This window comes from Streptomyces sp. NPDC050549 (assembly GCF_040655035.1).
Lineage (GTDB): Bacteria > Actinomycetota > Actinomycetes > Streptomycetales > Streptomycetaceae > Streptomyces.
On the sequence record NZ_JBFAJD010000049.1, the window covers coordinates 1 to 57,517 of the forward strand.

General features: G+C 71.0%; 48 protein-coding genes and 5 pseudogenes (1 of these 53 cut by a window edge). 24 read left to right on the top strand and 29 right to left on the bottom strand.

From position 1 onward, the window contains the following. Together AB0I51_RS42010 and AB0I51_RS42015 are read right to left on the bottom strand one after the other, a co-directional pair. The coding region (locus AB0I51_RS42010) for a maltotransferase domain-containing protein (RefSeq protein ID WP_362983712.1) at positions 1–763 on the bottom strand (763 nt) is incomplete at its 3' end. Between the two features lie 218 nt (positions 764–981). Beyond that, a complete protein-coding gene (locus AB0I51_RS42015) occupies positions 982–2,193 on the bottom strand; it encodes a S8 family peptidase (RefSeq protein WP_362983714.1) in 1,212 nt (403 codons plus the stop codon). A 212-nt stretch (positions 2,194–2,405) separates the two neighbouring features. On the opposite strand from AB0I51_RS42015, the gene AB0I51_RS42020 reads away from it, so the two are divergent. Further along, positions 2,406–5,024, top strand: a complete 2,619-nt coding sequence (locus tag AB0I51_RS42020; protein ID WP_362983716.1) for a glycosyltransferase family 1 protein — start codon at positions 2,406–2,408, stop codon at positions 5,022–5,024. 90 nt (positions 5,025–5,114) lie between these two features. Here the strand turns inward: AB0I51_RS42020 and AB0I51_RS42025 are convergent, their stop codons facing one another. From AB0I51_RS42025 to AB0I51_RS42035, 3 genes are all read right to left on the bottom strand, one after another. Beyond that, positions 5,115–5,624: a DUF1990 domain-containing protein gene (locus AB0I51_RS42025; RefSeq protein WP_362983718.1), complete on the bottom strand. Its 510-nt coding sequence runs from the start codon at positions 5,622–5,624 to the stop codon at positions 5,115–5,117. Between the two features lie 82 nt (positions 5,625–5,706). Then, positions 5,707–7,365, bottom strand: a complete 1,659-nt coding sequence (locus tag AB0I51_RS42030; RefSeq protein ID WP_362983720.1) for a M4 family metallopeptidase — start codon at positions 7,363–7,365, stop codon at positions 5,707–5,709. A gap of 256 nt (positions 7,366–7,621) precedes the next feature. Beyond that, positions 7,622–9,649, bottom strand: coding sequence for a M4 family metallopeptidase (locus AB0I51_RS42035; protein WP_362983722.1), 2,028 nt, complete (start codon positions 9,647–9,649; stop codon positions 7,622–7,624). Positions 9,650–9,989: 340 nt separating this feature from the next. On the opposite strand from AB0I51_RS42035, the gene AB0I51_RS42040 reads away from it, so the two are divergent. After that, on the top strand, positions 9,990–10,466 hold the full coding sequence (locus AB0I51_RS42040; protein WP_362983724.1) for a hypothetical protein: 477 nt from the start codon (positions 9,990–9,992) through the stop codon (positions 10,464–10,466). Between the two features lie 21 nt (positions 10,467–10,487). Beyond that, a complete protein-coding gene (locus tag AB0I51_RS42045) occupies positions 10,488–10,823 on the top strand; it encodes a P-II family nitrogen regulator (RefSeq protein ID WP_362983726.1) in 336 nt (111 codons plus the stop codon). A gap of 141 nt (positions 10,824–10,964) precedes the next feature. Here AB0I51_RS42045 and AB0I51_RS42050 read toward each other — a convergent pair whose 3' ends face one another. From AB0I51_RS42050 to AB0I51_RS42070, 5 genes are all read right to left on the bottom strand, one after another. Then, entirely contained in the window at positions 10,965–12,734 is a 1,770-nt protein-coding gene (locus tag AB0I51_RS42050; RefSeq protein ID WP_362983728.1) for an ABC transporter ATP-binding protein, read from the bottom strand. Next, complete coding sequence (locus AB0I51_RS42055; protein WP_362983730.1) at positions 12,731–14,443, bottom strand: ABC transporter ATP-binding protein; 1,713 nt, start codon at positions 14,441–14,443, stop codon at positions 12,731–12,733. Before AB0I51_RS42055 ends, AB0I51_RS42050 begins: the two co-directional genes overlap by 4 nt. Before the next feature lie 168 nt (positions 14,444–14,611). Next, on the bottom strand, positions 14,612–15,697 hold the full coding sequence (locus AB0I51_RS42060) for a DUF4037 domain-containing protein (RefSeq protein WP_362983807.1): 1,086 nt from the start codon (positions 15,695–15,697) through the stop codon (positions 14,612–14,614). 84 nt (positions 15,698–15,781) lie between these two features. Next, positions 15,782–17,641 (bottom strand): ABC transporter ATP-binding protein, encoded by a 1,860-nt coding sequence (locus AB0I51_RS42065; protein ID WP_362983732.1) that lies wholly within the window; start codon positions 17,639–17,641, stop codon positions 15,782–15,784. Beyond that, positions 17,638–19,476, bottom strand: coding sequence for an ABC transporter ATP-binding protein (locus AB0I51_RS42070; RefSeq protein ID WP_362983734.1), 1,839 nt, complete (start codon positions 19,474–19,476; stop codon positions 17,638–17,640). Before AB0I51_RS42070 ends, AB0I51_RS42065 begins: the two co-directional genes overlap by 4 nt. Positions 19,477–19,659: 183 nt before the next feature. On the opposite strand from AB0I51_RS42070, the gene AB0I51_RS42075 reads away from it, so the two are divergent. From AB0I51_RS42075 to AB0I51_RS42090, 4 genes are read left to right on the top strand one after another with little or no spacing between them, the layout of a single operon-like run. After that, complete coding sequence (locus AB0I51_RS42075) at positions 19,660–20,571, top strand: ABC transporter ATP-binding protein (protein ID WP_362983736.1); 912 nt, start codon at positions 19,660–19,662, stop codon at positions 20,569–20,571. Further along, positions 20,568–21,302 (top strand): ABC transporter permease, encoded by a 735-nt coding sequence (locus tag AB0I51_RS42080; protein ID WP_362983737.1) that lies wholly within the window; start codon positions 20,568–20,570, stop codon positions 21,300–21,302. Before AB0I51_RS42075 ends, AB0I51_RS42080 begins: the two co-directional genes overlap by 4 nt. A 26-nt stretch (positions 21,303–21,328) precedes the next feature. Then, a complete protein-coding gene (locus AB0I51_RS42085) occupies positions 21,329–22,597 on the top strand; it encodes a sensor histidine kinase (RefSeq protein ID WP_362983739.1) in 1,269 nt (422 codons plus the stop codon). Beyond that, a complete protein-coding gene (locus AB0I51_RS42090) occupies positions 22,590–23,234 on the top strand; it encodes a response regulator transcription factor (protein WP_362983741.1) in 645 nt (214 codons plus the stop codon). The genes AB0I51_RS42085 and AB0I51_RS42090 overlap by 8 nt, the downstream gene beginning before the upstream one ends. Here AB0I51_RS42090 and AB0I51_RS42095 read toward each other — a convergent pair. Next, positions 23,231–24,643 carry a sulfatase-like hydrolase/transferase gene (locus AB0I51_RS42095; RefSeq protein ID WP_362983743.1) on the bottom strand — a complete coding sequence of 471 codons (1,413 nt, stop codon included), beginning with the start codon at positions 24,641–24,643 and terminating at the stop codon, positions 23,231–23,233. The genes AB0I51_RS42090 and AB0I51_RS42095 overlap by 4 nt on opposite strands. A 158-nt stretch (positions 24,644–24,801) precedes the next feature. Continuing rightward, positions 24,802–27,099 (bottom strand): glycogen debranching protein GlgX, encoded by a 2,298-nt coding sequence (gene glgX / locus AB0I51_RS42100; RefSeq protein WP_362983745.1) that lies wholly within the window; start codon positions 27,097–27,099, stop codon positions 24,802–24,804. A 152-nt stretch (positions 27,100–27,251) separates the two neighbouring features. Between glgX and AB0I51_RS42105 the strand changes: the two genes are divergently transcribed. The 7 genes from AB0I51_RS42105 to AB0I51_RS42135 all read left to right on the top strand — a co-directional run bounded on the left by AB0I51_RS42105 (position 27,252) and on the right by AB0I51_RS42135 (position 34,446). After that, positions 27,252–28,484, top strand: coding sequence for an Ig-like domain-containing protein (locus AB0I51_RS42105; RefSeq protein WP_362983747.1), 1,233 nt, complete (start codon positions 27,252–27,254; stop codon positions 28,482–28,484). Between the two features lie 167 nt (positions 28,485–28,651). Beyond that, a complete protein-coding gene (locus AB0I51_RS42110) occupies positions 28,652–29,902 on the top strand; it encodes an Ig-like domain-containing protein (RefSeq protein WP_362983749.1) in 1,251 nt (416 codons plus the stop codon). 82 nt (positions 29,903–29,984) lie between these two features. Then, the gene (locus tag AB0I51_RS42115; protein ID WP_362983751.1) at positions 29,985–30,752 is read left to right on the top strand and encodes an enoyl-CoA hydratase-related protein; all 768 of its coding nucleotides are present in this window, start codon (positions 29,985–29,987) and stop codon (positions 30,750–30,752) included. Positions 30,753–31,037: 285 nt separating this feature from the next. After that, positions 31,038–31,541, top strand: coding sequence for an ATP-binding protein (locus AB0I51_RS42120; protein ID WP_019074483.1), 504 nt, complete (start codon positions 31,038–31,040; stop codon positions 31,539–31,541). Positions 31,542–31,770: 229 nt separating this feature from the next. Beyond that, positions 31,771–32,562, top strand: coding sequence for a polysaccharide deacetylase family protein (locus AB0I51_RS42125; RefSeq protein ID WP_362983753.1), 792 nt, complete (start codon positions 31,771–31,773; stop codon positions 32,560–32,562). Beyond that, entirely contained in the window at positions 32,562–33,749 is a 1,188-nt protein-coding gene (locus tag AB0I51_RS42130) for a beta-propeller fold lactonase family protein (RefSeq protein WP_362983755.1), read from the top strand. Before AB0I51_RS42125 ends, AB0I51_RS42130 begins: the two co-directional genes overlap by 1 nt. Positions 33,750–33,837: 88 nt before the next feature. Continuing rightward, positions 33,838–34,446: an ADP-ribosyltransferase gene (locus AB0I51_RS42135; protein ID WP_362983809.1), complete on the top strand. Its 609-nt coding sequence runs from the start codon at positions 33,838–33,840 to the stop codon at positions 34,444–34,446. 3 nt (positions 34,447–34,449) lie between these two features. On the opposite strand, the gene AB0I51_RS42140 is transcribed toward AB0I51_RS42135, so the two are convergent. After that, positions 34,450–35,085, bottom strand: coding sequence for a GNAT family N-acetyltransferase (locus AB0I51_RS42140; RefSeq protein WP_362983757.1), 636 nt, complete (start codon positions 35,083–35,085; stop codon positions 34,450–34,452). Between the two features lie 57 nt (positions 35,086–35,142). On the opposite strand from AB0I51_RS42140, the gene AB0I51_RS42145 reads away from it, so the two are divergent. From AB0I51_RS42145 to AB0I51_RS42165, 5 genes are all read left to right on the top strand, one after another. Next, positions 35,143–36,060 (top strand): MerR family transcriptional regulator, encoded by a 918-nt coding sequence (locus AB0I51_RS42145; protein ID WP_362983759.1) that lies wholly within the window; start codon positions 35,143–35,145, stop codon positions 36,058–36,060. Between the two features lie 48 nt (positions 36,061–36,108). Further along, positions 36,109–36,321 carry an EF-hand domain-containing protein gene (locus AB0I51_RS42150; RefSeq protein ID WP_362983761.1) on the top strand — a complete coding sequence of 71 codons (213 nt, stop codon included), beginning with the start codon at positions 36,109–36,111 and terminating at the stop codon, positions 36,319–36,321. A gap of 133 nt (positions 36,322–36,454) precedes the next feature. After that, positions 36,455–37,033 (top strand): GNAT family protein, encoded by a 579-nt coding sequence (locus tag AB0I51_RS42155; protein WP_362983763.1) that lies wholly within the window; start codon positions 36,455–36,457, stop codon positions 37,031–37,033. A 73-nt stretch (positions 37,034–37,106) separates the two neighbouring features. Beyond that, positions 37,107–37,766: an NAD(P)-binding domain-containing protein gene (locus tag AB0I51_RS42160; protein WP_362983765.1), complete on the top strand. Its 660-nt coding sequence runs from the start codon at positions 37,107–37,109 to the stop codon at positions 37,764–37,766. A gap of 62 nt (positions 37,767–37,828) precedes the next feature. Next, on the top strand, positions 37,829–38,278 hold the full coding sequence (locus AB0I51_RS42165; protein ID WP_362983767.1) for a hypothetical protein: 450 nt from the start codon (positions 37,829–37,831) through the stop codon (positions 38,276–38,278). Positions 38,279–38,281: 3 nt separating this feature from the next. On the opposite strand, the gene AB0I51_RS42170 is transcribed toward AB0I51_RS42165, so the two are convergent. The 5 genes and pseudogenes from AB0I51_RS42170 to AB0I51_RS42190 all read right to left on the bottom strand — a co-directional run. Beyond that, positions 38,282–38,839, bottom strand: a complete 558-nt coding sequence (locus AB0I51_RS42170; protein WP_362983769.1) for a glycoside hydrolase family 25 protein — start codon at positions 38,837–38,839, stop codon at positions 38,282–38,284. A gap of 36 nt (positions 38,840–38,875) precedes the next feature. After that, entirely contained in the window at positions 38,876–39,916 is a 1,041-nt protein-coding gene (locus AB0I51_RS42175; RefSeq protein ID WP_362983771.1) for a phosphatidylinositol-specific phospholipase C domain-containing protein, read from the bottom strand. A gap of 67 nt (positions 39,917–39,983) precedes the next feature. Beyond that, positions 39,984–40,226 (bottom strand): hypothetical protein, encoded by a 243-nt coding sequence (locus AB0I51_RS42180; protein ID WP_362983819.1) that lies wholly within the window; start codon positions 40,224–40,226, stop codon positions 39,984–39,986. Between the two features lie 104 nt (positions 40,227–40,330). Then, positions 40,331–40,474 (bottom strand): annotated as a pseudogene (locus tag AB0I51_RS42185) (restriction endonuclease); the annotation flags it as partial. Positions 40,475–40,479: 5 nt separating this feature from the next. Beyond that, positions 40,480–41,177: pseudogene (locus tag AB0I51_RS42190) on the bottom strand (aminoglycoside phosphotransferase family protein); the annotation flags it as partial. 157 nt (positions 41,178–41,334) lie between these two features. Here AB0I51_RS42190 and AB0I51_RS42195 point away from each other — a divergent pair. Next, the gene (locus AB0I51_RS42195) at positions 41,335–41,691 is read left to right on the top strand and encodes a PRC-barrel domain-containing protein (protein WP_362983773.1); all 357 of its coding nucleotides are present in this window, start codon (positions 41,335–41,337) and stop codon (positions 41,689–41,691) included. Between the two features lie 53 nt (positions 41,692–41,744). After that, a complete protein-coding gene (locus tag AB0I51_RS42200; protein WP_362983775.1) occupies positions 41,745–42,032 on the top strand; it encodes a hypothetical protein in 288 nt (95 codons plus the stop codon). A 9-nt stretch (positions 42,033–42,041) separates the two neighbouring features. On the opposite strand, the pseudogene AB0I51_RS42205 reads toward AB0I51_RS42200, so the two are convergent. From AB0I51_RS42205 to AB0I51_RS42220, 4 genes and pseudogenes are all read right to left on the bottom strand, one after another. Next, positions 42,042–43,172, bottom strand: a pseudogene (locus AB0I51_RS42205) (N(5)-(carboxyethyl)ornithine synthase); the annotation flags it as partial. Between the two features lie 143 nt (positions 43,173–43,315). Continuing rightward, entirely contained in the window at positions 43,316–45,367 is a 2,052-nt protein-coding gene (locus tag AB0I51_RS42210; protein ID WP_362983777.1) for a DUF4157 domain-containing protein, read from the bottom strand. Positions 45,368–45,706: 339 nt separating this feature from the next. Continuing rightward, positions 45,707–46,642: a LysR family transcriptional regulator gene (locus AB0I51_RS42215; RefSeq protein WP_362983779.1), complete on the bottom strand. Its 936-nt coding sequence runs from the start codon at positions 46,640–46,642 to the stop codon at positions 45,707–45,709. A gap of 29 nt (positions 46,643–46,671) precedes the next feature. Then, positions 46,672–48,021: a PLP-dependent aminotransferase family protein gene (locus AB0I51_RS42220; RefSeq protein WP_362983781.1), complete on the bottom strand. Its 1,350-nt coding sequence runs from the start codon at positions 48,019–48,021 to the stop codon at positions 46,672–46,674. Between the two features lie 145 nt (positions 48,022–48,166). Between AB0I51_RS42220 and AB0I51_RS42225 the strand changes: the two genes are divergently transcribed. Further along, the gene (locus AB0I51_RS42225) at positions 48,167–48,814 is read left to right on the top strand and encodes a LysE family translocator (RefSeq protein WP_362983783.1); all 648 of its coding nucleotides are present in this window, start codon (positions 48,167–48,169) and stop codon (positions 48,812–48,814) included. Between the two features lie 24 nt (positions 48,815–48,838). On the opposite strand, the gene AB0I51_RS42230 is transcribed toward AB0I51_RS42225, so the two are convergent. The 6 genes and pseudogenes from AB0I51_RS42230 to AB0I51_RS42255 all read right to left on the bottom strand — a co-directional run bounded on the left by AB0I51_RS42230 (position 48,839) and on the right by AB0I51_RS42255 (position 55,203). Then, on the bottom strand, positions 48,839–50,017 hold the full coding sequence (locus tag AB0I51_RS42230; protein WP_362983785.1) for a cytochrome P450: 1,179 nt from the start codon (positions 50,015–50,017) through the stop codon (positions 48,839–48,841). Between the two features lie 72 nt (positions 50,018–50,089). Next, complete coding sequence (locus tag AB0I51_RS42235) at positions 50,090–50,755, bottom strand: MBL fold metallo-hydrolase (RefSeq protein WP_362983787.1); 666 nt, start codon at positions 50,753–50,755, stop codon at positions 50,090–50,092. 302 nt (positions 50,756–51,057) lie between these two features. Further along, positions 51,058–51,768: a hypothetical protein gene (locus AB0I51_RS42240; RefSeq protein WP_362983789.1), complete on the bottom strand. Its 711-nt coding sequence runs from the start codon at positions 51,766–51,768 to the stop codon at positions 51,058–51,060. Then, positions 51,746–51,886, bottom strand: a pseudogene (locus AB0I51_RS42245) (helix-turn-helix domain-containing protein); the annotation flags it as partial. The gene AB0I51_RS42240 and the pseudogene AB0I51_RS42245, both read right to left, overlap by 23 nt. A gap of 129 nt (positions 51,887–52,015) precedes the next feature. Beyond that, on the bottom strand, positions 52,016–54,472 hold the full coding sequence (locus AB0I51_RS42250; protein WP_362983791.1) for an FtsX-like permease family protein: 2,457 nt from the start codon (positions 54,470–54,472) through the stop codon (positions 52,016–52,018). Continuing rightward, positions 54,466–55,203 carry an ABC transporter ATP-binding protein gene (locus AB0I51_RS42255; RefSeq protein WP_362983811.1) on the bottom strand — a complete coding sequence of 246 codons (738 nt, stop codon included), beginning with the start codon at positions 55,201–55,203 and terminating at the stop codon, positions 54,466–54,468. Before AB0I51_RS42255 ends, AB0I51_RS42250 begins: the two co-directional genes overlap by 7 nt. 198 nt (positions 55,204–55,401) lie before the next feature. Here AB0I51_RS42255 and AB0I51_RS42260 point away from each other — a divergent pair, with 198 nt between their 5' ends. Together AB0I51_RS42260 and AB0I51_RS42265 are read left to right on the top strand one after the other, a co-directional pair. After that, positions 55,402–56,664: a sensor domain-containing protein gene (locus AB0I51_RS42260; RefSeq protein WP_362983813.1), complete on the top strand. Its 1,263-nt coding sequence runs from the start codon at positions 55,402–55,404 to the stop codon at positions 56,662–56,664. Further along, positions 56,637–57,296: a response regulator transcription factor gene (locus tag AB0I51_RS42265; RefSeq protein ID WP_362983793.1), complete on the top strand. Its 660-nt coding sequence runs from the start codon at positions 56,637–56,639 to the stop codon at positions 57,294–57,296. The genes AB0I51_RS42260 and AB0I51_RS42265 overlap by 28 nt, the downstream gene beginning before the upstream one ends. 47 nt (positions 57,297–57,343) lie before the next feature. Here the strand turns inward: AB0I51_RS42265 and AB0I51_RS42270 are convergent. Next, positions 57,344–57,517 (bottom strand): annotated as a pseudogene (locus AB0I51_RS42270) (isocitrate/isopropylmalate family dehydrogenase); its annotated part runs 338 nt beyond the window's last position; the annotation flags it as partial.

A 57,517-nucleotide genomic window follows, 5' to 3' on the forward strand; every position in this document is an offset into this window, starting at 1 on the left:
CGTGCGGCTCGGCCGCCGTGCCCTCGGAGCGGGGGAAGAACTCGTACCAGGCGCCGTACAGCGCCCGCTCCCGCTCGACCAGCAGCGCGCGCGGTCCGGAGGCCGTGATCAACTCCCGCAGCGGATACCGGGCGAGGACCTTGTCCACCTCCGGCGTCAGCGCGGCGGCGAGCCGGGACGCGGCGGGGCGGGTCTCGTCGCGGAGGGCGGTGACCGCGGTGCGTAGGACGGGCCGGAGGCCCTTGCCCTTCGGTACCCCGGCGATGGCGCGTTCGTACAGGCGCGCGCCCTCCTCCAGGACCAGGTCCGTGTCCATCCCGGCCGGGATCTTGATCCCCGCGTGGTGGCGCCAGGTGGAGACCGGGTCGCTCCAGGCCTCCACGACGTAGGACCAGTGACCCGGCGCGTCCGGCGTGACGGAGGCGCCCCAGCGGTCGGTGCCGGGGGCGAGCTCCCGCATCGGGGTCCAGGGGCCGGGGCTGCCCTCCGGGTCGTAGAGGACGACGTTGGCGGCGACCGCGTCGTGGCCCTCGCGGAAGACGGTGGCCGAGACCTCGAACGTCTCACCGGTGACCGCTTTGGCGGCCCGGTGGCCGTGCTGGACGACCGGCCGGACATCGAGGACGGGGATGCGTCCGATGCCGGGGGACGTGCCGACCGCGGAGGGTGGCTCCGGGGCCGGTGGTGCCGTGCCGGCGGGGCGCACGGCGGGCGTGGCCGTGCCGGGTGTCGGGGGTGCTGACGAATGGTGCGTGGCGGGCATGACCGCTCCTGTCCGCGTCAACGTGGGTGTGGGCGGATGGATGTGGGGAGGTGGGTCCTGCGAAGGAGATCCCGTGCTGTGTCTGGGGGTGTGTCGGGGGAGCCTTCCCACCCTATTCGGGTTAGCAATCCGGCAGGTTGCTAACTACTTACACGTAGGTCTCCACAAAAGATCCGGCCCCGTCCTGGGCGAACGGGGCCGGAGCCGTCACTCCCGCACTAAGACCGCGGTACTTGCAGAAGTTTGTCCGGCGAACCGAGCCCCTCACCGGACACCTTGCCGGAAACCGCTCCCGCGACGAGCGCCTTGGACACCTGTGCGGGTGTGGCGCGCGGGTGAGCGCCGAGACAGACCGCCGCCGCGCCGGCCGCGTGCGGCGACGCCATCGACGTACCGGAGAAGGTCGCCTTCGCCGTGTCGCTCGTGTACGTCGCGGAGGTGATCGAGACGCCCGGGGCGAACAGGTCGACGGCCGGGCCGAAGTTCGAGAAGACCGCCCGGGCGTCGCTGCGGTCGGTGGCGCCGACCGTGATCGCTTCCCTCACGTCGGCGGGGGAGTGCAGGCCGGCCGACAGCCCGTCGTTGCCCGCCGCCACCGTGTAGGTGACTCCGGAGGCGATCGAGTTGCGTACGGCGGCGTCCAGCTGGGCGTTGTGGTAGCCGCCGAGGCTGAGATTGGCCACCGCCGGTTTGTGCGCGTGCCGGGTGACCCAGTCGATCCCCGCGATGACCTGCGAGGTCGTACCGGCTCCCGCGTTGTCCAGGACCCGGACGGCGACCACCCTGGCCTTCTTGGCGACGCCGTACGTGGTGCCGGCGATGGTGCCCGCGACATGGGTGCCGTGGCCGTTGCCGTCCTGGGCGGTGGTGTCGTTGTCGACGAAGTCCCAGCCGTAGCTCGCCCGGCCGCCGAAGTCCTTGTGGGTGATGCGGATGCCGGTGTCGATCACGTACACCGTCACCCCGCTGCCCCCGGAGTCCGGCGAGGTGTAGCTCTTGTCCAGCGGCAGGCTCGGCTGGTCGAGGCGGTCCAGGCCCCAGGACGGCGGGTTGCGCTCGGCGCGGCTGACCCGGTCCAGGGTCACCCGGGTGTCCTGGGCGACCGAGGCGACCCGCGGGTCCGCCGCGAGGAGTCTCGCCTGTCTCTCGTTCGCCTCGACGGCGTAGCCGTTGAGGGCCGTGCCGTAGGTGTGGCTTATTTTCGCCCCGTACTTCTCGGCGAGGCCTTTTCCGGCTGCCGACGGAGCCTCTGTTCCCCCCTTGAGTGTCACCAGGTAACTGCCGCTGACGGAGCCGGGTGCGCCGGCGCCGAGTATGGTCCCCTCCGGTGCGGCGTGCGCGGGCAGGGTGATGGCCGAAAACACCACGGCTGTGGCGACCGCGGTCAGTCCCCCCGCCCGGCGCAGACGCCGCGTACACGTCCGTGCCATGGTCGAGTTCCCCTCCTTCAACTCTCCACTGGGCAGCCTCTCGTGCGGTGCGAAGCATCACAAGGGCGCACGAGGGTGCCTTTTCGGCCCAGGTCGGCATCATCCAGTCCGTCCGGCATTCGAGGACGACGTCCACACCGTCACCGGTACCTTCTTGAGAGACGACGACGCACATTGCCGTGTGTCATCCAGCGAACGCGCAAGGTGGAGCTGTGAAGGCGATCCGTCGATTCACCGTCCGTCCCGTTCTCCCCGAACCCCTCCGGCCGCTCAGTGATCTCGCGCGCAACCTGCGCTGGTCCTGGCACGCGGAAACCCGCGATCTCTTCCAGTCCGTCGATCCCGAGCGCTGGACCGCCTCGGAAGGCGATCCGGTACGACTGCTCGGCAGCGTCTCGGCCGAGCGGCTCGCGGAGCTGGCCGAGGACAGCCGTTTCCTGCGCCGGCTCACCGAGGTCGCCGGCGATCTCGCCGACTATGTGGGCGGCGACCGCTGGTACCAGACCCAGTCCGGTGAACTGCCCGCCGCCGTCGCCTACTTCTCACCCGAGTTCGGGGTCACGGCCGCCCTGCCCCAGTACTCCGGCGGCCTCGGCATCCTCGCCGGCGACCATCTCAAGTCGGCCAGCGACCTCGGCGTACCGCTGATCGGCGTCGGACTCCTCTACCGGCACGGCTACTTCCGCCAGTCCCTGTCCCGGGACGGCTGGCAGCAGGAGACCTATCCCGTCCTCGACCCCAACGAACTCCCGGTGGCACTGCTGCGGGAGACCGACAGCTCCCCCGCCCAGGTCTCCATCGCCCTGCCCGGCGGACGCTCGCTGCGCGCCCGGATCTGGCTGGCGCAGGTCGGCCGGGTGCCGCTGCTGATGCTCGACTCCGACGTCGAGGAGAACGACCTCGGCGCCCGCGGGGTGACCGATGTGCTCTACGGCGGCGGCAGCGAACACCGGCTGCTGCAGGAGATGTTGCTCGGTATAGGGGGTGTGCGGGCGGTACGGACGTACTGTCGCCTCACCGGTCACCCCGAGCCCGAGGTGTTCCATACCAACGAGGGCCACGCGGGCTTCCTCGGCCTGGAGCGGATCGCCGAACTCTGCGACGCGGGGCTGGACTTCGACGCGGGCCTGGAAGCGGTGCGGGCCGGCACGGTCTTCACCACGCACACCCCCGTCCCGGCCGGAATCGACCGTTTCGACCGGGAGTTGGTCGCCACCCACTTCGGGCCGGACGCCGAACTCCCGCGCATAGACGTCGGAGACATCCTCCGGCTGGGCATGGAGACCTACCCGGGCGGCGAACCCAACCTGTTCAACATGGCCGTGATGGGCCTGCGCCTGGGCCAACGCGCCAACGGCGTCTCGCTGTTGCACGGGCAGGTCAGCCGCGAGATGTTCTCCGGCCTGTGGCCGGGCTTCGACCCGGAGGAGGTGCCGATCACCTCCGTGACCAACGGGGTGCACGCACCGACCTGGGTCGCCCCCGAGGTGTTCCGGCTCGGCGCCCGGCAGATCGGCGCCCAGCGCACCGAGGACGCGATGTCGGTCGGCGGCTCGGACCGCTGGGACGCGGTCGCGGAGATCCCGGACCAGGACATCTGGGAGCTCCGGCGTGATCTGCGCGAGCAGCTGGTCGTGGAGGTACGGGAGCGGCTGCGTGCCTCCTGGCGTCAACGCGGCGCCGGATCGGCCGAGTTGGGCTGGATCGACGGCGTGCTCGACCCCGACGTCCTCACCATCGGATTCGCGCGACGCGTCCCGTCGTACAAGCGCCTGACGCTGATGCTGCGGGACCGCGACCGGCTGATGGATCTCCTTCTGCACCCGGACCACCCGATCCAGATCGTGGTGGCGGGCAAGGCGCACCCGGCGGACGACGGCGGGAAGCGGCTGGTGCAGGAACTGGTGAAGTTCGCGGACGACCCGCGCGTCCGCCATCGCATCGTCTTCCTCCCCGACTACGGCATGGCGATGGCGCAGAAGCTGTACCCCGGCTGCGACATCTGGCTCAACAACCCGCTCCGCCCGCTGGAGGCGTGCGGTACGAGCGGTATGAAGGCCGCGCTCAACGGCTGTCTCAACCTCTCGGTCCTGGACGGCTGGTGGGACGAGTGGTTCCAGCCCGACTTCGGCTGGGCCATTCCCACGGCGGACGGCACCGGCACGGACCCCGACCACCGCGACGACGTGGAGGCCGCCGCGCTCTACGACCTCCTGGAGCGGCGTGTGACCCCGCGTTTCTACGAACGCGGCCAGGACGGTCTGCCCGACCGCTGGATCGAAATGGTGCGGCAGACACTCACGTTGCTCGGCCCGAAGGTGCTGGCCGGCCGGATGGTCCGCGAGTACGTGGAGCGGCTGTACGCCCCGGCCGCGCACGCCCACCGCACGATGACCCCCGACGCGGCCCGTGAACTCGCCGCCTGGAAGGGGCGGGTGCGGGCGGCTTGGCACGGGGTGACGGTCGACCACGTGGAGACGTCTGCGGCTACGGCCACTGCCGAACTCGGTACGACGCTGAATCTGCGGGTGCGGGTGGGGCTGGGCGGGCTCGCCCCGGACGACGTCGAAGTGCAGGCGGTGTCGGGGCGGGTGGATCCGGAGGACCGGATCGGGGACGCGACGGCGGTTCCGCTGAAGCCGGCGGAGGGTCCGGACGCGGAGGGCCGCTGGCTGTACGAGGGACCGCTTGCCCTTGATCGCACCGGGCCCTACGGCTACACGGTCCGGATTCTGCCCGCGCATCGACTGCTGGCTTCCAGCGCGGAGTTGGGGCTGGTGGCGGTGCCGTCCGAGGACGGGGTCGAAGGGGCCGGAGTGCTGATGAGGTAGTGCGTCCGCGGGTCCGTCGTGGCTGGTCGCGCCCACGCGGCGGAGCCGCAAATGTCACAGCCCCGCGCCCCTGAAAGGGGCGCGGGCCGCTCACGCCTCCGAATACGGCGCGCACATCTGCCGCAGCGTGCTGCCTATCCGCCGCGCGTACGCGTGCTGCAGGCCCCGTGCCGCCGGGCCGCCCAGCCGTGCGTACCACTTCGCGCCGCGGCTGAACGCCGACACCGTCAGCCAGACCGTGCCGTCACCGGTGCGGTCCACCACGAAGGCCTCCTCGCCGCATTCGGGATGGCCGGGGAGCGTGCCGTAGGCCCAGCCGGCCCTGCGGTGTTCCTCGACCGTCCAGACGATGCGGCAGGGGGCCTTGATCAGGCCCGCGAGGGTGACCGTGACGTCCACGCCGGGGGCCGCCTTCTCGGCGCTCGCCTCGATGCCGACGCCCAGTTCGCGGTGCAGTTCCCAGGTGAGGACCGCCTCGGACGCCCGGCGGAAGACCTTCTCGCCCTCGCCGATCCGCGTGCGCACATACAGGGGATGGAAGCCCGGAGGGCAGAAGCCTCGCTCGCGGGTCGCGCCGACGTGGTCGTACGTGAAGGACATGGGACCCAAGAGTAGGGCGGCACCCGGATATGCCTTCGCTCCGGGTACCGCCCTGGGGTCCAGCCTGTCAACTCAGCGGCTGTCAGGTGACGTTGACGGCCGTCCAGGTCGCCGCCACCGCGGCGTACTCGGCGGAGCTGGTGCCGTAGAGTGCGGCAGCCGCGCTCAGGGTGCCGGCGCGGGCCGACTTGTAGTTGGTGGTCGACGTGAAGTACGTCGTCAGCGCCTTGTACCAGATCTGCAGCGCCTTCGCGCGGCCGATGCCGGCGAGCGTGGCGCCGTTGTACGTCGGGGAGTTGTAGGACACCCCGTTGATCGTCTTCGCGCCGCTGCCCTCGGACAGCAGGTAGAAGAAGTGGTTGGCGACGCCCGACGAGTAGTGCACGTCGAGGTTGCCGACCGAGGAGGACCAGTAGTTGGCGGAGCCGCCGTCCTTGCTGGGCTGGTCCATGTAGCGCAGCGGCGTGCCGTCGCCGTTGATGTCGATCTTCTCGCCGATGAGGTAGTCGCCGACGTCGGAGGAGTTGGCCGCGTAGAACTCGACGCCGGTGCCCATGATGTCCGAGGTCGCCTCGTTCAGGCCACCGGACTCACCGCTGTAGTTGAGGCCCGCGGTGTTGGCGGTGACGCCGTGGCTCATCTCGTGGCCGGCCACGTCCAGCGAGGTCAGCGGGTGGGTGTTGCTGGACCCGTCGCCGTAGGTCATGCAGAAGCAGTCGTCGTCCCAGAAGGCGTTGACGTACGAGCTGCCGTAGTGGACGCGGGAGTAGGCGCCGACACCGTCGTTCTTGATACCGCTGCGGCCGAAGGTGGCCTTGTAGAAGTCCCACGTTTCCTGCGCGCCGTAGGCGGCGTCGGCCGCGGCGGTCACGTCGGTGGTGGAGCTGGAAGCGGCGCCGGTGCCCCACGAGTTGGTGGTGTTGGTGAACAGGGTGCCGGTGCCGGAGCTGGTGGTGTGCTTCAGGTTGTACGTCTTGTGGCCGCCGCGCGAGGCGTCGGTCAGCGAGTACGTCGTGCCCGACAGCGTGGTGGTGAGGCTGACCGTGCCCGAGTACAGGGTCTTGCCGGTGCCGGTGGCGTTCTCGACGGCCTGGTACTCGAAGAGCTTCTTGCCGGTGGCCGCGTCGGTGATGACGTGCAGCTTGTTCGGGGTGCCGTCGTCCTGGAGGCCGCCGACGACCGTCTCGTAGGCGAGGACAGGGGTGGCGCCGCCGGCCCAGATGACCTTGCGGGCACCGTCGGCGGCGGTCTTGTCCGAACCGGCGGCCTTGGCGGCGGTCAGCGCCTGCTTCTCGGCCTTGGCGACGGTGATCTTCGGCGTGACGGTGGCGACCTTGATGGTCGCCGAGTGCGCCTTGGTGACACCCTCGGTCCTGCCGGCCGGTGAGGTGTGGACGACCAGGTCGCCGCCGAGGACCGGGAGGCCGGCGTAGGTGCGCTCGTAGCGGGTGTGCACCGTGCCGTCGACGTCCTTGACGACGTCCTTGACGACCAGCTTCTCCTTGGTGCCGAGGCCTATCTGTGTGGCCGTCTCGGCCGCGTCGGCCTGCTTCTCCTTGACCAGCGCGGTGCGCGCGGCGTTGGAGAGGAGCTGCGGGGCGGCGGCGAGGGGGGCCGCCTTGCCCGTGGCGGGCTGGGCGGAGGCACCGGTGGTGACACCGGTGGCGAGCAGGGCGCCTGCGGCCACCGCGGTGGCGATGGCCAGTGTGGTGCGCTTGTGACGCGCGTAGAGGGGGGTCACGCAAGCTCCTTGGTGGGGGAGTCCGGCAGCGTGGGGTTACTGACCGGAGTGGTTGTGAAGTTGCTGTGCTGAAGCGGCGTGAGGGAAGACTGGCATCAGGGGCGCGTACATGTCAGGACCCCGAAGTGATGTTGGCTCAAAAGCGACTGTCCGGTGAACGTTTCCGCAATGTAAACGCCCACAGCAGAGCGCCGCCCCGGAGTTGAAACCCCGAGACGGCGCCTTGTTTGTGCGGCCTGAAGTGGACGGCTGGTTTTTACGGGAACGTAAGCTTCCAGCTGTTGATGTAGCCGGTGTCCTGTGCCGCCACGTCCTGGACCTTCAACTTCCAGACGCCGTTGGCGACTTCGGAGGACGCGTCGACCGTGTAGGTCGCCTGCACGTTGTCCGCCGAGTCGGACGAGCTGGAGTTCTTCAGCCGGTACGTCGACCCGTCCGGGGCCACCAGGTCGATCACCAGGTCACCGCGCCAGGTGTGCACGATGTCGACCGTGACCGCGAGGTTCGACGGGGCGTTGCCGGTCCGCCCGGACACGGTGACCGACGAGGTGACGGCCGCCCCGTTGTCCGGAATCGACACGTCGGCCGTGTTCTCGAACGACGTACCGCCACCGCCGCCGCCACCGGAGCGCGCACCGACCGCGACGGCCGCCCACGCGTCCTGCACCGCCTTGTACTCGGCGCCCGTCGTGCCGTACAGCTCACCGGCCGCCGCGAGCGTCCCGGTGCGGGCCGCCGCGTAGTTGGTGGTGGACGTGAACTTCGTGGTGAGCGCGCGGTACCAGATCTGCAGCGCCTTGTCCCGGCCGATGCCGGTGACCGGAAGCCCGTCCGAGGTCGGCGAGTTGTAGCTGACGCCGTTGATGACCTTGGCGCCGCTGCCCTCGCTCAGCAGGTAGAAGAAGTGGTTGGCGACGCCCGACGAATAGTGCACGTCGAGGTTGCCGACACCCGAGTACCAACTGTCCGCGCTGCCGCCGTCCTTGCTCGGCTTGTCCATGTAGCGCAGCGGCGTGCCGTCGCCGTTGATGTCGATCTTCTCGCCGATGAGGTAGTCGCCGACGTCGGTGGAGTTGTTGGCGTAGAACTCGACGCCGGTGCCGAAGATGTCGGAGGTCGCCTCGTTCAACCCGCCCGACTCACCGGAGTAGTTGAGCCCGGCCGTGTTCGACGTGACGCCGTGGCTCATCTCGTGGCCCGCCACGTCCAGCGCCGTCAGCGGGTCCGCGTTGCCGGAGCCGTCGCCGTAGGTCATGCAGAAGCAGGTGTCGTCCCAGAACGCGTTCACATACGAGTTCCCGTAGTGGACACGGGAGTAGGCGCCGACACCGTTGTTCTTGATGCCGCTGCGGCCGAACGTGTTCTTGTAGAAGTCCCAGGTCTCCGCCGCACCGTAGTGCGCGTCGGCGCCGGCCGTCGCCGCGTTCGACGTGGTGCCGTTGCCCCAGGTGTTGCTGGTCTGGGAGAACAGCGTGCCGGTGCCCGAGGTGCCGTGGTTGAGGTTGTACGTCTTGTGGCCGCCGCGGTCGCCGTCGGTCAGCGTGTAGTTGGAGCCCGACTGGGTCGTGGTCAGCGGGACCGTGCCGCTGTACTGGGTGTTGCCCGTACCGGTGGCGTTCTCGATGCCCTGGTACTCGTACAGCTTCTTGCCGGTGGCCGCGTCGGTGATGACGTGCAGCTGGTTGGGGGTGCCGTCGTCCTGGAGGCCGCCGACGACCGTCTCGTAGGCGAGGACGGGCTTGCCGCTCGCCGCCCAGATCACCTTGCGGGCCGAGTCGGCGGCCGACTTGGTGGAGCCGAGGGCCTTGGCCCGGGAGACGGCCTGCTTCTCGGCCGCCGAGGCCGTGACGTCCGGGGTGAGGTCGGCGACCTTGATGGTGGCGTTGGTCGCCTTGATGACACGCTCGGTCGCGCCCGACTTGGCGGTGTCGACGACCAGGTCGCCACCGAGGACGGGGAGGCCTGCGTAGGTGCGCTCGTAGCGGGTGTGGGCCGTGCCGTCCGCGTCCTTGACGACGTCACGGGCGACGAGCGTCTCCTTGGCACCGAGGCCGATGTCCTTGGCGGTGGTGGTCCGCGCCGACTCGGCGTCGCGGAGCAGCTCGGCGCGCTGCGAGGGGGAGAGGGAGAGGGCCATGTGCGCCGGGTTCCCCTTGCTCGCAAGGGGTTTGGCCGGTGCGGCGGAGGAGGTCGCGCCCGCCTGGACGGCCGCGGCGAGCAGAGCGGTGACGCCGGCGACGGCGACTATGTGGGAGGTGCGTCTGCGCGAGGAATTGCTTCTCAACACTGACTCCTTCAGGACGGTCGCGGATCGCGCGACCAGGGGAGATCACAGGGATCACAGGAGTGAAGCTGTGGGGTTGCTGTGAAGCGCCAGTGGGAAGAGTGGCACCAGCTCGCGCTTTCTGTCAGGAGCGCGTCAGGAACTTGGCCGGAATTCGTTCGTTGTCCGGGTGTTCATGTCCGCTATGCGGAGCGTCATTTGACGCTTCCTTGACCGTGAACAGAAATTGTCCGGGCCGACCTGCCCCCGGAACCAACCCGCAAAAGATCCGGCACGATCCTGCCGTGCAACCGGCGGTCCTGCCGGACCGCCGCTCCCACGAGGGGAGTTGACGGTTGCAGTGATTCCCTATCCCAACTGGCTGGACGCGGGCGACAACGCCTGGCAGCTCGTCGCGGCGACACTCGTCGGACTGATGAGCATCCCCGGCATCGCGGGCCTCGCCGGCAGCATGCTCGTCGGCATCTTCGCCGACCCGGCGGTGGCCGTGTACCTCAACAAGGACGGCTCCACGGCGTTCTCCACCAGCGGCTGGCTCCACGGCGACCTCGACCAGCTGTGGAAGCAGGCGGGTTCGGCCGGGACGGTCATCCTCTACGACGCCGTGATGACCTTCCTCATCCTCAAGGCGATCGGCCTGTTCGTGAGACTCCGGGCGCCCGACGAGGTGTTGGAGAGCGGCGACCTCGCGGTCCACGACGAGGAGGCGTACCCGGCGGAGTCGGCGGTGGCCTCGGCGCCGGAACCGGTGGCGGTGGCTTCCGTGCCGGCTCCGACCTCGGCCGCGGAGAAGGCCAAGGAATCGGACTCGACTTGAAATGACCGGAGTTGAGGACCGGTGAAACTCGTCACCGCGGTCCTCCCGCCCCACCGTGTCCCCGACGTCATGAAGGCTCTCCAGTCGTTCGGGGTGCGTGGAGTGACCGTGACCGAGGTGCGGGCCCATGAGCCGCGGACGGTACGGGTCGAGGTCTACCGGGGCAGCGAGTACCGGGTGAACCTCGCCCCGCGGCTCCGGCTCGACATCCTCACCCTGGACTTCGATGCGACCGATCTCGTCCGGGTCATCCGTGCCGCGGGCGCCCGCGGCACGGGCGGCGGCACGGTGTGGGTGACTCCGGTGGAGGAAGTGGTGCGGATCAGGACGCGGGAGCGGGGGCCGGACGCGGTGTGAGCCGTCAACTGCCGGACGGGGTCCGGTCTTTCAGCCCGTCCGGCGTTTGAGGGCGAGGCCGTTCGGGCCGCCAGGAGGTCTGGGGGCGGGGCCCCCGGGGACGGGACGGGAAGGGGCGGAGGGGGCGAGAACCGCCTGGCGTCAGCCACCCGACGCCCGCCCGTCCCCGTGCCACGAGTGCCACAGCGCCGCATACGCGCCCCCCGCCGCCACCAGCTCCTCGTGCGGGCCGAGTTCGGTCAGCAGGCCGTCCTCCATGACCGCCACCCGGTCCGCGTCGTGGGCGGTGTGCAGCCGGTGGGCGATGGCGATGACGGTACGGCCCTCCAGTACGGCGGCCAGCGCGCGCTCGGTGTGCCGGGCGGTGGCCGGATCCAGCAGGGCCGTCGCCTCGTCCAGGATCAGGGTGTGCGGGTCGGCCAGCACCACGCGGGCCAGGGCGAGTTGCTGGGCCTGGGAGCCGTCCGTGGCCCGACCGTCCGAGCCCAGTGGGGTGTTGAGGCCGTCGGGCAGTTCGCGTACCCATTCCTCGGCGCCGACCGCCGCCAGCGCGGCCCACAACTCCTCGTCCGTGGCGGCCGGTTCGGCGATCAGGAGGTTCTCGCGGACCGTGCCCAGGAAGACGTGGTGTTCCTGGGTGACCAGCACCACCTGGCGGCGGAGCGTCTCCGGTGCCAGCCCGGAGACCGGCACCCCGCCCACGGTCACCGTACCCTCGGTCGGCGCGTCGACGCCCGCCAGCAGCCGGCTCAGCGTGGTCTTGCCGGCGCCCGACGGGCCGACGACCGCCAGCCGTTCGCCCGGCCGCACCGACAGGTCCACGCCGTGCAGCACCTCGCCGCCGCGCTCGTAGGCGTACCGCACCCCGGTCACATCGATCCGGTCGTCAGCCGGAGCCGGCGCGTCGCCGTCCCCCTCCGCCCGCGGCGCCCGGGCCAGCCCCTCCACCCGGGCGAACGAGGCGCCGCTGCTCTGCAGTTGCTCGACCCGCATCAGGATCTGGTCCAAGGGCTCGGCGAACTGCCGCAGATACAGCGCGGCCGCCACCACGGCACCCAGGCCCACCTCCCCACGCCCGTGCAGCCACCCGCCCACGAGCAGCACCCCCGCCACCGGGACGGTGTACGTCATCTCGACCGCGGGGAAGAACACGGTCCGCAGGTACAGCGTGTACAGCCTGCTCCGCATGGCCGTGCCCAGCGTGTCGCGGCTCGCGGCGACCCGTCGCTCCTGGAGCCGGAACGCCTCCACCGTGCGCGCCCCGGACGCGGTGGCCGTGAGGATCTCGGCGACCTCCGAATTGGCCGCGCCCTCCGCGAGATAGCCGTCCCGGGCCCGGCGCAGATACCAGCGCAGCGCCAACCAGACCGGCGTCAGACCCAGCACCCCGAACAGGCCGAGCAGCGGGTCGAGCGCGAACACCGCGCCCATCACGAACAGCGCCTGCACGGAGCAGACCAGCAGTTCGGGCGCGACGTCCCGCAGGGTCGTGCCCACGGTCGCCACGTCGGAGGTGCCGCGCGCCGTCAGATCGCCCGTCCCCGCCCGCTCCACCACCGACGCGGGCAGCGCCAGCGCCCGGTCCACGAAGTTCTCCCGGACCCGGGCCAGCGTGCGCTCCCCGAACCGGTACCCCACGTACCGCGCCCAGCGTGCCAGCAGCAGCTGGGCCAGCGAGCACACCACGATGACCAGGGCCAGCCGGTCCACCGCGCCGACCCCGGCCCCGGCCCGCACCTCGTCCACGATCCGCCCGAGCAGCCAGGGCCCGGCCAGTCCGGCCGCGGCGGCCAGGGCGTTCACCACCAGCACGACGGCGAACGCCCGCCGGTCCACCCGGACAAGCCGGAGCGCGGCCCGCCGCACCTCGGCCCGTTCGGCGACCGGGAGTTGACCTTTGTCCGCCGTCACCGTACGACCTCCTCCGCGTCCGCGTCCCGGGCCACCAGCGCGCGGTAGCCGGGCTCCTGTGCCAGCAGCCGGCGGTGGTCGCCGTCGGCCGCGACCTTGCCGTCGACCAGGTAGAGCACGGTGTCCGCCTGGTCCAGGACCAGCGGGGACGTCGTGGTCACCACCGTCGTACGGCCCGAGCGCGCCTCCCGCAGCCGCCGGGCGACCGCAGCCTCCGTGTGGGCGTCCAGGGCCGAGGTCGGCTCCACCGCGAGCAGCACCTCGGGCTCGGCGAGCAACGCCCTCACCAGCCGCACCCGTTGGCGCTGCCCGCCGGAGAGGCTGCGGCCCTGTGCGGCCACGAGCGAGTCCAGCCCCTCCGGCAACCCCTGCACGATGTCGTCGGCGGCGCCCGCGAACACGGCCTTCGCGACCGTCTCCGCCGACCGCTCCCGGCGCCCGGCCAGTACCTCCCGCAGCGGTCCGGCGAACAGGTCGGCCTCGTTGTCGGCGACCAGGATCCGGGACCTGACCTGGTCCAGCGGAATCGCGTCGAGCGCGACCCCGCCCCAGGTGACCCGGGACGGCGCGTACCGGCCGAGCCGGTCGACCACGGCGAGCGTGTCCCCGGGCCGCGCTCCGACCAGCGCGGTCAGCCGCCCCGGCCGCACCCGCACACCGGAGTCGGGGTCGTGCAGGGCGGCCGGTTCGGCGGGCGCGGCCGACGTGCCCGTGTCCGCCTCGGGCAGGAGCGCCAGCAGCCGTACGACCCGGCGCGCGGCCACCACGCCCCGGCTCAGTTCGTAGACCATCTGCACGAAGAAGGCCACCGGGCCCACCAGGACCGCGACATAGCCGTACACGGCGACCAACTCGCCCACACTGAGCTGCCCTTGGGCCGCCAGCCGGGCCGCGAGCCAGGTCACCACGGCGAGGAACAGGGTCGGCAGCCCGACCCCGATCGCCTGCACCCAGCTGGCCACCGCGCCCACCCGGTAGCCCTGCCTCCGCAGCCGCTGCGAGTCACGCCGGAACGCGTCCGCGAACAGCCCTTTGCCACCGAGCCCGTTGAGGACACGCAGCCCGCCGGAAAGGTCGGCGATGCGCGCGGTCAGCACACTCTGCCGCTCCCGGTACTCCGTCTCCACACCCTGCAGCCGCCTGGTCAGCGGCCCGGCGAGCAGCGCGATCACCGGCACACCCAGCAGTACCACGGCGGCCAGCGGAGCCGAGATCGACAGCAGCACCCCGGCCACCACGCCGTAGACGACCAGGGCGCCGAAGCCGGGTCCGACGACCGTCAGGGACTGGGCGATCGTCCACACGTCGCCGACGCCGATCGTGATGACCTCGCCCGCCCGCGCCCGGCGCGACAGCACGGCGCCCAGCCGGACCGCCTGGCCCACGATCAGCTTCACCGTGCGGAAGTTGGCGTCCATGCGCACGCGGGTCATGGTGCGGTGCCGCATGATGCTCAGCCACGAGTTGACCGCCCCGACCACGAACAGCGCCCCGGTCCACCAGGCGAGCGTGCCCAGATGTCCCGGCACCAGCCCGTCGTCGACGGCCCGCGCCATCAGATACGGCGCCGCCGCCATCAGCACCATCCAGACGCTCGACAGCAGCGCCCCGGACACCGCCCGCCACCGCTGCCGCATTACCAGCCACCACAGGAAATGCCAGCCGCCCCGACAGTCGGGTGTCCCCGGATCCTCGTACGCGTCGATCATGTGCCTCCTTGCCCGGGCCGCTGAGCGCGGGCAGCCGTGAGCGATCCTGGTGTGGTTGGAGACCTCGAAGATTACCGAGCGTGAGCGCGGTTGCCCATCGAATAATTCACGCCGGACGGCCTGTGCGGCACGGCCCAGTGACGGAATTCTGTCGGCCTGCGCCCCTGCCTACTTGTCGAGTTGTGGCGTGGCCGGCGCAGGTCCGGTGATGTATTGCCTGCGCCGACCGGCGAAATTGCGGTCGGTCATATCGGTGCTGTCGATGTACTGGTCGATCGCGCCGACAGGAGGCAGCGCCCTGACCTCGGGGTCGTTGATCGTGGCCATCAGGGCGTCGGTGAAGCGGTAGCCGTCGATCACCAAGAACGGCCGGGTGTGGAAGTAGCGGGCCTTCGCTTCCAGCGGTTCGGTCAGGGCCAGGTCGTTGTGCATGCCTGCGGCGAACTCGTAGGCCGGGGCGAGATTCCGTTCGCGTTCCTTCCAGCTCTGCGCCGCGAGCGCCGCGGAGAGGAATGGTTTGAGCACCGCGGCGCACGAGAGCTCTCCGAACGCGGTGCCCAGCCATTTGCTGTAGGGCGGATAGACCCGATTCATCAGCAGACACAGTTTCATCAGGTCGCGCACCTGTCGGGCGGCCACCACTGCGGAACCCAGGTCGTCACCGACTTCTCCACAGCGCCCGACGAACGGTTCCTCCTGGGACAGGCGCATCCACTGGCAGGCCAGGATGTAGCGCCAGACGTCGTCCGGATACCAGGTCAGTTCCTTGCGGCAGGAATCCAGCAGGCCGAGCCCGTCGTGGAACACGGTGCCTCCGGTCAGCTCACGCAGCACCTGCGTCGGGGTCGTCAGCCAGCCGGACAGCGACAGGCCGGCGGCCGGGTCCTCGCCGAGGTGCTCGGTGAAGAAGCCCTGGAGGTCGCTGACGTGAACCCAGTGCCGGGCCGGTGCGCTGTCGGGAAAGGGGAAACGGACGGGGTAGCCGTGGAACGTCCGCGGCAACTCGCGGCCCAGCAGGGCGTCCAGTCCGTCCGCGTGGGCGCGGAAGTCACCACTGCTGAGGAACACCTGCATCCTGGGGCCCCAGGCGTGGTCGGTTGAGCGTGCGGTGTCGAAACCCTGTACTTCAGAGCCCCAGCCGATCAGCGCCGCCGCATACGGCACCCTGTCCAACGCGGTGTTCAGGATGGGGGCGACGACCTCCGTGTGAAACAGCCGCGCCAGTTCGAGACCGGGCAGGAAGGCACGAGTCATGGCCGCCACCCTGACAGAGTCGTGCGACCGGCGGCCAAGCAATATCGGGCCGGTCTGCGCTGCGAACGTCACTTCCCGGAGCCCTCACGCCAGACTGTCCCGCCACGCCCGGTGCAGGTCCGAGAACCTCCCTGTCCCCGCGATGAGTTCGGCCGGGCTGCCGTCCTCGACGATCCGGCCGTGCTCCATGACCAGCACCCGGTCGGCGATCTCGACGGTGGACAGCCGGTGCGCGATCACCACCGCCGTGCGGCCCCGCAGGACCGTCGACATGGCCCGCTGCACTGCCTGTTCGCCCGGGACGTCCAGTGAACTGGTCGCCTCGTCCAGGATCAGCACCGCCGGATCGGCGAGCAACGCCCGTGCGAACGCCACGAGTTGGCGCTGACCGGCCGAGATACGGCCACCCCGCTTGCGTACGTCCGTGTCGTAGCCGTCGGGCAGCGCGCTGATGAAGTCGTGCGCGCCGATCGCTTTCGCCGCCCGCTCGATCTCCTCCCCGGACGCGTCCGGACGGCCGATCGCGATGTTCTCGGCGACCGTCCCGGAGAACAGGAACGCCTCCTGCGTCACCATCACCACCCCGCGCCGCAGTTCGGGCCCGGACAGCTCGCGCAGGTCGACGCCGTCGAGCAGCACCCGCCCGTCCGAGGGGTCGTAGAAGCGGGCCAGCAGCTTGGCCAGGGTGGACTTGCCGGCGCCGGTGGAGCCGACCACGGCGACCGTCTGTCCGGCGGGGAGGGCGAGGTCGAAGACGGGCAGCACCTCACCGCCGGTGCGATAGGCGAAGCGGACCCCGTCGAACACGACCTCGCGGCCGGGCTGCTCCGACTCAAGCGCGGGCAGTTGCACGGGTGTTGAGGGCTCCGGGACGGACGGTGTCTGGGCCAGCAGGCCCGCGATCTTCTCCAGGGACGCGGCGGCCGACTGGTAGGAGTTGAGGAACATGCCGAGCCGGTCGATCGGGTCGTACAGCCGTCGCAGGTACAGCACCGCGGCGGCCAGGACGCCCAGTTCCAGTGAGCCGTCCGCGACCCGGCTCGCGCCCCAGAGCACGATCACCGCGACCGCCGTGTTGGCGACCAGGCGGGAGCCGGTGACATAGCGGGCCATCTCCAACAGGGCGTCGCCGTTGGATCGTTCGTGCCGTTGGTTCAGGACCCGGAAGTCGGCGTCGTTCACGGCCTCGCGGCGGAACGCGCGCACCGGGCGGATGCCGTTCATCGTCTCCACGAACTTCACGATCACACGCGCGATCGCCGTGGACCGCACCGCGTACACCCGTACCGCGCGCCGCTGGTAGATCCGCACCAGCAGATACAGCGGCACGAAGGAGGCCACCGCGACCGCGCCGAGCCCCAGGTCCAGCCAGAGCAGCATCGCCGAGATGTAGACGAAGGACAGGATGACCGTGATCAGCTCCTGGAGGCCCTCGCTGAGCAGTTCGCGCAGGGCCTCGACGTCCGTGGTGGAGCGGGAGATGAGCCGGCCGGAGGTGTAGCGCTCGTGGAAGTCGATGCTCAGTGCCTGCGCGTGCCGGAAGATCCGGCCGCGCAGATCGAGCAGCACGTCCTGGTTGACGCGGGCGGAGGCGCCGATGAACGCGTACTGCAGGCCGCCGGAGAGCAGCGCGCACAGCAGATAGCCGACGGCCACGGTGATCAGCGGCCCGCGGTCGTCGTGGCGGAACGCGGGCACCGCCCGGTCGATGGCGTACGCCACCAGCAGCGGGCCCACCTGGACGGCCGCCTGCTGGAGCAGCAGGAGAAGGGTCGTGACGGCGACCCGCGCCTTCATCGGGGCGAGCAGGGAGCGCAGCAGCGCGCTGGTCGCGCCCGGGGGAGTGGGCAGGACGTCGTGGTCGAAGGGGTCGCCCGCGGCGGGCGGGTGCGGGGGTTCTTCGTGGTCGTCGGTGGCGGGCGCAGACGTGGTGGGGGCGGTCATCGCTCGTCCTCCTGCTCCGGGACGGCCGACTGGACGCCCGACATGAGATGCGCGTACTCCGCGTTCGTGCGCAGGAGCTCCTGGTGGGTGCCCACCGCAGTGACACGGCCGTCCGACAGCAGGGCCACCCGGTCGGCGAGCAGGACCGTGGACGGGCGGTGGGCCACGATCAACGCCGTCGTGTCCGCGAGGACTTGACGCAGGGCAGCTTCCACGGCGGCCTCGGTGTGGACGTCCAGTGCGGAGAGCGGGTCGTCCAGGACGAGGAAGCGGGGCTTGCCCACCACCGCCCTTGCCAGCGCGAGGCGTTGGCGCTGGCCGCCGGAGAGGCTCAGGCCCTGTTCGCCGACGCGGGTATCGGTGCCCTGGGGGAGCGCGTGTGCGAAGTCTGCCTGGGCCACGGCCAGTGCGCGGTCCAACTCCGGTTGTCCGGCGTCCTCTTCGGCCCCCATCAGTACGTTTTCGCCGACGCTGGTGGAGAACAGGGTCGGTTCCTCGAAGGCCACGGCTACGAGTGCGCGCAGCGTTTGGCGGGGCAGCGCGGTGATGTCCTTGCCGTCGAGTGTGATGCGGCCCGATGTCACCTCGTGGAGGCGGGGGACGAGTGCGGTGAGGGTCGTTTTGCCTGTGCCAGTGGCGCCGACGAGGGCCATGGATTCGCCGGGTCTGATGTGCAGGTCCACGCGGTCGAGGATTGGTGGGGAATCGGGCGGGGCGTCTGGGTAGCGGAAGGAGACCGAGGAGAAGCGGATGCCGTCGTTCTTGGGTGCGGGTCCGTTGTCGCTGGTCGCGCAGTACCCCGCGCCCCTGTGGGGCGCTTCCTCGACCGGCGCTGCATCCATCTCCTGGGTTTCATCCATCACCTCGAAGAATCGCTCCGTCGCCGTTGCCGCCTCCTGGCTCATTGCCAGGAGGAAGCCGATCGACTCCACCGGCCAGCGCAGGGCCAGTGCCGTGGAGAGGAACGCCACCAGCGTGCCCGCCGAGAGGTTTCCGTCCGCCACCTGCACCGTGCCCAGGACCAGCGTCGCGCCCAGTGCCAGCTCGGGGAGGGCGACGATGACGCCCCAGATCGTGGCGAGGAGGCGGGCCTTGCGGAGTTCGGTGCCGCGCAGGGTGCGGGAGAGTTCGCGGAAGGCCCGTGCCTGGCTGCGGTGGCGGCCGAAGCCCTTGATGATCCGGATGCCGAGCACGCTCTCCTCGACGACCGTCGTCAGATCGCCGACCTGGTCCTGCGCGAGGCGCGCCACGCGCGCGTACCGGGTCTCGAACACCGCGCAGCTGACGATCACGGGCACGGCCGGCCCCAGGATCACCAGCCCCAGCGCCCAGTCCTGGAGCAGCATGATGATCACGCCCACCAGGATCGTCACGGCGTTGACCAGCAGGAACGTCAGGGGGAAGGCGAGGAACATGCGCAGCAGCATGAGGTCGGTGGTGCCCCGGGAGAGGAGCTGGCCCGAGGGCCAGCGGTCGTGGAAGGCCACCGGGAGCCGTTGCAGATGCCGGTACAGGTCCGCGCGCATCTCCGCCTCGACCCGTGACAACGGCCGCGCGACCAGCCAGCGCCGCAGCCCGAACAGGCCCGCCTCCGCGATGCCGAGCAGCAGCAGGTACAGCGCCCCCAGCCACACGCCCGCCGTGTCCCGGTCGGCGACCGGTCCGTCCACCATCCACTTCAGGACGAGCGGGAACACCAGCCCCGTACAGGACGCGACGACGGCCACCCCGGCCGCAGCGAACAGCCGCACCCGCACGGGGCGGACGTACGGCCACAGCCGCGCGAGCGTACGGGCGGCGGATCGGTCCCTGGCGGTTGCATGTGTCGTCGACATCACGGGCGAGCCTACGGACCACCACTGACAGTGCCCACCGAGTTTTGACCCGACTTGAGTCCGCCGCCGGTCCTACGACCTGCGGGTCCCAGGGGTCGTACCGCCGCATCAACCGATCGGTTGATGTGCCTTCGAGCGCGATGGCCGATGTGCCCGACCCGGCGTTCCCGGGACCCTCGGAGCATGTCAGCCACACCTGTCATCGAAGTCACCGCACTGCGCAAGTCCTACGGCGGCCGGGCCGTCGTCGACGGTGTCTCGTTCGCCGTCGAGGAAGGCGAGATCTTCGGGATCCTCGGCCCGAACGGCGCCGGCAAGACCACCACGGTCGAGTGCGTCGAGGGCCTGCGCGTCCCGGACGCGGGCCGGGTCCGTGTCACCGGCCTCGACCCCGTCGCCGACCACGAGCAGGTCGCCCGGGTCCTCGGCGCCCAGCTCCAGGAGAGCGAGCTCCAGGCCAAGCTCACCGTCCGCGAGGCCCTGGAGCTGTACGCGGCTCTCTACCCGCACCCCGCCGACTGGCGGCCACTGGCCGAACGCCTCGGTCTGACCGCCAAGTTGACGACCCGGTTCGCGAAGCTGTCCGGTGGCCAGAAGCAGCGCCTGTTCATCGCGCTCGCGCTGATCGGCAACCCCCGGGTCGTCGTCCTCGACGAACTGACCACCGGGCTCGACCCACGCGCCCGGCGTGACACCTGGCAGCTCATCGAGGACGTCCGGGCGAGCGGGGTCACCGTGCTGCTCGTCACCCACTTCATGGAGGAGGCCCAGCGCCTCTGCGACCGGATCGCCGTGATCGACAAGGGCAGGGTGGCCGCCCTCGACACCCCGGACGGGCTGATCCGCCGTTCGGCCGGTTCCACCGTCATCAGCTTCACGCCCTCCGCGCCGCTCGACGACGGCGACCTGAACGCGCTGCCCGCGCTCACCTCCGTGGCCCGCAAGGACGGCCGGATCACGCTCTCCGGCACCGACGAGACCGTCAACGCGGTCATCACGCTGCTCGCCCGGGGCCACGTCACCGCCCACCAACTCCGGGTCTCCGACGCCACGTTGGACGACGCCTTCCTGGACCTGACGGAGGTCACCCGATGAACACCGCAGTCCTGCGCGCCGAGTTGCGCCTCTTCCGCCGCGAACCGGGCGCCCTCTTCTGGATCCTGGCCTTCCCCACCCTGCTGCTGGTGATCCTGGGCTCCATCCCGGGCTTCCGCCACCACCAGGCGGACCTGGGCGGCCTGCGCACGATCGACGTGTACGTCCCGGTCGCCGTACTCCTCGGCATGATCGTCGGCGGGCTCCAGTCGATGCCGCAGAACCTCACCGGCTACCGCGAACGCGGCATCCTGCGCCGCATGTCCGCCACCCCGGTCCGCCCCTCCACCCTCCTCTCCGCCCAGATGGTGGTCTACGGCACGGCGGCCCTGGCCTCCGCCCTGTGCGCGCTGATCGTCGGCCGCCTCGCCTTCGACGTACGGCTCCCCAGGCAGGCCTTCGGCTATCTCCTCGCCCTGCTCCTCGCGATCCTTGCCGCGCTCGCGCTGGGCGCCGTGGTCTCCGCACTGTCGCGGACCACGAAGATCGCGGGTGCCATCGGGTCGGCCGTGTTCTTCCCGATGATGTTCTGCGCGGGCGTCTGGATCCCGGTGAACTCCATGCCGGACGTCATGGCCCGGATCGTCGGCTGCACCCCGTTCGGCGCCGCCGCCGAGGCCCTCAACCGGGCGGCGGCCGGCAGCTGGCCCGGCTGGACGCACCTGGGCGTCCTGGTGGCCTGGACCGTCCTGCTCACGGCGGGTGCCTCCCGCTGGTTCCGCTGGGAGTAGGGGCGGCGGCCGTGCAGACTGGGGAGATGACCGCCAGGGACCGGCAGATCGAGCGGCGCTGGGAGCAGCTGCACACGTGGGGGCCGTACGGGCTGCTCGGGATCAGTGTCGTCCTCGCGCTCGCCTCCTCCGGTCTGTTCGACTACTCCAGCGCGCAGTGGTACGCCGGCTGGGCCCTGGTCGGTGCCGCGCTCGTCCTCCAGCTGTGGTGGCACACCACGCGTGTCCGCCGCCCCGACCGCGGCCGGACCCCGTCGCGGACGGGGACGGCGTACTACGTCGTCCGCTGGGGCATCGCCTTCGCCCTCACCTGGATCGACCCCTTCTTCGCGTTCTACGCCGCCTCCGGCTACATGGACGCCGACGAACTGATCCCGGGCGTGGTGCGGCAGCGGCTCGGACTGCTCGCCAGCGCGGTCACCGTGGCCGGCGCGCAGGCCGGCGGGCTGCCGCTGAGGAGTGCGCTGCAATGGATCCTCTTCGCAGCGCTCGTGGCCGCCAACTCCGGCCTGCAGATGGCGGTCGCCCATCTCCAGGAGCAGGAGTCCCGGCGTTCCCACGAGCGCGGCGAGACCATCACCGAACTCGAACGCGCCAACACCGCGCTCCAGCAGGCCCTCGACGAGAACGCCGCCCTGCACGCCCAACTCCTCGTCCAGGCAAGGGAAGCCGGGGTCGCCGACGAACGCCGCCGGCTGGCCGCCGAGATCCACGACACCATCGCCCAGGGCCTGACCGGCATCATCGCCCAGCTCCAAGTCGTGGCGAACGCAACCGACTTGACGACCGCCCGTACGCATCTCGACCGCGCTTCCACCCTCGCCCGGCACAGCCTCGGCGAGGCCCGGCGCTCCGTGCAGAACCTCGCCCCGGTCGCCCTGGAGAACGACGGACTGCCCGAGGCGCTGAAGAACACGGTCGCCGAATGGGGCGAACGCACCGGTGTCCGCGCCGAGTTCACTGTCACGGGCATCACCGAACAGCTCCACGACGAGGTCTCGGCGACCCTGCTGCGCATCGCCCAGGAGGCCCTGTCGAACGCTGCCCGGCACGCCCGGGCCACCCGCGTCGGTGTCACCCTCTCCTTCCTCGGCGAGGACGTCATCCTCGACATCCGCGACGACGGCCGGGGCTTCGACCCGCTCGCCCTGCCCGAACGCACCCGCACCGGAGGCTTCGGCCTCGACGGCATGCGGGCCCGCGCCGAGCGCATCGCGGGCACGCTCGCGGTCGAGTCCGAGCCCGGTCACGGCACCGCCCTGTCGGCTCGCGTACCGTTGGTCCGCCATGAGTGACGAGTCGCTGATCTCCCTGCTGATCGTGGACGACCATCCCGTCGTACGGGACGGTCTGCGCGGCATGTTCGAGTCCGCGTCCGGGTTCCGCGTCCTGGGCGAGGCGGCCAACGGCGTCGAGGCCGTGGAGCGGGCCGCCGCCCTCGATCCGGACGTGATCCTGATGGACCTGCGGATGCCTGCGGGCGGGGGAGTCGACGCCATCCGGGAGCTGACCCGCCGCGCCGCCCGCGCGAAGGTGCTCGTGCTGACGACGTACGACACCGACTCCGACACCCTGCCCGCCATCGAGGCGGGCGCGACCGGCTATCTGCTGAAGGACGCGCCCCGCGACGAGCTGTTCACCGCCGTCCGCGCGGCGGCGGAAGGCCGTACGGTCCTCTCGCCCGCCGTCGCCTCCCGGCTGGTCTCCGCCGTGCGCGGCCCGCAGACCCCCGGCAACGAGCCGCTCTCCGCCCGCGAACGCGAAGTGCTGGCGCTCGTCGCCAAGGGCACCTCCAACCGCGAGATCGCCCGCGAACTCTTCATCAGCGAGGCGACCGTCAAAACCCATCTCACCCACCTGTACGGCAAGTTGGGTGTCAAGGACCGCGCGGCGGCGGTGGCGACGGCGTACGACCGGGGGATCCTCGGCTAGTCCGGGTAGGGGAGGAGGCCGGAGGCGATGTGCTCCCAGGCCGCCTTCAGCTCGGCCAGCAACTCCGCCTCGTCGGGGGCGAGATCGGCCTGTTCGCGCAGGTCGGCGGCGAGGTCGAAGAGGTGGTCGTCGCCGTCCTCGTCCTGGTAGTACTTCCAGCCGCCGCGCCGCAGCGCCCTGTTGGCCTCCACCCGCCAGAACAGGTCCCGCTCGGGCAGCTCCTCGCCCTTCAGCAGATAGCCCGCGAGGCTTGTGCCGTCCAGCGGATACGCGGGGTCGGGGCGGGCGCCGGCCAGCTCCAGGAAGGTCGCGGTCCAGTCGGGGGAGAAGTTCGGCTCGTGGCTGACCTGGTTGCCGTCGAGCCGGTGCGGCCAGCGCACGATCGTCGGCACCCGGATGCCGCCCTCCTGGAGCACGGACTTCTCGCCGCTCAACGGCCAGAGGTAGGACCAGCGTTCACCGCCGTTGTCGCTGGCGAAGTACACCAGCGTGTGCTCCTCCTGCCCGGACCGGCGCAGCGCGGCCAGCACCTCGCCGACGGCCGCGTCCATGCTCTGCACCATCTCCGTGTACTTCGCGACCGAGCCGCCGTCCCACTGGTTGAGGGCGTCGCTGATCTCCAGCTGGCTGGTGGCCGCCCGGATCTTCGCCGCGATCCCGGCGCCGGTCTCCGCGTCGCCCTCGGCGAGCCAGGGCCAGTGCGGGGTGGTGAAGTTGAGGTTCAGCAGCCACGGCTTGTCGTGCTCGCGGCCGACGTACTCCACCGCCCGCTCGGTCAGCACCTGGGTGTAGTAGCGCAGGTCCTGGTAGGTGGCGTCACCCTCGTAGAGGTCGTAGTCGCCGAGCTGGCCGAGCTTGGAGAAGTACTCCAGGACACCGCCGTGGTTGCCGAAGAACTCGTCCCAGCCCGACTTCGTGGGGCTGTACTCGGGCAGCCAGCCGCAGTGCCACTTGCCGATCATGGCGGTGGAGTAGCCCGCCTTCCGCAGCAGGGAGGCGAGAGTGGGGTGGCTGGGGTCGAGGCCCTGCGACCGGTTGTTGATCGGCTCGGCCAGCCCGCCCGGCGTACGGCCCGGATAGCGTCCGGTGTAGAGGCTGAACCGGGTCGGGGAGCAGGTCGCCGAGCCCGAGTACGCGTCGGTGAACCGCACCCCCTGCCGGGCCAGCCGGTCCAGGTTGGGCGTCTTGATGTGCGGGGCACCGTAGGAGGAGAGGTCGGCCCACCCCAGGTCGTCGCCGAGGACGACGAGGAGGTTGGGGCGTCTTCCGGAGGTGGCGGGGCGGGCCTTGAAGGGGCGTTCCGCAGGGGCCTGTTCGGCGGCCTCGGCGGTGGCGGCCGTACCGGCGACGGCGGTGACGGCACCGCCGCCGACGAGGCCGCCGAAGGCACGGCGGGTTAATTCGGGCATGCGGGGTCCTTTGGGGAGGCAGTGGAGAACCGTGGGGGCGTGCCCTCCATGCGATCAGCCGGCCCGCCCCGTGCCCAGGCATCTGCCCGGGAGTTCACGGAGCTGAAACGTCGCCCCGGCCGCCCCTCCGGCCGACCCCGGCCGGCCTCCTCCGTCCCTCAGCCGACCTTCAGCAACAGCACCGCCCGGGCCGGCACGGTGATCGCCGACCCCGCCCGGTGCACCACCCCCGGCGCCTCCCCCTGCTCCTCCCGCGAGGTGTCGACGACCGCCTCGTACCGCTCCGCCCACGGCGGCCCCGGCAGCACGAAGCTCACCGGCCGGTCGCCCGCGTGCAGTACGGCGAGGAAGCTGTCGTCGAGGATCGCCTCGCCGCGTTCGTCACGGCCGGGGATGTCCCGCCCCGAGAGGTACATGCCCAGGGTGGCGGCGGGCGCGTACCAGTCCCGTTCCGTCATCTCCGTGCCGCGCGCGGTGAACCACGCCAAGTCCCTTATGCCGTCGGCCGAATGCGCCCGCCCGGAGAAGAACGCCCGGCGGCGCAGCACCGGGTGGCGGTGGCGCAGGTCGATCAGCCGGGCGGTGAGGTCGGTCAGCGCCCGCCAGCCCGGGTCGTCCCGCAGCTCCCAGTCCACCCAACTGATCTCGTTGTCCTGGCAGTAGGCGTTGTTGTTGCCCCGCTGCGTCCGCCCCAGCTCGTCGCCGGCGACCAGCATCGGCACGCCCGTGGAGAGGAGCAGCGTGGTGAGGAGGTTCCTCAACTGCCTTCGCCGCAGCGCCTGTACGCGCTCGTCGGCGGTCTCGCCCTCGACCCCGCAGTTCCAGGACCGGTTGTCGTCCGTGCCGTCCCGGTTGCCCTCGCCGTTGGCCTCGTTGTGCTTGCGCTCGTACGACACCAGGTCCCGGAGCGTGTAACCGTCGTGCGCCGTGATGAAGTTGACGGAGGCGTAGGGGCGCCGGCCGCCCCACGCGTACAGGTCGCTCGACCCCGACAGCCGGTACCCGAGATCCCGCACGTCGGGCAGAGCGCCGCGCCAGAAGTCCCGGACGGCGTTGCGGTAGCGGTCGTTCCACTCCGTCCACAGGGGCGGGAACGCGCCCACCTGGTAGCCGCCCGAGCCGACGTCCCAGGGCTCGGCGATCAGCTTCACCCGCCGCAGCACCGGGTCCTGGGCGATGACGGCAAGGAACGGGGAGAGCATGTCGACGTCGTGCATCGAGCGGGCCAGCGCCGCCGCGAGGTCGAAGCGGAAGCCGTCGACGCCCATCTCGGTGACCCAGTAGCGCAGGGAGTCGGTGATGAGCCTCAGGACGTGCGGCTGGACGACGTGCAGGGTGTTGCCGCAGCCCGTGTAGTCGGCGTAGCGGCGGGCGTCGCTCTGGAGGCGGTAGTAGCCGCGGTTGTCGATGCCCCTGAGGGAGAGCATCGGCCCCAACTCGCCTGCTTCCGCAGTGTGGTTGTAGACGACGTCGAGGATGACCTCGATCCCGGCCTCGTGCAGGGCGCGCACCATCCGCTTGAACTCGCCTACCTGCTGGCCCGCCGTACCGGTCGCCGCGTAGGCCGCGTGCGGGGCGAAGTAGCCGATCGAGTTGTAGCCCCAGTAGTTCTTCAGGCCCTTGCGCAGCAGGTGGTCCTCGTGCGCGAACTGATGGACGGGCAGCAGTTCTACGGCCGTCACGCCCAGCTTCACCAGGTGCTCGATCGCCGCCGGATGCGCCAACCCGGCGTAGGTGCCACGGAGTTCCTCGGGTATCCCGGGGTGCAGCTTGGTGAAGCCGCCCACGTGCAGCTCGTAGATCACCGAGTCCGCCCACGGTGTCTTCGGGCGGCGGTCGTCCATCCACTCGTCGTCGGTGGTGTCGTCGTGGACGACGACACCCTTCGGGACGTACGGCGCCGAGTCCCGGTCGTCGCGCACGGTGTCCGCGACCTGCTGCTGCGGCCAGTCCCGGACATGCGCGTATACCTCGGGAGGCAGCCCGAACTCGCCGTCCACCGCCCGCGCGTAGGGGTCGAGGAGCAGCTTCGCCGGGTTCCAGCGAGCGCCGGTCCACGGGTCCCAGCGGCCGTGCACCCGGAAGCCGTAGCGCTGTCCGGGCAGCACACCGGGCAGGAAGCCGTGCCAGATCTCGTGCGTCAGCTCGGTCAGCGGGGCGCGGGTCTCCGTCCCCTGTTCGTCGAACAGGCACAGCTCGACCGCCTCCGCGCCCCCCGCCCACAGCGCGAAGTTGGTGCCCGCCACCCCGTCCGGGCCGACCCTGAACCGGGCCCCCAGCGGCATCGGCGTCCCCGGCCACACGGGCACGGTCGGTGCCCGGTGCGGGGCGCCGTTCAGTACGGGGGCGGCACGTGGTGCCGGCACGGCCCCCTCGTCGATGGACCGCTCCACCGGCACGCCGTCACCGTCGACGCGCCCCTCCTGCACGGCCTCCTGCTCGGCTGCGCTCGACACCGTCCGGCCTCCTGCGGCTCATGGAACGACGAGGTGAAGGGCGCACGACGTCCCGGTCGCGAGCCCCTGTCCTGTCATCCTCCCCACTGTTCTGCCCAGAGCTTGGGTCGCACTCACGTTTCCCTGAGGCAGGCCCGCTCGTTGGGCACCGTGTGAGGCATGCACAAGGGCGCGCGCGGCGCGCAGGGGTCGCACTGGCCGCCGTACTGACATGGGCAGGACTGCTGGCCGGAGCCACCGGATGTACTTCCGACGGCTCGGGCGGGGGCGGCATCGACGAGCTCTTCGGCAAGGCACCGGCGCCCGAGGATGTGATCCGGATCTCGCCCGACGACACCGCGAAGGGCGTGAAACCCGACCAGCGGCTCCAGGTCAGGGTGCCCAGCGGGCGCCTGGAGTCCGTGCAGGTCGTCAAGGAGCAGGACGCCCAGGACACCCCCGTCCCGGGCCGCGTCTCCGACGACGGACTGCGCTGGGAACCCGAGGACCCGAAACTCGCCCTGGCCGCCCGGTACACCGTCGACGCGGTCGCCCTCGACGGCAACGGCCGCCGCTCCGCCCGGCACACCACGTTCACCACCTACGTCCCCGACGAACGGTTCATCGGATACGTCACCCCCGAGAACCGCGCCACCGTCGGCACCGGAATGATCGTCTCCCTGGGCTTCAACCGGGAGATCGAGAACCGGGCCGCCGTCGAGCGCGCCATCCACATCACCGCGAAGCCGGCCGTCGACGTCCGCCCGCACTGGTTCGGCAACGCCCGCCTCGACTTCCGCCCCGAGTCCTACTGGAAACCCGGCACCCAGGTCACCGTCTCCCTGCGTCTGCGTGACGTCGAGGGCGCACCCGGCGTCTACGGCCTCCAGTACAAGACGTTCTCCTTCACCGTCGGCCGCAGCCAGGTCTCCCTGGTCGACGCGGCCGAGCACACCATGGAGGTACGGCGCGACGGCGACCTCCTGGCCACCGTGCCGATCACCGCCGGCGCCCCCGGGCGGACGACGTACAACGGGAAGATGGTGGTCATGGAGATGCTGGAGGTGACCCGTATGAACAGCCGCACGGTCGGCTTCGGCGGCGAGTACGACATCCCCGACGTCCCGCACGCCATGAGGCTCACCGACTCCGGCACCTTCCTGCACGGCAACTACTGGGCACCGGCCGCCCCCGGACACGTCAACGTCAGCCACGGGTGCGTGGGGCTCCGGGACGTGAAGGGCGGCGGCTCGGACACCCCGGCCGGCTGGTTCTTCGACCGCAGCATCGTCGGGGACGTGGTCGAGGTCGTGCACAGCACCGACAAACAGGTGGCTCCCGACAATGGCCTCGGCGGGTGGAACATGGGTTGGAAGGAGTGGAAGGCGGGCAGTGCGGTCAAGTGACCGGAGATGCGGCGGGCTGCCCGCGTCAGGCGGCAGTTGAAGTTGCGACCGAACGGTGACATTCGCCTGACACGAAGCTCAAAACCTGGCGGTTAATATGCGCGGACGCGCACGTCAGATGCGCAAAGGGGTGCGGGCCGGACCGGGCCCGGCGAGGGGAGAAAGTCTTGAACGTGCGACCGATATCGGGGGCGTCGGTTGACGCGCGCGGCCGGAGAAACAAGGGGTTGCTCGCGCTGATCCTCGGCGTGCTGCTGCTCGCCGTCACCGCGTGCGGAGGCGGTGGCGGTGGCTCCAACTCCGGCTCCGGTTCCGGCGACAGCAAGGACAAGGCCTCGGACACGGCCCAGAGCAAGCAGTCGCAGGCCGTCGTCACCATCGCCCCCAAGGACGGCTCGAAGGCGGTCGACACCAGCGGCGCTCTCAAGATCAGCGCCGCGAAGGGCAAGCTGACCGAGGTCACCGTGAAGGACGCCGGTGGCGCGAAGGTGGACGGCGCGATCACCGGCGGCGGTGCGACCTGGACGCCCGCGGCCCACCTCGCCGCCTCCACCAAGTACACCGTGCACGCGGTCGCCAAGGACTCCGCGGGCCGGGTCGCCGCCGAGGACTCCAGCTTCACCACGCTGACCCCGGCGAACACCTTCGTCGGCTACTTCACCCCCGAGGACGGCTCCACGGTCGGTGTCGGCATGCCGTTCTCCATCCGCTTCACCCGGGGCATCACGCACTCCGAGGACGTGAAGAAGGCGATCAGCATCACGACCTCGCCGGCCGTCGACGTCGAGGGCCACTGGTTCGGAAACGACCGCCTCGACTTCCGCCCCGAGAAGTACTGGAAGTCCGGCACCAAGGTCACCGTCAAGCTCAACCTCGACGGCGTGGAAGGCCGTTCGGGCGTCTACGGCAAGCAGACCAAGACGGTCAAGTTCACCATCGGCCGCAACCAGGTCTCCATCGTCGACGCCAAGAAGCACACGATGAAGGTCACCCAGGACGGCAGGACCGTCAAGACCATCCCGGTCACCACCGGCAAGCCCGGCTACGACACCTGGAACGGCCAGATGGTCATGAGCGAGAAGCTCACCGTGACCCGGATGAACGGTGAAACGGTCGGCTACGGCGGCGAGTACGACATCAAGGACGTCCCGCACGCCACCCGCCTGACCGACTCCGGCACCTTCGTCCACGGCAACTACTGGGGCGGTGACGCCTTCGGCAACTACAACGCCAGCCACGGCTGCATAGGCCTGCGGGACGTCAAGGGCGGTTACAGCAAGACCGTCCCGGCCGCGTGGTTCTTCAACCACTCGATCCTCGGTGACGTCGTGGTCGTCAAGAACTCCAACGACGCGACCGTGGCACCCGACAACGGGCTCAACGGCTGGAACATGTCGTGGGCCAAGTGGACGGCGTGACACCTTCTTAGCCACATACGGGCCCGGTGCTGTGACCGACAGCACCGGGCCCGTTGTCGTTAGCGCACGTTAACCTTCCGGCATGACCGTGAATCTCGAAGTCGCCGAGGGCGTCGGCACCGTCCGCCTCGACCGCCCGCCGATGAACGCGCTGGACACCGCCACCCAGGACCGCCTCAAGGAGCTCGCCGAGGAGGCCACGCGCCGCGAGGACGTGCGGGCCGTGGTGATCTACGGCGGGGAGAAGGTGTTCGCGGCGGGCGCGGACATCAAGGAGATGCAGCGCATGGACCACGCGGCGATGGTCGTGCGGTCGCGCGCGCTGCAGGACTCCTTCACCGCGGTGGCCCGTATCCCGAAGCCGGTGGTCGCGGCCATCACCGGCTACGCGCTGGGCGGGGGCTGCGAGTTGGCGTTGTGCGCGGACTTCCGTATCGCGGCGGACAATGCCAAGTTGGGGCAGCCGGAGATCCTGCTCGGTCTGATTCCGGGCGCGGGCGGCACACAGCGGCTGGCCCGGCTGATCGGCCCGTCGAAGGCGAAGGACCTGATCTTCACCGGCCGTATGGTCAAGGCCGACGAGGCACTCCAACTGGGCCTGGTGGACCGGCTGGTGCCGGCCGCCGAGGTGTACACGGAGGCGCACGCGTGGGCGGCGAAGCTCGCGCAGGGACCGGCGATCGCGCTCCGTGCCGCGAAGGAAGCGATCGACACCGGTCTGGAGACGGACATCGAGACCGGGCTCGCGGTCGAACGGACCTGGTTCGCCGGGCTGTTCGCGACCGAGGACCGTGAGCGCGGGATGCGCAGTTTCGTCGAAGAGGGCCCCGGCAAGGCGAAGTTCCGCTGAACCGGACGGTCAAATACCGCTCAGCCACTTGCAATTGACGCGATGTCTCATACAGGTACCTCGACGGGATGGTTTATGGGAACCTTAAGGTGACCTTAAGCCTGCCTTGTCGAGGGAGCCTGTCGATTGCCGCCAACAGAGCCTTCACCGCAGGTCGGAGGGGTTGCGGCCGACGCCGAAATGCCCTTGGCATATGTCAATCGGATGTCGCGGAACGGGTGCTTCCGGGGGGCGTATTCCTCCGGAACCGCCCCGGAGGGCGTCCGCGGCGGCCATGATGGACGCATGGCGGGGCTGGAAGGTATCGGACAGCCGCGGGGACAAGGCCGTGCGACCGCGGCGCGCTGGTCGCCTGCGGTCGAGGACGAGCGGGCACTCAAAGCGATCGAGTTGTTCGGCGATCCGACGGAGGCCGAAGTTCCGCTCCCGTCCCGCCCCGAGTCCGCCGCCGCGGCCCGCCGGCTCACCCAGATCGTCGTCCTGCGGCACTGGGGACTCAGCCCGAAAATGACCGAGGACGCCGTCCTGCTGGTCTCGGAACTGGTGGGAAACGCCGTACGGCACACGGGCGCCCGGGTGTTCGGACTGCGGATGAAGCGCCGCCGCGGCTGGATCCGTGTCGAGGTCCGCGACCCCTCCCGGGGCCTGCCCTGTCTGATGCCCGTCCAGGAGATGGACCTCAGCGGTCGCGGCCTCTTCCTCGTCGACAAACTCTCCGACCGCTGGGGCGTCGATCTGCTGCCGAGAGGCAAGACCACGTGGTTCGAGATGCGCGTCGCCGACCGTTGAACACCGAACGCTCCGCTGTGGATGGCGGGGCGGGGCAGGTCGTCGGTTGTCTGCGGCGCCGCTGGGCTGGTCGCGCCCGCGCGGCGGAGCCGCACATCGATACCGCTCCGCGCCCCTTTGGGGCGCTGCCGAACCGGCCGAGCCCCCGTGCGGACCTGCGTTCGAGGCGCGACCCGTGAGGGTCCCTCAATCGGGTTAATGCCCCGCTTTCTTGCCCAACGCCCCTTAAATGGACCGGGTGACCACGACCGACCGCCGTACGGCGTTGCGTGCGGGTGCCGGGCTCGTCGCCGGGGGCGCACTCGCCGCCGGATGTGCCACGACCGGCCCCGCCGCAGCCCCCGCCACCCCGGCCCGCGCCCCCGCCGCCAAGGCGACCCCGCTCACCGCCCCCGCCCCCGCCCCGCGCGCCTTCTCCCGGCAGCCCCCGCAGATCACCCACGGACCCCGCGACCGCCCCCGGATCGCGCTCACCTTCCACGGCCAGGGCGACCCCGGGATCGCCACCGCGATCCTCACCGAGGCGGAGAAACACGGCGCCCGCGTCACCGTCCTCGCCGTCGGCACCTGGCTCGACACGCACCCCGAGATGGCCCGCCGCATCCTCGACGGCGGCCACGACCTCGGCAACCACACCCAGCGGCACATCGCCGTCAACACCCTGTCCGAGGCCGACGCGCTGGCCGAGATCACCGGCTGCGCCGACCGTCTCAAGCGGCTCACCGGCTCGATCGGCACCTGGTTCAGGCCCTCGCGCGCGCCGGCCGCGTCCCCCCTCGTCCAGCGCCTGGCCCACCGCGTGGGCTACCCGCACGTGCTGTCCTACGACGTCGACTCCCTCGACTTCACCGAGCCCGGCGCCCCCGCCGTCACCCGCAAGGTGCTGTCCGAGGTCCGCGACGGCTCCGTGGTGAGCATGCACTTCGGGTACGCCGGCACGGTCGCCGCGCTCCCCGCCGTACTGCAAGAACTCGACCGCCGCGGACTGCGCGCGGTGACGACCACGGAGCTGCTGAGCTGATGCGACACACCCCTCTCACCCGCGCCCTGGTCACCGGCGCAGCCCTCGCCGTACTGACCGCCCTCGCCGGCTGCGGCTCGCAGAACCACGCCGACGAGGCCCTCGGCACCAAGGCCGCCCTCCAGCCGCAGCAGCAGGAGAAGAAGGCGGCGGCGCAGGGGCTGCCCGGGATGCCGCCGGTGCTCGACCCGGCCGACGTGTACGCCGCCGACCGCCCGAACCGCCTCTCCCCGGTGGTCAGGGACTTCCCGTCCCGGGTCTACGTCCCCAACACCGGCTCCAACACGGTCTCGGTGATCGACCCGAAGACGTACAAGGTCATCGAGACCATCCCGGTCGGAGTCCAGCCCCAACACGTCGTCCCCTCCTGGGACTTGAAGACCCTGTGGGTCAACAACGACCGCGGCAACACCCTCACGCCGATCGACCCGCGAACGGGGAAGGCGGGCAAGCCCGTCGACGTGCACGACCCGTACAACCTGTACTTCACGCCCAACGGCAAGTACGCGATCGTCATGGCCTCCCTCGACCGCCAGCTGGTGTTCCGGGACGCGCACACCATGAAGACGGTGAAGGCGGTCCCGGTCAGCTGCTACGGCGTCAACCATGCCGACTTCTCCACGGACGGCCGCTACTTCATCGTCTCCTGCGAGTTCAGCGGCGAGCTGCTCAAGGTCGACACCGAGAAGATGAAGGTGATCGGCCAGCAGAAACTGCCGTTCCACGGGTCGATGCCGCAGGACGTCAAGATCTCGCCCGACGGCAAGCGGTTCTACATCGCCGACATGATGGCCAACGGCATGTGGGTGCTCAACGGCGACACCTTCGCCAAGCCGGACTTCCTGCCCACCGGGAAGGGCTGCCACGGCCTGTACATCAGCCGGGACTCCCGCGAGATGTACATCTCCAACCGGGGCGAAGGCTCCGTCTCCATCTTCGACTTCACCAAGAACAGGCTGACCAAGAAGTGGCATCTGCCGCACGGCGGCAGCCCCGACATGGGCGGCGTCTCCGCCGACGGCAAGGTCCTGTGGCTGTCCGGCCGCTACAACTCCGAGGTGTACGCCATCGACACCCGCACCGGCACCCAGCTCGCCCGCATCAAGGTCGGCGGCGGCCCGCACGGCCTCGCCGTCTACCCGCAGCCCGGCCGCTACTCGCTCGGCCACACCGGCATCTTCCGCTGAAATCGCCTTGACCGCCGGTCAGTTGGACACGCCCCCGTACGGGTGATGATCCACAGTCCGCCGCCGTGGAACCGGGATCGTGCCCCGCGTGATCACCCTGCATCTGCGGCGGCGGACCGCTGCCGCCGTCCTGTCCCTCGCGGCCGTCCTCGCCACGACCGCCGCCACCGCCCCCGCCCGCACCGCCCGCACGCCGGTCAGGGCCGCCGCGCCCGCGTGCCCCCTGGTCGCCGACCCCGCGACGGCCGCCGCCGACGACCGCGTGGACATCTCCCGCATCACCCCCGACCCGGTCTGGCGCACCAGCTGCGGCACGCTCTACCGCAGCGACAGCCGCGGCCCTGCGGTCGTCTTCGAGCAGGGCTTCCTGCCCAAGGACGTCGTCGACGGGCAGTACGACGTCGAGAAGTACGTCCTGGTCAACCAGCCCTCGCCGTACGTCTCGACGACCTACGACCACGACCTGTACAAGACCTGGTACAAGTCGGGCTACAACTACTACATCGACGCCCCCGGCGGCGTGGACGTCAACAAGACCGTCGGCGACACCCACAAGTGGGCCGGCCAGGTCGAGGTCGCCTTCCCCGGCGGCATCAAGCGGCAGTACATCATCGGCGTCTGCCCGGTCGACAAGAAGACCAAGGTCGAGATCATGAGCGACTGCGAGAGCAACCCGTACTACCAGCCGTGGCACTGACGCTCAGGGCGCGCTGAGCAGCAGCGCCTCCGAACCCACCGGACGGTAGCCCGCCGCCAGGAACGCCCGCATGCTGCGGGCGTTCCCCGGCGCCACCTGCGCCCACAGCGGCTCGGTCGCCAGCTGCCGCGCGGCGGCCACCAGCGCGCGCCCCAGCCCCCGCTGCCGTACGCCCTCCTCGATCTCGACCGAGACCTCCAGCCGCCCCGCGATCCCGCGTCCCATCACCACCACCCCACCCTCCGTCGTCCACGCGCGCACGTCGTCGCGCCGGCCGCGGGCGTACACGATCCTCGGGTGGTCGCCGTCCGTGATCTCCTTCAGCGGGGGCGGCGGTTCGCCCGGCAGCGGGGAGCCCACGAGCATCGCGTCGACGTTCTCCGCCTTACGGCCCGTCCGGTCGAGCAGGGCCGCCAGGAACCGCGGGTTCATCGGCGCGGCGAGCGCGTCGCACGGCACGGCGGCCAGCGTGTCGTACACCCATCGCGGGTCCTCGTCGACGAAGACCACCGCGTGCGCGGTGAAGGCGAGCACCCCCGCGTCCCGCTCGGACGCCTGCGGCACGACGGTCGTACGGCCGTCCGGCGGCGGGAAGACACCCCGCGCCGCCGCGTCGAGAATGTCCCGGAGAGTCTCCATCGCCGTGCTCCTCGCACCCCTTGAGTCTCCACCCACTGGAAGGCCCACACTCACGACATGATCGACGACGGCACCGCACTGCTCACCATCGGGGAGTTGGCCAGGGCCACCGGACTGACCGTGCGCACCATCCGCTACTGGTCGGACGAGGGCGTCCTCACCCCGGTGACCCGCTCCGCCGGCGGCTACCGGCTCTACGACGCCGAGTGCGCCGCCCGCCTCGAACTGATCCGCACCCTGCGGGAGTTGGGCCTCGGCCTGGACGACGTACGCAAGGTGCTGGCCGGCGAGACGACGGTCGCGGAGGTGGCCGCCGCCCATGTGGTGGCGCTGGACGCGCAGATCCGTGCGCTGCGGGTGACCAGGGCGGTGCTGTCGACCGTGGCGCGACGCGGTTCGACCGCAGAGGAGATGACGCTCATGAACAAGCTGGCGCGGCTGTCGGCAGCCGAACGCAGGCGGATCATGGAGGAGTTCGTGGACGAACTGTTCCACGGCCTCGACACCGTGGATCCGGCCATCGAGGAGCGGATGCGGTCCATTGCGGTGGACCTGCCGGACGACCCGACCCCCGAACAGGTCGACGCCTGGGTGGAGTTGGCGGAGATGGTGCAGGACCCGGAGTTCCGGGCGCAGATGCGGGCCACCGTCGAGTTCAACGCGTCGGACCAGGAGCGCGCCGCGGTCCGCGGGCGGTCCACGTGGTTCCCCATGCGGCTGGTCCAGCTGGGCGCGGAGGCCAGGAAGCAGGGCATCGCCCCCGAGTCGCCGGAGGCGGAGGTGATCGTACGGGAGGTGCTGGGGGACGGCGGTGACCCGGCCGTCGTGCTCGAACGGATGGAGTCGGCGGCCAACCACCGGCTCGCCCGGTACCGGGAGTTGCTGTCCACGGTGAAGGGCTCCGGGCCCACGGGAGCGCACCGGGAGGAGTTCGCGTGGGTGGTCGCCGCACTGCGTGCTCGGGCGGCCGGTTAATCTGGCCTCCGTCAACAGGCAGTAAAGCGTTACGAAGGGGCGGATCCGGTGGCGGACATCGAGGAAGCACGCAAGCATTTCCAGCGGATCGACACGGACGGTGACGGCTTCGTCACCGCGGCCGAGTTCAAGACCGCCCTGGCGCAGGGAGGCGACTGGAACGTGACCGAGACGGTCGCCGAGGCCATCATCAAGACGCGGGACCTCAACGGGGACAAGGTCCTGTCGTTCGACGAGTTCTGGGCCCACCTGAACAAGTGACCCGGGAGCAACCCGAGCGGAAGGGGCACCCGTCCTTCGGTGGGCGGGCGCCCTTTCCGTTTCCCGCCCGAGGACGTGACGGCGAGGGTGGATTCCCTGTTCGGCCCGCTCGGCCGCCTGTTAGCGTGCGCCGGTGGAAGATCTGGGAAGCGTGGCCTGGCCGCCCGAGCCGATCAGGACCGAGAGGCTGCTGCTCCGCGAGTCAGAGGCGCGGGACCGGGCGGTGTTCGTCGAACTGCTCGCCTCGTCGGAGGCGCACACCTATCTCGGCGGTGCCCGGCCGCGTGCCGAGTTGGAGCAAGAGGTGCCCGCGATCCCCGCCCGGTGGCCGGGGGCTTTTGTCGTCGAGCTCGACGGGGTGATGATCGGGCACATCCTCCTCAGGAGAACGACAGCGACGGGGCACAGCCGGCCGGCCGCCGTGGGGAAGGCCGACCTCGGCTATCTGTTCCTGCCGCGGGTGTGGGGATTCGGATACGCGGCCGAGGCGTGCGCGGCGGCACTCGACTGGCTCGCCGGTGTGCTTCCAGGTGAGCCGGTGGTGCTCACCACTCAGACCGCCAACGCCCGCTCGATGCGGCTCGCGGCGAAGCTGGGGTTCGCCGAGGTGGAGCGGTTCGAGGCCTGGGACGCCGAACAGTGGCTCGGCATGCGGCCTCCGGCCGTCCCGGTCGTCCCGTCCGGTCACCCGTACGGCGGCGGGCCGGAATAGCGGGCGACCATCTGCGGTTCTCGCCCCCAGAAGCATGCGCGTGCATGGATTCCGGATCGGCGAAGGGTCTGTCATGAAGATCGGCATCATCGGCGCGGGCAACATCGGCGGCAACCTCACCCGGCGGCTCACCGCACTCGGGTACGACGTCTCCGTCGCCAACTCGCGCGGCCCGCAGACACTCACCGCACTGGCCGAGGAGACCGGCGCGACCCCCGTACCGGTGGAGGAGGCGGCACGCGGGGCCGAGGTCGTCGTGGTCACCGTCCCGCTGAAGGCCGTCCCGAACCTGCCGAAGGGCTTGTTCGACGACGCGGCCGAGAACGTCGCCGTCATCGACACCGGCAACTACTACCCCGGCCGCGACGGCAGGATCGCCGCCATCCTCGACGACGGCCTCACCGAGAGCCGCTGGACGGCGGAGCAGATCGGCCACACCGTCATCAAGGCCTTCAACGGCACCTACGCCCAGGACATCCTGGACCGGCACCGCCCCGCCGGCGCCCCCGACCGCCTCGCGCTCCCGGTCGCCGGTGACGACGAAGCCGCGAAGCGCGTGGTCAGGGCCCTGATCGACGACCTCGGCTTCGACACGGTCGACGCGGGCAGCCTGGACGACTCCTGGCACCAGCAGCCCGGCACACCGGTCTACGGCCTGAGGGAGGGCGTGGACGGCGTCACGAAGGCACTGGCGGACGCGTCACCGGAGCGGACGGGCGACTTCAGGGCCTGACAGCTCCCCTCGTCCTCTACGGTTGCTGTCGGACCGCGGCTCGGAGGCTGAAGGAGGCCCTGGTGGAGGTCGATGCGCTGCCCCATGTCGACGAGCACGCGACGGTGGTCGCGGCGGGCGTCGGCGAGGTCTGGCGCACCCTGACCGTGATGCTGGACCGTGCCTACTCCCGCCCGGGGTGGGCCCGTTACGCGCGGCTGGTGGGGTGCGCCGACCGTACGGCCTCCGGGCCGCGACCGTTGGCCGAGGGCTCGGTGTTCCCCGGCTTCCGGGTGGTCGGCGCGGTCCCGGGCAGGGAGCTGGTCCTGCGCGGCTCCCACCGGTTCTCGGCCTACGCCTTCGTCTTCCGGCTCGACGAACTCGGTCCCGGGCGCTCCCGGCTGCGGGCCGAGACCCGGGCGGTGTTCCCGGGCCCGGCGGGCGCCGTCTACCGTCTTCTCGTCGTCGGCACCGGCGGCCACGCGGCCGGTGTGCGCCGTCTGTTGTCCGGGATCCGCCGCCGGGCCGAGTGAGCCTCAGGCGCTCTTGGCCCACGCCTGGAGGGCGGCCTTGCTCGCGAAGTCCGCCACGTCCTTGTCGTGCGGGTCGGACGTGTACTGGTGGAACTTCCAGTCCGCCTCGATGCGGGGCTTGCCGGCCGTCGTGTAGTCGGCGATCCACAGGCCGTCGCCCGCGTAGGAGGTCTTGTCGATGTTCAGCCAGAAGCTGCGGTTGCAGTAGAGGACCACCCGGTTGTCCGGCCGCATTGCCTTCACCTTGCGGATGAAGCTGTCCTTCTCCGCGTTGGACGCGTGGGTGCCGTCGCCGGTTGTTTCCCAGTCGACGGCGAGCAGGTCACCTGCTTTTTCGGGGGCCTTGCTCACGAAGTACTCCGCCTGGGCCGTGATGTCGCCGGGCCAGAGGAAGTGGTAGAAGCCGACGACCAGTCCCGCGTCACGGCCCGTCTTCGTCTGGGCGGTGAGTCTCGGGTTGACGTACGAGCGGCCCTCCGTCGCCTTGATGAAGACGAAGGAGGAGCCGGTCGCGCCGTACGCCGTGGACTGGTACGCGCTTACGTCGATGCCATGCAACATAGGGGAACTTGTGCCCTGTCCCCGCCATCCGGAACCTCAGCTTCTGGTGGCCGCCGACGACAGGACCGAGGCCGATTTCGCCGACCAGTCAGAGGTGATCACACTTGCGTGATCGGCGGCCAACAGTGCCAATTTCGCGGCGACTTCCGCGTCCGTGGGGGCCGTCGAGGAGATCGCCGGAGCCACCGAGTACGCGTCCGTCATGATCAGGATGTAGTGGTTCGCGGAGTAGAACGACGTGTCGTAGCTGTTGTTGACGTACGTCGCCGCGTCCCCGTCGAAGAACACGAACCAGGGGCGGATCGACGTGTCCGAGGTCCAACGGGTCGCCCGCGGATCGCCGTTCGCCGCGCCCAGCACCGCCGGGAAGGCCTGCGCCTGGGAGATCGTGCCGGCCGCGTACAGGTCCCGCAGATGGTCGCCGTACTCCTGGTCGGTCCAGTAGTGGTCGAACGGGTTGGCCTGCTCGACCGTGCCCGGGATCAGTTCGAAGACGAACTTGCCCTTGAGGTCGTCACGGGAGGGCCACGCGTTCGCCCTGGCCGCCGCGTCGAGCGTGGAGTACGAGGAGCCGAGCAGGTCGGACGGCTTGTAGACGCTGCTGCCGAGCTTCTGCGAGACCAGGGTGTCGAACGCGGTCGGGCCCAGACCGATGGTCTGGTTGAAGCCCACCTTCATCTCCACCTTGACGATGATCGGCGCGTGGTCCGGGTGCAGGGTGTTCCAGGCGGCCATGTTGTCGAGGCAGCTGCCGAGATCCTGGTTGCGGTCCTTGCTGTACAGGTCGGCGGGGGTGCTCGCGTACTCGCAGTTGTTGTCGTTGGCGAACAGGTCGCTGTGGCTGACCCGCCACCGCTTGCTCAGGCTGTCGACGTAGACGTCCAGCTCCAGCAGCGAGGCCCCTGAGTCCAACGCCTGCGCCCAGTACGTGTACTTGTCCTTCTCGTACGCGTTGTGCGTGCCGATCGTCGTCGTCTCCGAGAACTTCGGCGCCGCCGCGTGGGCGTTGCCCGCGGCCCCGGTCATCAGCAGCCCGGCCACGCCGAGCAGCGCCGCCAGCCGTCTTATCGCCTTCATGGGTCAAGTCCCCTTCGCCGTCGCCTAGTTGGAGCCTTGGTGGCGGCAGCAGCGTAGGGCGAAGCGGTTACTCCCGGGTAGCCCCTGGAGGAACATCGGCTTCCGCAACGTCCGGCTCCGGTGCGGATGTGATCCGGTCTGCCAGGTGGGAGACGGCGGTGAGCAGTTCGGCGGGCGGCCGGTCGAGGTCCAGGGCGTGGGCCGTGACGGTGATGCCCACGCGCCGGACGACGTGCTCGGTCGGCCCGCTTCGGCTCGGGCCGTCCTGCCGCGTCGCGGCGTAGACGAGGTGGCCGTGCGGGAGGCCCAACGCGACGCAGTATCCGAGCAGTTGGTAGAGGTGCTCGGTGGGCGGCGCGGGGAGTGCCGGGTGGCGTACTTCGCGTCGACGACGGATACGGTACGGCCCGCCCGGTACAGGACGAGGTCGGGGCGCAGCCGGACATGTCCCGCCCGGTCGAGGCGGTGTTGCTGCTCCTGGGCGGCGCAGTGGACTCCCCGGCGGCCCAGGGCGGTGGTGAGCGCCGTGGTGAGGAACCGTTCGAAGACGACCGGCATGTGGTGGCCGACAGCAGGGTGTAGGCGATGACCAGGTCGCAGGCGGGATCGCCCATGCCCACGCCGCCGAAGTCGATGACGGCGGAGAGGCCGCCGTCGACGGTGAGCAGGTTGCCGGTGTGGAAGTCCCCGTGGCACCAGACCGGTTCGCGGTCCCACGCGGGGGCGCGCAGCGCGTTGTCCCAGACCTCGGTCAGGGCGGTGGCGTCGAACACCCCGGCCACCGCCTCGATCGCCGCGCGGGTCGCCTCGTCGCGGTCGGACAGCGGGGCGCGGGTCAACTCGGGATGGGTACCGGGGACCAGTGCCCCGGCGGCCGGGATCTCGTGCAACGCCCGCAGAAACTCGGCCAGTTGACGGGCAGTCAGGTCCGGATCGGCGAGGTCTTCGGCGCTCGCCGTGGTCCCGTCCAGCCAGCGCATGACGGACCAGTGCCACTGGTAGCCGCAGCCGGTGTGCCGAGCCCCAGCGGTTCCGGGACGGGCAGTGGCAGACGAGGGGCCAGCTGCCGGAGCCAGGTGTGCTGCTTGGCGGCCTCACCGTCCGCCCGGTCGCTGCGCGGCAGCCGTACGGACATCGTCTCGCCGAGCCGGTGGATGACATGGTCCGAACCGCCCTGCTCCACCAGGGCCAGCGGCAGCCCGGCCCACTGCGGGAACTGTGCGGCGAGCAGCCGGCCGACGAGTGCGGAATCGATGGTCATCTTTCCCCCGAGTGCCAAGCGCCGGTTGATCGCCTTACGTTACCGATCAACTCGGCGGCGGGGGCAGTCGAGCGACGCTTCCCGGGGGTGACATGGGATGACGGGTCCCATCGCGGGTACCCGGAGCACGAGGAACCGTACAGAAGGAGTGGGAACCATGTTGCACGCAGCGGATGTCCGGGAGTGGCGCGAGCGCGATGTCGTGGACGCGGAGTCCCACAAGATCGGTGTCCTCGAGGCCGTGTACGTGAACACCGCCACCGACGAGCCGGCCATGGCAACGGTCCGCACCGGACTGCCCACGCGGCACCGGCTCACCTTCGTCCCCCTCGACGACGCGATCCTGGGGCCGGACTACGTCAAGGTCGGATACCCCAAGGCGCTGGTGAAACAGGCTCCTTCGATGGGCACCGACGACGTGCTGCCCGCCGACCGGGAGGAAGCGATCTTCAAGCACTACGGCCTGCCCTACAGCCCCGGCGCAGGCGGCGAACGCCAACTGGCGCGCCGCTGACGCCACCTGGCGCCGGGAGGTTTCAACTCGGCTTTCCGGGCCACCCGTTGAGCATGTCCACACGCTACGGCGGAAGCCCCGCGGGGACGGTCATCTCCGTCATCGCGGACATCGCGGCATTGATCCTGATCCTGTGGATCGGCCTCTACCTGTTCGACGCCAACACCGCGAACAGCACGGTCGACTGGGTCCACCACGCGGCCAACTGGCTATCAGGCTGGTCGCACAACCTGTTCACCATCCACTCGGCCGACTGGCGCACGGTGGTCAACTACGGTCTGCCCGCGCTCGTCTACCTCTTCATCGGCCACGCGGTGGCCGCCGGCGTCAACCGGTCCTAGACCCGCCGTGTGCGGATAGGTGGCCGAACGGTGCTGGAAGGAGAGGATCTTCGGGTTCTGGACGACTCCGTCCCGGATCTCGATGGCCTTGCGGACCGTGACGTCCTCGTCCCACGCCGTGGGCCCGCTCATGACCTTGCGCAGATACGGCAGGAGCGCCTCACTGATCTCCCAAGTGGCGGAGTTCCAGAGGTGGGACGGGCTGTGGTCCACCGCGTAGTAGTGGCAGCCCGGCCCCACCGTGGCCATAGGGTCGCCGAAACCGCTCGGCCTTGCCCAGGCGAAGCCCATGCCCTCGTCGCAGGCGACGTCGATGAAGAAGGTCCCCGGCCGGAACAGGGCGAGTTCCTCGTCGTTGACGAACATCAGCGGCGCGTCGGTGTCCTGGAGGACGCAGTTGACGACGATGTCGAACCCGGCGAGATACTGGGCGAGCGGTACGGGACCGAGCCCCGTGACGGCCTCCAGGCGCGTGGGATCGTCCTCCCGCTCCTGGAAGTGGCCCATCACGACCGACGGCATCGGCGAGGCCACCGCGGCCGCGGCCCGCTGGGTGAGCACCGTGACGTCGGAGACACCCATCGCGCCCAGGCCGGTGACCGCACCGCGCGCCGTGGCGCCGAAGCTGATGACGCAGGCCCGCAGCCGGCGCCCGTAGCTGCCGGTCAGTCCGCCGAGCTGGAGGGCGTGCAGCACCGAGCAGTAGCCGGCGAGCTCGTTGTTCTTGTGGAACACATGGACGCTGAAGGCACCCGTGGACGTCCAGTGGTTCATGGCTTCCCAGGCGATCAGGGTCAGCCGTCGGTCGATGCCGATCTGCGTCATCTTCTCGTCCTGCACACAGTGCGGCCAGCCCCACAGCACCTGGCCCTCGCGCAGCTCGGCGAGGTCGTCGTGCATGGGCTTGGGCAGCAGCACGATGTCGCACTCCGCGACCAGCCGCTCACGGGACCGCAGGCCCGCCACGAGTGGTCGCAGCGCGTCGTCGGCGACGCCGAACCGTTCGCCGTAGCCCTCTTCGAGGTAGATCCGCTCCCGGAGATCCGGGGCGATCCGTTCGAGGTGGCTGGGGTGCAGCGGCAGACGGAACTCGTTCTCCTTGCGGGAGGAGGCAAGTACTCCGAGACTCATCGGACTCATGTGGGGCGGCTCGATTCCGGCCGGACACGTAGACGTTCCGGCCTTGCCGTTCCCCGAGGGCGACGCCGAAACGGCTGACGGCGTGCGAGGTGCGCTCGGTGCTGCCAACCGTACTCCGTCGCAGGCGGGGCCGGATTCCCCCCCTACGCGCCGCCGCGCCTGCCGATCAGGTCCCGGTACAGGGCCGCCTGTTCCTTGTGGGTCTTCGCCTTGGCCAGTTCGGTCTTCCAGGCCTTCTCCAGGTCCTTCAGTTTCCGCACCCAGTCGCCGAACTCCTTCAGGTCGACGAGGCGTTGGTTCGAGGCGAGCGGAGCGTTGGCACCGATCTTGTCGTCCTTGTGCCCGCCGAACTGGCTCACGGGGTTGTTGTTCTTCTCGCTGCTCGTGATGCCGTGCTTGTAGCCGTCGGGGGTCCGGCCACTCGGCCCGGCGGTCTCGATGCCGACCTGGAACGCCCCGTCGCGCTTGTGCGTCGGCGGCTTGTAGCCCATGAACATGTGCCCGTACGACTCGTTCGGGAGGATGGTGTCGCCGTGGTAGTCGGCGTTCCCCATGCCGCCTACGGCCATCGGCAGGCCGTAGAGATGGCTGTGCGGATCGGCCCAGTTCCGCAGGGTGGCGCCGATCTCGCCCTTCTCGACGAAGTCGCCCCGCGTTCCGTCCGCACTGTTCTCGCCGATCTTCATGTGATGCGTGCCGAACCCGCGCCGGTACACCGGCTCCTCCGGAGTCGACTTCGGCTCCCAGGGCTTCCGGTTCTCCTTGGTGATGTGCAGCCACTGGGGCAGCTCGTAGCCGTGCTGGCCGTCGGCGAGCTGCGGAATGCGGATGTTGACGCGTCCGCCGTAGGCCAGGGCGTGGGCGACGTCGTCCTCGAAGTCCTCGTGGATGCCAGCCTCCGGGTTGAAGACCTTCAGCCCCTCCTTCAGGATCAGGAAGATCCTGGTCAGCACCTCGGTACCGCGCTCGACCCGCTCCCGGTGCTTGTCGGCGTCCGGTACGGCGTCGTCGATACCGGGCGGCAGCATGGTGTTGACGAAGGTCTGGAAGATCTGCTCGTTCCGCTCCCCGGTGAGCTGGTCCTTCTCCGCTTCCGGGGTGTCCTCGGCGTGCATGGCCATGTGACGGCCGAGCTGGTAGTCCGAGCGGGTGGGCTTGTCCGGTGCCTTCCCCTCGCCGCGCTCCTCGATGTTCTGCTGCCAGCGCAGGGTGGCCACCAGCAGCCGCTTGCCCTCCGGCTGCTGGAGCCAGCTGCGGAAGTCACCCGCCGCGATGTAGGCCAGCGCCTCGGTGTGGGTGCAGATCCCCACGGTCTTCAGCCACTTGGGGTCCTCGGCCTCCGCCGCCTTGATCGCGTCGAGCTCGGCGTCCGAGAAACTCGGCCCACCGCGCACCCGTCCGTGGATGACGTTCCGTACGTCCTTGTTCCGGATCTCCTGGTTCCCGCCGACGAGCAGCCGCGCGAGGCGGGCGATCGCCGGGGGAGAGGCGGAGGGCGGGGGTGAGGGCGCGGTCGTGGTCGCCGGGCCGGGGCGGTCCGCCCGCTGGACGGAGACATCGCCGTCCGCGCTGCGCTGCACCGCCCCGGCCGCTGCGGCGGCTCCGGGCAGGGCGAGGTCGGGGGCGGCGCCCCGGGCCAGCTTCCGGCCGTTGGCGCCGGCGCTCCGCTCGAACGGGTCGTCGGGGTGGGAGACCTTCTCGCCCGTGCCGTTGAGAGTGCCGGGCACCGGCCCCAGGGCCTGCTGGCGGACGTGGTCGACCTCCTCGTACATCACCTCGTCGTCGACCCGGCCGCCGCCGAGCACGATGTGGGAACCGGTGGTGTAGGCGAGGGCGCCGAGTTCCTCGGCCGAGCGCCGGGCGACCGGCCCGCTGTGTACGCGCACATGGCCGAAGTCCATGCGGTAGGCCTGCTCGGCGCGCTGGAGGATGCGGGGTTCCAGGGGGCGGCCGGGGGAGCCGACGGCGTCCGTGACGGACGACCGCCGCTGCACCGGCACGGCCGCCCCGGTCCCCGCACCTTCCGGTTCTACGGTGTGCTCCCCGTCCCGCGCCCGCTGGATCGCGAGGGTCACCGCAGCGTTTCCGGCGGCCCGTTGGAGAGCGGCGAGGGGAGGCAGGGCGGCGGTCGGCCGGGGCGCGGGGCGTCCGCCGGCGCGGTCGGCGCCCGAGTGGTTCTCTCCCTGGATACGCATGCGCGGTTCCCCTTAGCTCGACGGGTGCTCTTCCCTCTTACCGGACGGGGGCCGGGCGCCGGGAAGTCCGCAGGGGCAGAACCGGGGGCAGACTTGCCGGCGTGGTGGGCGGGCGCGCGCTTCGGTGGGGCGTGCCCGGGTCGGTGCGGGTCATCCGGGCGGGTGCTCGGGTCCCGGTGGCGGCTTGGTCGGTCCTGTGTGGGGGTGGGTGCCGGGGGCGGCTGGTGCCGGGTGGGGGTTGTTGGGCTTCTGTTGGGCGGGTGTCGGGTGGAGTGGAGTCCGGTCGGGGTGGGCTTTCCGGTCTTGTGGGCCTGTGATTGTCGGTGGGGCGTGCCCGGGTCAGCGCGGAATCACCCAACCCGGTGCCCAGGTCCCGGCGGCGGCTCGGACCGCCATCGTGGTGGCGAGGTGGGCGCGGAGGGTGGGCAGTGCCGGGTGGGGGTTGTCGCGGTGCCAGAGGAGCGAGTGCGGGTACACGGGCGTCGGGTCGGTCACCGGGATACGGCGCAGGTCGTGGCCGGCGGGCCAGACGAGGCGGGTCCGCGCGGTGGTGAAGGTCGCCAGGGCCGGGGTGTCGGCGATGGTGTCGAGGAGCGCGTCGGAGCCGAAGTTGGGGCCGGTCGCCTCGACGGTGAGGCCGAACTCGGCGACGAGGTCGTCGTAGTAGGCGGTCCACTCGGTTCCGGGGACGAGGCCGGGCATCCAGATCCGGTGCCCGGTGAGCTCGGTGAGAGTCACCGAGCGGGCGCCGGCCAGCGCGTGGGCGGGGCCGGTGAGGAGCTGGTGCGGCTCGTCGAGCACCCGGACGGACTCGATGTCCTCGGGCAGGGGGCGGCCCGGCATGGCGACGGCGCGGAAGGACGCGTCGATCGCGCCGGACCGGATGGCGGCGACGGCCGTATCGACGTCGGACAGCATCACCACGTCGAGGTCGATCTCCGGGTGCGCGCGGTGGAAGTCGCGCATCAGGGCCGACGGCGCGACGCGCGAGGCGATCACATCGACGCGCAGCGGACGGCGGCCGGGGCGCACGGACGCGCTCGCGCGCTCCGCGACGCGCAGCAGCTCGCGTGCGTGGGGCAGGAACGCCTGCCCGTCGATGGTGAGTTCGGCGCCGCGCGGGGCACGGGTGAACAACCGCACGCCGAGGGTGCGTTCCAGCGCGGCGATGCGCTTGGAGACGGCCTGCTGGCTGATCGACAGGTCGGCGGCGGCTTTCTGGAACTGGCCCGCTTCCGCGACGGCGACGAAGGTACGTACTGCTCCGAGGTCCACGGCGACCCACCTTAGGGAACGACACCGCGTCAGTCGGTGACGAGGTCCTCCGGCGTGGAGCGGGCGAGTCCGGCGAGGGTGCCGAGGGCGCGGGAGAGGGTGTCCGGGTCGGGGGTGGCGAGGCCGAGGCGGACGGCGTTGGGGGAGTGGTGGGGGCCGACGGTGAACGCGGCGGCCGGTACGACCCCGATGCCGTGCCGTGCGGCCGCCGCGACGAAGGTGTCCGCGCGCCACGGGCGGGGCAGTCGCCACCAGCAGTGGAAGGAACGGGGATCGCTCCGCACGGCGAACCCGGCGAGCTGCCGGGCCGCGATCCCCTGTCGTACGGCCGCTTCCTTCTGTTTGGCCGCCACCAGCGCCTGCACCGTGCCGTCCTGCTGCCAGCGGTGGGCAACCTCCAGGGCGAACCGGCCCGGGGTGCAGCCGCCGGACCGCAGGGCGGAGACGATCCCGCCCGTCAGGGCGCCGGGTGCCACCGCGAACCCGAGGGTCAGACCGGGCGCGACGCGCTTGGACAGGCTGTCGATCAGGACGGTCAGTTCGGGGGCGTACCCGGCGAGCGGCGGCAGTTCGTCGCGGAGGAAGGCCCAGATGGTGTCCTCGATCGCGGGGACGCCCAGGCTGAGAAGTGTCTCGGCCAGCCGCTCGACGCGCTCGGCGGGCATGGTGAGCGAAAGCGGGTTGTGCAGCCTCGGCTGGACGTAGACGGCGTGCAGCGGGGCGGCGGTGTGCGCCTCTTCCACGGCTTCCGGGACGAGTCCGGCGTCGTCCATGGCCAGCGGGACGAGGGTGATGCCGAGCCGGCCGGCGACGGCCTTGACGACGGGGTACGTCAGCTCCTCGACGCCGAGCCGGGCACCCGGCGGCACCAGGGCGGTGACAGCGGCCGAGATCGCCTGCCGTCCGTTGCCCGCGAAGAGGATCCGCGCCGGGTCCGGGCGCCACCCGCCGCGGGCGAGCGTGCCGGCGGCGGACTCGCGGGCGGCCGGGAAGCCGGAGGTGCCGACCGGCCGCAGCGCGAACCCGAGGGCGTCGGGCCGCAGCAGACCGCCGAGAGCCCCGGCGAGGAGCGCGCTCTGCCCGGGTACGACCGGGTAGTTGAGCTCCAGGTCGACGCGCCGGCCGTCGGCGGGTTCGGTGAGCGCGGGGGCGGAGCCGGCCGGGTCGGCGGACATCGCGCGGACGAAGGTGCCGCGGCCCACCTCGCCCACCGTCAGGCCCCGGCGGGCCAGTTCCCGGTACACGCGGGTGGCGGTGGAGTTGGCGATGCCGTGCCGCCGGGCGAACTCGCGCTGCGGGGGGAGCCGGTCACCGGGGCGGAGGGCGCCGGACCTGATCTCTTCGGCCACGGTGTCGGCGACGCTCTGGTAGTCCTGCACGGCTCTCCCGCCCTTCCCGACCGGACCTCCATCCAATCATCGCATTGCACCGAGTGCAATATGCATATTGCATCGAGGTGCGGGTCTGGAATACGCTCCCAGCGGCGGCCGAGGGCGCGACGCGGCGACAACACGAGGGGTGTTCATGGTCGAACTGAGCGGCATACTCGGCGTGACGGCGGTGGCTCTGGGCATGGTGCTCACCCCCGGCCCGAACATGATCTATCTCGTCTCCCGCAGCATCACCCAGGGCAGGCGCGCCGGGATGGTCTCCCTCGGCGGGGTCGCACTCGGCTTCATGGTGTACCTGCTCGCGGCGAACCTGGGCCTGTCGGTCTTCTTCGTCGCCGTGCCCGGGCTGTACTTCGCGGTGAAGCTCGCCGGTGCCGGATACCTCGCCCACCTGGCCTGGAACGCCCTGAAGCCGGGCGGGTTCTCCGTCTTCGCCCCGCAGGACGTACCGCACGACTCACCGCGCAAGCTGTTCACGATGGGCCTGATGACGAACCTGCTCAATCCGAAGATCGCCATCATGTACCTCTCGCTCATCCCCCAGTTCATCGACCTGGACAGGGGGCACGTCCTCCTCCAGGGCCTCGTCCTCGGCTCGGTCCAGATCGTGGTCAGCATCGCGGTCAACCTCGCCGTCGTCCTGGCGGCCGGAGCGATCGCCGTCTTCCTCGAACGCCGCCCCTACTGGCTCAAGGTGCAGCGCTACGCGATGGGAACGGTGCTGGGCACCCTGGCCGTCTCCCTCGCCGTCGACAACTCCGGCCCAGTCAGGGCGAGTTGACACTACGGCAGGCCGCGACTCGCGTCACACGACGACCGGCAGGGACGTGAGGCCGCGCGTCAACCGCGTGTGCCGCCACTCCAGTTGCTCCACCGGAAGGGCAAGCCGTACGCCGGGGAAGCGGGCGAAGACGGCACGGAGCGCCAGTTCGCCCTCCGCCCGCGCGAGCGGTGCCCCCAGGCAGCGGTGGATGCCGTGGCCGAACGCGAGGTGCCCGGTGGCACCCCGGTCGAGGTCGAGCCGGTCCGGGCCGGGGAAGCGCACCGGGTCGCGGTTGGCGGCGCCGGGCGCGATGAGCACCGGAGCACCGGCCGGGATGTCGGTCCCGCCGAGCGTGAGCGCCTCGGTGCTGTAGCGGAACGTGGCGATCCCGGCCGGCGAGTCGAAGCGCAGCAACTCCTCCAGGGCGGTGCCGAACAGCTCCGGCTCGGCCTTCAACCGGGCGAGGGATTCCGGATGTCGGAGAAGTGCCAGGGCCGCGTTGCCGATGAAGTTGGTGGTGGTCTCATGGCCGGCCACGAGCAACAGCACGGCGAGCGACACGAGTTCGTCCTCGGTGAGCCGGTCCTGGCCGTCGCGTACCGCGATGAGATCGTCGAGCAGACTCTCGCCCGGGGAGCCGCGCCTGGCGGCGACGAGGTCCGTCATGTACGTGCCGACGGCCTGCGAGGCGACGTCGATCCGCCGGGGATCTCCCGCGGCGAACAGCTCGCCGGACCAGGTGTGCACCAGCTCGCGGTCGGCTTCGGGCACCGCCAGCATCTCGCAGATGACCGTGACCGGCAGCGGTACCGCGAGACCGGCGACCAGGTCCACCGGCCCGTGTTCCGGCCAGGCGTCGAGCAGTTCGTCGACGAGGCCCGCGATGTAGGGGCGCATCCTTGCCACGGCCCCGGTGCTGAACGCCTTCGTCACCAGGGCCCGTAGCCGCGCGTGCTCCGGGGGATCGGTGGACAGCATGTTCCGCGAGACCGCCGGATGGAGGTCGCGGTCGGACAGCCGGCCGGCGAAGAACCGCGCGGTGTTCTTGGAGAGCCGCGGGTCGGTGAACGCCTCCCGGGCCTCCGCGTGGCCCGTGACCAGATAGCCGAAGCGCCCGCCGGAACCGGTGGGCACCCTCTGCACCGGCGCCGCGTCCCGGAGCCGCGCGTAGGTCGGATAGGGGTCGGCGAAGAACCGGGGGTCCTGCAACGGGTCGGTCACGCTGGCGGGTCCGTTCCTGCGGGCGTCAGTTCGTCGGTGACGCTACCCGTGATCCCGTATGCCAGTTGGGGATCAGGCGGAAGCCGCCGTGTCCGAAGCGTGCTGCCAGGCGATCCGGGCGGCGAGCGTGAACGGTTCGACGAGGCTCGGGCGTGAACGGTCCTGGTTGAGGTGGCGGAACTCCGTGGAGAGGGTGATCGCGAGCCGCTCCGGCAGACCGAGACCCGGATAGCGGTCCTCGTCGATGAGGATGCGGGCCGCCTCGATCGGGGTCTTCCCCTGACCGTGCAGCAGGAGCGCCTGGTCGGACAGCTCGTCCAAGTACGCCATGTACGTGCGTAGTTGGTCGGGCGTCAGCAGCGGGCCGTGACCCGGCACGATCCACTCGGGGTCGAAGGCCAGGATGCGTTCGGCCGCCGCCGAGACCCGGTCGAGCGGGCCGGCCCAGTGGCAGGGGTGGTCACCGGAGAAGACGATGTCGCCCGCGAACACGACCCGCTGCTCGGGGAGATGGACGACCAGGCCGCCCATGGTGTGGGCGGGGCCGACCTCGTGCAGTTCGACGGGGATCCGGCCGACCGTCAGATCATGGCCACCGCTGAACGTCGCGGTGGGCGGCAGAACCCGTATGTCCGAGAAGTCGAACTTCCCGAAGTGGCGCCGGAAGTACCAGCCCAGCGGCTGGTCCGGATCGCTCTCCCGCACCAGCGCGTGCAGCTCCTGAGGTGTCGGCTCCACGCACTGGTGCTCAAGTGCCGCGTCCGTCGCGAGGATCTCGCTGCCGGTGAGGCACTGATTGCCCCAGGTGTGGCCACCACGGTGCCGCCCGTCGCGTGGCGGCCCGCGGCGAGAAGGGCCTCGGTGAGGGCGGGGGTGTACGGCGTGTCCACGAGGAGGGCCTCGCCGTCCGAGTGGACCAGGCCGCAGTTGGCCAGACCCCAGGTGTCCACGCCGTCGGGCGCTCACATGTGCACGCCGGCCGCGATCTCGTGGAGCTGGGTTGCGTCAGTCATGGGGAGGCATTCTTCCCGGACCGGAGTTCAGGCGGCAACGGGGCGCTGCGAGGGCTCGAGGACGAGGAACAGGAACCGGGCCCCGGGTGAGCCGAAGGGCTGCGCCGCACACATCGTCACCACTCCCAGCTGCGACACCTCGTGGTGCTCACAGCAGCGGTCCCCGCGGTCCTCCTCGCCCTCCGGGGCGACAAATCCCGCGTGGCGCACGAGACATGAGTCACCGTCAGGATGGGCGTACGCGATGTTGTGGTTGCGGTGGACGGGGCCCGCGACCGGGTCGTCGTTGACCTGCTGGTCCAGCTGCCGGGGGTCCTTGTTGTCCGGGTGCGTGGCCACGGCCGTGCGCAGCTGGGCGGCGACCGGCTCGGCCCACCGCTTCTCCCACTGCACCGGATGGTCCTCGCGGGCGTCCCCGCGCAGCAGCATCCAGCGGATCGGATTCCGCCCGGGAAGACGTGCGGGCTTGCCCGGCTCCTGCGGGAACATCCGGATGAAGTCGTCGTTGGCCGCCAGGACGTTCCGGGCGAGACCATTGGCGTAGCCGGGCCGGCCGGAAACGCGCTCGATCGCCGTCTGCCAGGCCGGAGCGACACTGCTGCCCGCCAGCCGGATCCATGGGGAACGGCGGCCCGTAGCCCAGGGCGTAGACGTACAGGGCGGTGCGCTCGCGCTCCTCCATCCGCAGGGCCTGGGCGACGTTGTCGAGGAACTCCGCGGTGGGCGACGGCATTTCACCGCGCTCCAGGTCGGCGCGGGTGCGCTCGGAGACGTACAGCACCTGTGCCACCTGCGCCTGCGACAGACCCGTGGAACGGCGACCCCGTCCGCTGCGCCGCGGCCACCCGGGCTCCACCGGGTCTGTCCGGGCCCGCTTCCAGCGCAGCAGCCTCTGCAGCGCCTCCTTGTCGTCCAGCTCAGAACCTCTTCCGTGGCATCCGCCGGGCCGCCAGCTCAATTACCGGAAAGGGAACACTCTCCTGAGTCACTCCCGGATGCCCGCCAGTTCCACCGCCCGGCGGCGCAGCGCGATCGAGGCGGGGACGACGGACGACACCACGGCGAGCACCGCGCAGGCACCCACGGCCACGCCGATGGCCGTCCAGGGAAGCTCGATCGTGGTCCACACCGACAGCAGGCCCAGGGCGCTCCACATGCCTGCCAGATTGAGGACCGCGACCAGGAGCCCCAGCACACCGCCGACCGCCACGACCATCAGCGCCTCGGCGCCCACCAGCCGCAGCACCTGCCCCCGGGTGGCCCCGGCCAGCCGCAGCACGGCCAGGTCGCGGACCCGGTCGGAGGTTGCCATGACCATGGTGTTGGCCAGGGAGATACCGGTGTAGAGGAGGGCGATGCCGAGCACCAGCAGGAAACCCGTCCGGGTCGTCCGGTCCGTCTCGGGGTAACTCGCTCGCACCCACTGCTCCTTGGTGAGGACCTGCCCGCCCGAGGCGCGCACCGCGGCCCGCAGTCCGGCGGCCACGGCACCCGAGTCGGCGCCCTTCGCGAGGGCTACGTCGACCCGGTCGACGCCGGCGCCCGCAGCGTTGCGCGGGGTGACGTAGACGCCGTTGCCGCCGGTGCCGGTGGTCATCACCGCGGCGATCCGCAGGGTCTTCCGCGTGCCGTCGCCGAGCCACACCCGCACCCGCTCGCCGACGGTGTGCCGCTGCCATTCCTCGTTGACGACGATCGAGCCGTCGTCGAGGTCGCCGACCCGTCCGGAGGCGATCGGCAGGTGTGCGGTGGCGGCCAGCGGGCCGGGATCGGCGGCGCGGGCCTCGCTTCTGACGAGTGCCACGCCGTCCTCCAGGACGTAGACGGTGCTCGACGAGGTCGCGGACAGCTCGGTGCCGGGCACCGCGCGCAGCCCCCGCAGGGTCGCCGAGTCGAAACCGGCGCCGCTCGCCGGAGTGACGACGAAGGCGGCGGCCGTCTGCTCACGGATCTCCGTGGCCTTCGCCCCGTTCAGCGTCGCGGTGGCGCCGAGCAGTGAGCCCGCGAGGGCGACGGTGACCAGGACGGGCGCGGCGATCGCGGCGGTGCGCCGTACCCCGGCGGCGGCGTTCTCCCGCACCAGCATGCCCCCGGCCCCCGGCAGCTGGGCCGGCAGCCAGGCGATCAGCCGCGTCAACGGCCGCACCACGACGGGCGCGAGCAGCGCCACCGCGGTGATCAGCAGCATCGGCCGACTCACATAGGTCTTGCGGTGCAGCAGGTCGCCCGGGTCGCCGACCAGGGCCAGGCCCAGGGTCACGGCGGCGGTCAGCAGCAGCCCCGCGCCGAACAGCAGGCGGCCCCGGGTCATCGGCCCGCTGTCCACGGACGCCTCGCGCAGCGCCTGGGCGGGACCGGTGCGGCCCGCCCGCCAGGACGCGGCCACCGCACCGCCCAGCGTGACCAGCAGACCGGTCGCGAAGGCCACGCAGTACGGCCAGGTGGCGGCCCCGATGGTGAACCAGTCCGGGGCGAGTCCGCCGTCGACGACCCAGCCGGCGAGCCGGGGCGCTCCGTAGGCACCGAGCACACAGCCGGCGGCGGAGGCGAGCACGCCGACCCCGAGGGCCTCGGCGAAGACCGTCCGGCGGATCTGCCCCGGGGTCGCCCCCGCCGTGCGCAGCAGCCCGAACTCCCGGCGCCGCCGGGCGACCGAGAAGGCGAAGGTGGACGCCACCACGAACACCGACACGAAGGTGGTGACCCCGCCCGCGGTGCCGAACATCGCGTTCATCGCGGTGAGGGCCTCGCTGTCCCGGTCCGGGTCGGCGTCGGCATAGCGGCGCGCGGCACCGGTGAGGACCTGGACACCGGCGCTGCCGCCCACCGCCGCACGCACGGCGGCCGGGTCCGCGGCGACGGCCAACTGGGTGCTGGCAGGCGACAGTCGGGCCGCGCGTACGTCGGTGTAGAACACGGCGTTCTCGAAGCCGCGCCCGGCGACGGTGCCGACCACGCGGACGGTGCCGCGATCGGTCCGCACCCGCTCGCCCGGCTTCGCCCAACTGCCGCTGACGACAACCTCGTCGGCGGCCCGGGGCGCGCGTCCCGCGTCGATCCCGTACGGCGCGAACGCGGCCGTCGACCAGGGGTGGCCCACCAGATCGCCGGGGCCGCCTCGCGCCCGTACGGCGAAGGACCGGTCCTCGACCACGGTGCCGACCTTCCTGAGCTTCGCGACCACGGCGGCGGGTACGGCGCGAGGGTGGGCCAACTTCCGCACCCGGTCGCCGTTCGGGGTGGGCACGCGCAGGGTGTCCGGACCCTTCACCACGACGGGCGCCGCGGCGAACCGCTCCGGCTGCCGCGCGGGCGCGTGCAGTGAGGAGGCGAGGGCCAGACCCATGACGGCGATCAGCGCGACCCCGAGGGAGAGCGCGACGAAGCTGCCGACGAAGGTGATCCAGCGGCTGCGCAGGGTGCGCAGGGCGACGCTCAGCACGGCGCGGCCTCCAGCTCGGTCATCCGGACGGCGATGTCGTCGGCGCTCGCTCCGGCCGTCTCGCCGTGGACCCGTCCGTCGACGAGGAAGACGACGCGGTCGGCGTACGAGGCGGCCACCGGGTCGTGCGTGACCATGACGACGGTCCGGCCGCCGGCGTCGACCATGCCGCGCAGCAGCTTCAGCACCTCGCGGCCGGTCCGCGAGTCGAGGGAACCGGTCGGCTCGTCGCCGAAGAGCACCTCGGGGCGGGTGATCAGGGCACGGGCGAGGGCGACGCGCTGCTGCTGGCCGCCGGACAGCTCCGTCGGGCGGTGTCGCGCCCGGTCGCCGAGGCCGACCTGTTCCAGGACTTCGCGCACCCTGGCCCTTGCCGGGCGGCGGCCGGCGAGCCGCAGAGGCAGCGCCACGTTCTGCTCGGCGGTCAGGGACGGCAGCAGGTTGAAGGACTGGAAGACGAACCCGATGCGCTCGCGCCGCAGCAGGGTCAGCCTCGTCTCGTTCAGCTTCGTCAGGTCGGTCCCGCCCACGACGACCGCTCCCGAGGTGGGACGGTCCAGCCCGGCGGCGCACTGCAGCAGGGTCGACTTGCCGGACCCGGAAGGACCCATGACGGCGGTGAACGTGCCTTCCGGGAAGGAGAGCGAGACCTGGTCGAGCGCCGTCACCGCGCTGTCACCCGCCCCGTACCGCCTGCAGACGGAGCGCAACTGGATGGCGTCCTTGTTCATGTTCCCCCGCTGTTCGATGCGATCGACCGGCACGTGACCGCTCCACGAAACCGCGCGGAAGCACCGCGCCGCAGTGCGGCAGAGGCGAGACCTGGGGTAGGGCCAGACCTACCCCCGCCCCGCCCCCTGGCCCCATGGCACCGGCCGGACCGCGGCTTCTACGGTGACGGTATGCACCCTCGGAACGTGTGGCAGGCCATGGCCGGGCCGGGCTTCCTGCTCTCGCCCTGGCCGTGGCGGTCGGTCGCCTACCTGGTCACCGGCGTGCCGACCGGAGTTGTCGCGCTCGTGGGGATCGCGGGCACGGCGTTGGTCGGCGGTGTCCTCGCCCTCGTGCTCGTGGGGATCCCCCTGCTCGTCCTGGTGGCCCTCGCCGGAATCCCGGTGGCGTGGGAGGAGCGGCACAGGCTGCGCCTGATCGACCGCGACCCGGTCGCCGACCAGCACCGGGTGCCGGCCGCCGAGGGGCTGTGGCCCTGGCTGACGACACGGCTGAGGGAGCAGACGACCTGGCGGGAACTCGGCTACGCGCTGCTGTTCGCCGGGCTGTTGTGGCCGGTCGACGCCCTCGCGCTCACGGCGGGCCTGCTCGTCCCGTCGTCGATGATCGCGACCCCGCTGGTGATGGCGACGGCCGGCGACGGCCGGGAGACCAAGGTCCTCAAGGTCTGGACGGTCACCGACTGGCCGACGGCCTTCGGGGTCGCCGTACTCGGACTCCTCCTCCTGGCCCTGGGCGGCTACCTGTTGGGGATCGCGGCCGGTGCCCGGGCGGAACTGGCGCGTCTGCTGATCGCGCCGCGCGAGAGCGATCTCGGGGCGAGGGTCGTGGAACTGACGCGCTCGCGCTTCCGGTTGGTCGACGCCTTCGAGGCGGAGCGGCGGCGCATCGAGCGCGATCTGCACGACGGGGCGCAGCAACGCCTGGTGGCGCTGTCGATGACCCTCGGTCTGGCCCGCCTCGACGCCCCGCCCGGACCGCTGGCCGACCAGCTCGCCAAGGCCCACGAGGAGGCGGGCGAGGCGCTCGCCGAACTCCGCGAACTCATCCACGGCATCCACCCCAAGGTCCTGGCGGACTACGGCCTCCAGGCGGCGGTCGCCGACGCGGCGGACCGCTCCGCCGTTCCCGTGGACGTCGAACTGGAGCTGCCCGGGCGGCTGCCCCAGGCGGTCGAGGCCGCCGCCTACTTCGTCGTGTGCGAGGCCCTCGCCAACATCGCCAGGCACAGCGGTGCCAAGTGCGCGGCCGTGACCGGTGGACACCGCGACGGAGTTCTGTTCCTGACGGTGTCCGACGACGGCCGGGGCGGCGCGGTCGCCGAGGCCGGCAGCGGGCTGACCGGACTCGCGGACCGGGTGTCGGTGCTGGATGGGACACTTCGCCTGTCCAGCCCACCGGGCGGACCGACCCTGCTGTGTGTGGAGTTTCCTTGCGAACCGACCGACCGCTCCGCGTAGTTCTGGCCGAGGACAGTGTGCTGCTGCGGGAAGGACTCATCGGTCTGCTCACCCGCTGCGGCCACGAGGTGGTGGCGGCCGTCGGCGACGCCGCGGCACTGACCGCCGCGGTCGAGGAGCACGCCCCCGACATCGTCGTGACCGACGTCCGCATGCCCCCGGGCTTCCAGGACGAGGGGCTGCACGCGGCGGTGCGGCTGCGCGAAAGACGGCCCACCCTGCCCGTGCTGGTGCTCAGCCAGTACGTGCAGCGGACGTACGCCTCCGAACTGCTGGACTCCGGCGACGGGACCGGCGTCGGCTACCTCCTGAAGGACCGGGTCGGCCAGGTCGAGGAGTTCATGGACGCCCTGGGCGAGGTCGCCGACGGAGGCACGGTCGTCGACTCCGAGGTCGTACGCCAGCTGCTGCGCCGCCGCCGCGATCCGCTGGAGCGGCTCACCCCGCGCGAGCGGGAGGTGCTGGCCCTGATCGCGGAAGGCAGGTCGAACGGCGCCGTCGCCCGCGAACTGGTGGTGTCCGAGGCGGCCGTCGGCAAGCACATCAGCAGCATCCTCACCAAGCTGGACCTGCCACCCGCGACCGAGACCCACCGCAGGGTCCTGGCAGTCCTCGCCTATCTGCGGGCGTGACACCGGGTCAGGTCCGCCCGGCCTTGTCGCCACCGTGTCCGTCCCCGTCACAACAGATCGATCAGCCCCGCCGTGAACTCGGCCGTCGTCACCGTGCCCCCGAGGTCCGGGGTGCGCATCCCGGATCGTGGACAGCAGCGTGGCGATCGCGTCGGTGACGGCGCCGGCCGCCTCCGGGTGCCCGAGGTGGTCCGGCATCATCGCGGCCGACCGGATCGCGC

Excerpts from the sequence above, each read along its gene's own strand:
- AB0I51_RS42055 (WP_362983730.1), bottom strand. The coding sequence starts at position 14,443 with ATGATCGACGCGTACGAGGATCCGGGGACACCCGACTGTCGGGGCGGC.
- AB0I51_RS42080 (WP_362983737.1), top strand. The coding sequence starts at position 20,568 with ATGAACACCGCAGTCCTGCGCGCCGAGTTGCGCCTCTTCCGCCGCGAA.
- AB0I51_RS42130 (WP_362983755.1), top strand. The coding sequence starts at position 32,562 with ATGCGACACACCCCTCTCACCCGCGCCCTGGTCACCGGCGCAGCCCTC.
- AB0I51_RS42195 (WP_362983773.1), top strand. The coding sequence starts at position 41,335 with ATGTTGCACGCAGCGGATGTCCGGGAGTGGCGCGAGCGCGATGTCGTG.
- AB0I51_RS42260 (WP_362983813.1), top strand. The coding sequence starts at position 55,402 with ATGGCCGGGCCGGGCTTCCTGCTCTCGCCCTGGCCGTGGCGGTCGGTC.
- AB0I51_RS42200 (WP_362983775.1), top strand. The coding sequence starts at position 41,745 with ATGTCCACACGCTACGGCGGAAGCCCCGCGGGGACGGTCATCTCCGTC.
- AB0I51_RS42210 (WP_362983777.1), bottom strand. The coding sequence starts at position 45,367 with ATGCGTATCCAGGGAGAGAACCACTCGGGCGCCGACCGCGCCGGCGGA.
- AB0I51_RS42225 (WP_362983783.1), top strand. The coding sequence starts at position 48,167 with ATGGTCGAACTGAGCGGCATACTCGGCGTGACGGCGGTGGCTCTGGGC.
- AB0I51_RS42115 (WP_362983751.1), top strand. The coding sequence starts at position 29,985 with ATGACCGTGAATCTCGAAGTCGCCGAGGGCGTCGGCACCGTCCGCCTC.
- AB0I51_RS42255 (WP_362983811.1), bottom strand. The coding sequence starts at position 55,203 with ATGAACAAGGACGCCATCCAGTTGCGCTCCGTCTGCAGGCGGTACGGG.
- AB0I51_RS42015 (WP_362983714.1), bottom strand. The coding sequence starts at position 2,193 with ATGGCACGGACGTGTACGCGGCGTCTGCGCCGGGCGGGGGGACTGACC.
- AB0I51_RS42025 (WP_362983718.1), bottom strand. The coding sequence starts at position 5,624 with ATGTCCTTCACGTACGACCACGTCGGCGCGACCCGCGAGCGAGGCTTC.
- AB0I51_RS42170 (WP_362983769.1), bottom strand. The coding sequence starts at position 38,839 with ATGTTGCATGGCATCGACGTAAGCGCGTACCAGTCCACGGCGTACGGC.
- AB0I51_RS42075 (WP_362983736.1), top strand. The coding sequence starts at position 19,660 with ATGTCAGCCACACCTGTCATCGAAGTCACCGCACTGCGCAAGTCCTAC.
- AB0I51_RS42145 (WP_362983759.1), top strand. The coding sequence starts at position 35,143 with ATGATCGACGACGGCACCGCACTGCTCACCATCGGGGAGTTGGCCAGG.
- AB0I51_RS42070 (WP_362983734.1), bottom strand. The coding sequence starts at position 19,476 with ATGTCGACGACACATGCAACCGCCAGGGACCGATCCGCCGCCCGTACG.
- AB0I51_RS42125 (WP_362983753.1), top strand. The coding sequence starts at position 31,771 with ATGGACCGGGTGACCACGACCGACCGCCGTACGGCGTTGCGTGCGGGT.
- AB0I51_RS42085 (WP_362983739.1), top strand. The coding sequence starts at position 21,329 with ATGACCGCCAGGGACCGGCAGATCGAGCGGCGCTGGGAGCAGCTGCAC.
- AB0I51_RS42090 (WP_362983741.1), top strand. The coding sequence starts at position 22,590 with ATGAGTGACGAGTCGCTGATCTCCCTGCTGATCGTGGACGACCATCCC.
- AB0I51_RS42140 (WP_362983757.1), bottom strand. The coding sequence starts at position 35,085 with ATGGAGACTCTCCGGGACATTCTCGACGCGGCGGCGCGGGGTGTCTTC.
- AB0I51_RS42175 (WP_362983771.1), bottom strand. The coding sequence starts at position 39,916 with ATGAAGGCGATAAGACGGCTGGCGGCGCTGCTCGGCGTGGCCGGGCTG.
- AB0I51_RS42160 (WP_362983765.1), top strand. The coding sequence starts at position 37,107 with ATGAAGATCGGCATCATCGGCGCGGGCAACATCGGCGGCAACCTCACC.
- AB0I51_RS42060 (WP_362983807.1), bottom strand. The coding sequence starts at position 15,697 with ATGACTCGTGCCTTCCTGCCCGGTCTCGAACTGGCGCGGCTGTTTCAC.
- AB0I51_RS42120 (WP_019074483.1), top strand. The coding sequence starts at position 31,038 with ATGGCGGGGCTGGAAGGTATCGGACAGCCGCGGGGACAAGGCCGTGCG.
- AB0I51_RS42095 (WP_362983743.1), bottom strand. The coding sequence starts at position 24,643 with ATGCCCGAATTAACCCGCCGTGCCTTCGGCGGCCTCGTCGGCGGCGGT.
- AB0I51_RS42065 (WP_362983732.1), bottom strand. The coding sequence starts at position 17,641 with ATGACCGCCCCCACCACGTCTGCGCCCGCCACCGACGACCACGAAGAA.